The following is a 57,671-nucleotide window of genomic DNA, read 5'->3' as shown; positions in this document are numbered from 1 at the left end:
CCGCTGACCAGTGATCCAGGCGTCCACGGTTGCCAGCTTCTTCTTCAACGGATTGACCTTCCGGATCCCGCAACATTCGGAATGACCGTCCTGGTAAAAGCTGAACAGACCCTTGGAACTCACCAGTGCCTGCACTTCCTGGGCATCCGGGAACAGGATCTCAATGTCGATACCGTAATGCTCACGGACCCGGTCGACGAACTCATAGGTTTCCGGGTGGAGCCGGCCGGTATCCAGGGTGAACACCTTGAGGTTATCGGTCAGTTTGTGCGCCATTTCGATCAGAACGACGTCTTCTGCGCCGCTGAACGAGATCACGATATTATCGTGGTGTTGCAGGGCGGCTTTGAGGATCGCCCGCGGACTGGCACCTTCAAGTTCCTGGCGTAGCGTCTCGATGTCCTTCATGCAGTACCCGTGCTGTTTGACAATGTAGAGGGCAGGCTAACATTAAATCCCTCATAGCCTGAAGTAATGACAATCTATATCTTTATGCCTTAAAGGTGAGCCTCCAATGATAATCACGATGCATTCGGCCCCGGATTTCCTTATCATACGCGCTGATCAACGCCGAGCGCAGCTCGCCAACCGACCGATGTCATCAGGAGACGATTGTGGAACTGGCATGTCTTGACCTTGAGGGAGTACTGATTCCGGAAATCTGGATCGCATTCGCGGAAAAAACCGGAATTGAGGAACTCAAGGCCACTACCCGTGATATCCCCGATTACGACGTATTGATGAAGCAGCGTCTTCGCCTGCTGGACGAGCACGGGTATGGACTTCCCCAGATCCAGGAAGTCATCGGTGAGCTGGACCCGCTGCCGGGCGCAAGGGAGTTCCTGGATTGGCTGCGTGAGCGGTTCCAGGTGGTCATCCTGTCGGATACCTTCTACGAGTTCGCCATGCCGCTCATGAAAAAGCTGGGTTATCCGACGCTCCTGTGCCACAAACTGGAAGTGGGCGAGAATGGCCAGATCACCAATTACCTGCTGCGTCAACGCGATCCCAAACGCCAGTCGGTAAGGGCATTCCAGCTCCTGAACTACCGGGTCATCGCAACCGGCGATTCCTACAACGACACCACCATGCTGGGGCAGGCGGAACGTGGCATTCTGTTCCATGCCCCTCAGAACGTCATTGAAGAGTTTCCGCAGTTCCCGTCGGTGCAGACGTTCGACGAACTGCGCCAGGAATTCCTGAAGGCCAGCGCCGTCCACGAAAGCTGATCGGTTCGGGCCGCGAACTCGGGGTCAGATGAACGCCTTCATCTGACCCCATCTTCGACCCGGCTCTACCCCATCTCCAGCTCTTCCAGAAACCGCATCAACGGCCCGACCTTTGCCAGGGTTTCCTGGTACTCCGCCTCCGGGTCCGAATCCGCAACAATTCCGCCACCGCCCCAGCACCGGATGGTCCCCGTTGATTCATCGCAGAGCAGGGTCCGGATGGCGATACTGCTGTCCAGGCGGCCGTCCAGCCCATAGTAGAACACCGAGCCGCAGTACGGGCCGCGCCAGTGAGGTTCCAGTTCCCGGATAATCTCCATGGCCCGGACCTTCGGGGCGCCTGTGATCGATCCTCCGGGAAAGGCGTCGAATAACGCTTTCAGGGGTGAGACGCCATCCGCCAGTTCTGCCTGGATATGACTGACCAGGTGATGGACGTTCCGGTAGGACTCCAGGGCGAACAACTCGTCCACCCGGACCGATCCGGTGCGGGCGTTCAGGCCCAGGTCGTTCCGCAAAAGATCAACGATCATCAGATTTTCCGCCCGGTCTTTCTCGGAGGCCTGAAGCTCCTGTGCCAGAGCGGCGTCGCCTTCTGGGGTATCGCCCCGTGGACGAGTGCCTTTTATCGGACTGGTTTTAACGATGCTCCGGTCGATTTCAAGGAAACGTTCCGGCGAGAGAGACACGACAGAGAAATTGTCGGCGCGAATGAAGGCGCTGTAGGGCGTCGGGTTGGCCCGGGAAAGTGCCTGAAAGGCGGCCCAGGGATTGCCCGAATAGGTTCCGGTAAATTCCTGGGAGAGGTTGGCCTGGTAGCAGTCGCCGGCTTCAATGTAGTTCTTGATGCGCCGGACGCTGGCCCTGAATTGGTTCGGGGTTTGAGCCGGTGAAAACCCTTTTCTCATGCGCCAGAACATCTGTTCCCGTTCGGGTTCGTTCTCCAGCCAGTTGCCGAGCGTTTCGCGTATCTTCCGGGGGCATTCCGGATGAATCCACAAAAGATAGTCCCCGGACACCCGGTCAAAATTCGCGCTCCATAGATACAGCCCGGCTGAGAACAGGGGTAATGGCGGGGTTTGGGCACCCTTCTGCAAACGTTTCTCTTTGATGTGGCCGTATTCATAGCTGATAAAGCCGATCCAGCCGCCAGGCAAGACCCCCCTGCTTGGAGAGCGGGAAACTCTGAGTCCTGACGACTCTTTTTCGATGCGATCGGCCAGAGCTCCCGTTGATAGTGACTTAAGCGTGTCGGAGTCGTAGTCCACGCGGGCGACCGAGTTCGAGGTAAAGGAGGAGAGCAAGCCGCAATGGCTGTTATCCGCGGTACTGCCCAGGTAAACGAAATCATCCTCCTGTGCGGCATGTGACAGCAGACGGCAAAACGCCGATTTGTTCAGGACTGTTAATCCGGGAACCACCAGGCTTCCTCAGTAGAAAGGGTTTCAGGAGCGCATCATAGAAAGGAAGCGCGACCGAGGGAACACCCGGACTGTAAATTTCTTCGACATTTTTCATTAGCTTGCTGGAATAGATGAGAAACAGTGCACTGAATGCAGGGAAGGAAAATGAAACGATGCTTCGGTTACAAGCGTTCACAGCTTTCTATAACAACTTGATGATTTGAAACAGGAAGGAAACCATGCAAAAGCTTTCTAAAGTATTGGGCGCGTTCGTCTTTTGCTTTTCATGTGTGTTGGCCTCCAGCGCGGTCGCCAAAGACGAAGAGCCACAAAAGCGGGTCATTACAACACAACAGCTTGCGAGTGAGATTCAGGCGAACACCCGTTTCCTGGCTGCAAAATCTCTCAAGAAGGCGAAATCGCTGCTTGAGACCTATGGTGACTTCGCACCGTTTGGCGCGGCCCTGTTTCCCAGCGGAAAAGTCCGATTTGTCTGGGCGATAAAGCCGGGCGAGCTGGATAAGGACGTCAACCCGGTTGTCGTTCTGAACGCCGTTCGGAGTGCCCTCAAGTCACAGGCAGATAACGGTCGAATTCTGGGATCGGCGGTTGTTTACAAATTTCAGCCGGACAATGACAGGGATGGCAAGCAGATCAATGTGGAGCTGGAATACATGACCGGTTTCGCCGAAGTGTTGGGGACGCAATACCAGGAGACAGCAGACGGGTTTGAATATGGAGAAGGGGCGGTTCAGCCTTACGATCCTGTCATTTTCAAGAGCGACGAGAAGCCGAAAGAGTGATCCAGTCACGCTGGCATCTGTGTGCCAGGTCACAGTGTTTTTCGGAGTGTAATTGTTTGTTGCGGATTGTTTAGATCTTGTGCGCTATCTCTCAGAAACTTACTCAGGCGTTTGGAACACTGACCCTGCAGCAACTGGAAAGAGCTGCAGAAAAACAATAGAAACTCTTAGGAGAAATAATATGAAAGGCCTGAAAAAACTTACCCTGGCAACCGCAATTGCCGCAGCACCGTTCGCAGCCAACGCAGAGCTCAAGGCGATGAACGACATCGCCATGGGCGACGTCACTGGTCAGTCTGGTGTCACCATCGAACTGTCCACCAAAGTCGACATCGGTGAAGTTGCATACCAGGACGACGGCTTCCTCGCCATCAGCGGCCTGAGCATCGGCGGTGCCTATGATCCGGCTACCGGCGCCCAGGGCAACCTGGATGACGTTAAACTGATGATCGACGTTGCTGGTACTGGCGGTGTTGCGGATACTGGCGCTGGCGCTGTTGGTAACGCTTACCTGGAAGGTGCTGCGATCGCCAAGCCGAACGTAAGCTGGACCAACACTCAAACTACATCAACTGATCCTGCCACCACTCCGGCAGCTGCTGCCAACGAAGCTGGCATGCCGCAGATTGAGGATGGTGACCTGGTCATCGGTATCCGCTCCGTCTCTGGTGCGCCGGTGGACTTCGGTGTCGGCATCGACTCTGTGAAGCTGGCCAAGAGCACTGAGTCTGCAAACCTGGGTAATCTGGGTGCCGGTACTGGTACTACTCTGATCTCCAACTTCAAGATGAGTGGTATGCTGGGTCCGATTGACGTTGTCATTCAGGAAAACCAGAATGCGATGAACGTCAACGCCTACTTCAACGCGCAAGGTACCCTGAACGCGGACTTCGTTGGTACTTACATCGACTTCAAACTACATAACTCCCGTGGCACTGATACCAACGGCCTGACAATCGTCGACGCCAATAACAACACTCTGGTTGATACCAGCTTTGCGCACGCGCAAGTGGATATCGGCAAGGCGACCAACGCCGCTGGTAACGACGCTCTGGCGTTCAACGTCAACGACTTCTCCGGTGATCTGGATTTGACCAACATCCGGATGGGCTCTGCTAATGCGGCCTCCATCGGTGACGTTTACCTGACCGATATGAAGATCAATGCTCAGATGACCGTATACGGCCACTAAGCATTTGTCTCGCCGTGAGGCGTTGACATAAGGAAAGCGCCCCGGGATTTCACTGGGGCGCTTTTTTTTCAGGCGAAGAGCGAGGATGACACCATGGGCAAGGCAACTCAGAAGCATTACCTGGCAATGGCGGGCGTTGTCTTATCGCTCTGTGCCGGTCAATCCTTCGCTGAACTCAAACCAGTGTCCGACAATGATCTTTCAGGCGTGACCGGTGGTACCGGACTCTCAATAGACCTTTCTTCCCAGATCTCGATGGGAGGAATGACCTTTGAAGACAGTGGCCAGGCAAAGGTAAGTAATCTCAACTTTGGCGGTGCCGGTTTGACGACCTCGGGCCAGAGCCTTGGGCTGGGGCAGCGGCTGGACGATCTGACCATTGCCTTCGATATTTCTCAGGCCGGGGCGTTGAATATTGGCTTTCGTCCACTGAGCGCAGCCGGCACCATCGACTGGGGTATGTCCACGGGTGCGATCGATCTGGTTTCTGCTTCCGGGCAGACGACCCGTTTTGCGGACGGCCTGGAAGCCTGGGGCACATTGTTGTCCGCCGATTTCCGGATCCAGACGGACACGGCTGTCAGTCAAAACCCCAAGCAATATAGTCTGGCGGTTTTTACGCTGGACGATCTTGACCTGATCTCGAATTCCGGCGGGCTGTCCGTTGGAAACCTTCAGATTACCGGTACTGAAAGTGGCGGTATTCTGCTCGGCTCGCAGGCGTTGACGGATTTCTTTGGCAGTGCAGAAGGGATGACGTCATCGGAAGTCAGTACGGCCGTGAGCGGCGCCGAGAATGGTTTCGCGGTGATGAGCACAAGTGTCGGGACTGAGCAAGTTAATAACGGGGCATCAACCAGTGACCTGCGAACTATCCGAGTCAATGCCATGGCAGCCGATGTCAATGTCGGGAGCATGGGGGTTGGTGGCGTCGACCTGGGTGCCGCGACACTCGATAATCTGAGAGTCAGCGACACAACCATTCGCTTTAATCCCTACTGATCCGGAACCGCAATCGACAGATCAAAGCCGCCACCCGGGCGGGGAGTCAGGCTGATCGGCCCTTCGTTGATCGCCTGGGGAATCCGGATCTGGTCGATACCGGGCGGATTGCCGATCGAGAAGTTCACGTTCTGCCCGTCAAAACCAATGCCCAGCTGATCGTTGAGGAAGGTCTGGGTGAATGGCTCTTCGGGAATCTGCGCCTGTTGACCAAAGATCAGCGGTGGAATGTTCGGCGTGAAGTCCGCAGGCGGCTGGGCCTGTGCGATTTCTCCGGTTGGCAGGAGCAGCGCCCGGCGCAGGAATTCTTCCTGGGCATTGTCCAGCGCATCGGTTTTGCCTTCTTCCATATAGCGCTGAAGCGCTTCCCGATAGGCTTCCTCTTCGGCCTCTGTTACCACGGGTTCACCCGGCGAGATGGTCAGTGAGCGGATGATCTTCTTCCTGTCCGCTTCGCTTTTCCGTTTCTCCCGGGGAACGACAATAACGGCGGAATCCTTGACGTAAGTGTCGACCATTTCATCCGATGTCATTGTTTCAACGCCCGCCTGGGCCGTGAGGCTGGCGGACAGACCGGCGATGGCGACGGCCAGGGCGGTTTTGCCTTTCATAGCAGGGCCTCGTTATGGGTTCCACAGGCCAGTATTTGGTGTCCGGGGATGTTTTTCAACCAGATCCGGTCGGGATTGTGATCAATCTCTTTCAATTTCCGGTATGTTTGTCGAAAGCAGCAGGCGCCTTGGTATAGTCGGCGCCAGAGGTTGCTGTGGCAGGTCAGGACATAAAACATGCTCAAAACATTTCGGCATCGGTGGCGAGCCTGGGTGAACCGCCGGCTGCCGCGATCAGACAGTCGATTGTTCACTCAGAAAACGATCTTCATTCTTCCCACCGGCGCGGGTGTGGTCTTCGGTATCCTGCTGTTGATCATGCTGGTGACGGGCATCAACTATCAGAACAGCCTGATCTACCTGATGACTTTTCTGCTGGGGGCGGTCTTTGTTGGCGCCATGCACCAAACCCACAACAACCTGTCGGGATTGAAACTGACCCTTCTTCGTACGGGGGAGGATTTTGCCGGTCAGTCGGTGCCGTTTCATTTCAGAGCAACGGCCAGCAAGCGTGGGGCGGTTGCGATCCGTTTGTCGTGCGATGGCGAAGTGCTGCCCCCTATTCATGTGCTGCCGGATCAGTCCGTGGATGTGGCGCTCTTCGTGCCATCGAGTTCACGCGGGTATCTGAGACCGGAACGCGTCCTTATCGAAACCCGCTTTCCCTTCGGCCTGCTCAAGGCCTGGTCCTGGCTTCGTCCGGCAACGGCCGCGATTGTATTTCCGGCGCCCCTCAAGGCTCCCGAGGCCCAGCTAATGATGGGAGAGGGAGACGATGAAAACGCTGCACAGTCTGCTCCGGGGCAGGACCATGCCGATCTCCGCCCCTGGCGTGAGGGAGATCTCAGTCAGAGGGTGCTATGGAAACGCTTTGCCCGCAGCGGGCAGATGGTGGTGGCGGACTGGCAGGGCGACCAGGGACAGCCGCATTGGCTGGATTTCAATCATTACCCCGGTGTGGATGCCGAACTGCGGCTCAGCTATCTGTCTTCACTGGTTCAGGACCGGTCGAAACAGCAGGCGCCGTTTGGTCTCAGGCTGCCGGGCCAGGTAATCGAGCCGGATACCGGGGCCACGCACACCCAACGTTGTCTCCGGGCACTGGCTGTGTGGGGGCAGAAGCCCCCTAGGGATGCCATTCGCTGGCCGCATGGCACCCGCGACCGGGAAGTGTCGGATTCCCAAACGGCCCCTGATGTTCATGTGGGAGGTGCCGCGTGAGCGCTAGTGGAATGGCGGCAGGGAAGGCCCGGGGCGATGTGCCGACCGGCGCGTTACTGTGGTTGATCGCCGGATTCGCCGTTCTTCTGCTGCCGCAGTGGGACCGGTTGCCGCTGTGGCTCATCAGTGCCTGTGGCATACTGGCCGCATGGCGGTGGTTCGCGCAGACTGGCCGGGTACGCCTCCCCGGACGGTGGACGCGGACGCTGACAATGCTACTGCTGATCGGGGTCTACATTGCCACGGTCAAGGCCCGTTTCACCGTCGACACGGCGGCCTCGTTCTTTGTCCTCGCCGTTGCGCTCAAATGGTTGGAAACCCGCGCACCGCGGGACTTTTACGTGCTGTTTTTCATCCTTGCCTACCTGGCTGCGGTCAACTTCCTTTTTCGGCAGGACATACTCTGGGCCATCACCAATATTGCCGGGGTGGCACTGTTGCTCATCGGACTTCAGTCCCTGAATGCGCCGGATCTTCCCGGCGGCTTCCCCTCGGGGTGGCGACGGCTGGGCGGGCTGCTTCTTAAAACCCTGCCGGTGGTGGTGTTGCTGTTTATCTTCTTTCCCCGCATGTCACCCTTGTGGAGTGTACCGCTGGTTTCAGGAGAAGCACGTACCGGTATCACCGACACCATGAAACCGGGGGATATTTCCGGATTGGCGCAGAGCAGCGAACGGGCTTTCCGGGTAACGTTCGGTGGCACGATACCCCCTTACCGTGACCGCTATTGGCGTGGGCTTGTGCTTGATCGACTGGACGGGGAGACCTGGCGACAGAGCCGGGAGGAACCCTTCCAGGCTCCGGGGCGAGTGGCCGTCGATGGTGGCGTGGGACCGCTGGCGGCCAACGAGTACGATGTTCTGATGGAGCCGACGGACCAGCGGTGGGCGTTTGCGTTGAAAGGCTCATCGCCTGCCTCCGATAACGTTTATGAAGAAGAGGAGGACCTGTTCCGGTTCCGCAGGCCCGCGGACAGTCCGGTTCGGTATAGGCTCAGCCTGTCGGAAGGTCAAACCGGAACCGGGCTCGCGTTAGCCAGTGATCAACGCCGTCGTTATCTTCAGCTCCCCGCCATGGGAAATCCCAGGGCCCGGGAGCTCGGTCGCACTCTTGCGCGGGACTATTCAGACCCTCAGGTGATTGGTCATTTGCTGGAGCGTTTCCGAACCCAGCCCTATTTCTACACATTGCGACCGCCAAAAATGCCGGACGATGGCATTGATGCGCTCCTGTTCGATGAGAAGCGCGGATTCTGTGCCCATTATGCCGGTGCGACGACCTTTGTCCTCCGGGCTGCCGGTATTCCGTCAAGAATCGTAGTGGGCTACCAGGGCGGGGAACCGGGAGCCGGTGGCGATTATCTGATTGTGAGGCAATACGATGCCCATGCCTGGGTCGAGGCATGGCTGCCGCAACGGGGCTGGGTACGGATTGATCCTACAGCGGCAATCTCGCCCGCGCGGGTCGAGTCGGGTCTCCGCGATGCCGTTGCCGATGAGGGCTCCTTCCTTGAGGGGGAGGTATTGTCCGCCCAGAAATACCGGGATCTGGCCATTGTGCAATGGGCGACGTTACAGCTGGATCGCATCAACTACGAGTGGCAGCGTTGGGTTGTCGGGTATCAGGGGCAGAGCCAGATGGATCTCATGTCGCGCCTTTCCGGCGGGCTGGGCCTGCGGGAACTGGGGTACCTGACGGCCGGCATCGTTGGCGCAGCCTTGCTTGTGGCCGGGCTGTTCTCGGCGCTGCAACTGAGGCGCGGCGAGCGACGTGATGCCTACCAGCGAGTCATCCGTGCGTGGCACCAGACCTGCGAACGGGCGGGCGTGCCGGTCCGCCAGGGTGAAACTCCGGATACCCTGGCTGAGCGTCTGGCCCGGGTGCAGCCATCGATTGCAAGCACCGCCAGACATTTTGCCCGCATGGTGAACAACCATTACTATAACCCGGCGTCCGATGAGGACCTTCAGGCACTGCGGCGGTTACGCCGTTTAAACGCGGTAATGAAACGGCAGCTACGGCGGCCGGAACAAGGAAGCCAACGTACATCGTGACTGATATTTCCAGAGACATGCCCTGGCTCCAGCAGGCCTGGGACCGGGTTCAGGCCGGCTTCGCGGAGAACCGTTTGCCGCACGCGCTGATCGTCAACGGCGAGCGTGGCGTCGGAAAGCGCGCGTGGGCGGAGGCGGTGGCGGAGTTGCTGCTCTGTGATTCGCCAACCGGGGGCGATTCCGGTCGGCCTGTGGCCTGTGGGCGCTGCAAGCAGTGTGAACTGCTGGCGGCCGATAGTCACCCGGATGTCCGTGTCTATGCACCGGAAAAATCCCGGATGGTCAAGGTGGACCAGGTTCGCGCACTGTCCGCGTTTGCCGTTGCCTCGCCCCAGGTTGCGCACCATAAGGTGGCGATTATTGATCGGGCTGACCAGCTCAATATCAATGCCGCCAACGCGTTATTGAAAACGCTGGAGGAACCGCTTCCGGACGTCACGCTTCTGCTTCTTCAGGAAAGCGGCCGGCCGTTGCTGCCGACCATCCGCTCCCGTTGTCAGGCGCTCAATATTCCCGTGCCGCCAAAGCCGCAGGCCGAGGACTGGCTGGCCCGTACCCTGGCACAAAGGGACCCGGATCAGGTGTATCCCGGGGAGGTCCTTTCCAAGGCATTGATGCTGGCCGGTAATGCACCGAGGCTGGCGGCGGAGTATGTCTCCGGCGATTTTCTCGATCTCCGCGATGCCGCGTTCGAGGCCTTTCGGCAATACATGAAAGGGCGCGGGACGGTTGCCGAGGCTGCCAAGGCCTTCAAGGCGCTGGGTCTGGACGACGCCCTGTTCCTGCTTGAGGGGTGGGCGGCGGACCTGGCCCGGGTCGCGGCGGGCGGACAACCCTCTGACTCGGAAGCAGCGGACATGCTGTCATTTCTGGCCCGACATAATCCGGCGTGGAAGGCCCACGAGCTCCTGGACAACATTCGTGAGAGTCGTGCAGCCGGGGTCTATAACGCCAATCCGGAGCTGGAAGCGACCAGAATCCTGCTGGCCTGGCGTTCAATGATGCCCGGAAAGCGGGCCAGTTAGGCGTCTGCCCCGGTAAGGCTACGCGTTCCGGCGCGTTAGCTGCTATGATTTCGGAATGTCAGGGAATTTTTTACTCCCTTTTTGACAAGTGATCTGATAACACAGTGAAAGGTGTCAGTTATGGGCCCAGGATTTGGCGCGCGCAGTGGTATTCTTACCCTGACGATCAAAGACAAGGCGGTTCTCTACGCGGCGTATATGCCCTACATCCGTCAGGGTGGATTGTTTATTCCTACCCAGAAACAGTATCAGCTGGGTGACGAAGTGTTCCTGTTGCTGAACCTCATGGACGAACCCGAGAAGATTCCGGTTGCGGGCAAGGTCATCTGGATTACCCCCAAAGGCGCCCAGGGCAACCGGGCGGCCGGCATTGGCGTCCAGTTCAATGGCGACGACGAAACCGCACGCACAAAGATCGAATCCTATCTGGCCGGCTCGCTGAGTTCCGACCGTCCGACTCACACCATGTGAGGCTTCCGTTGTCATGAATGATGCGTCCGTCTGTGACCGGACCCGATCCGGGGTGAGTCAATGCTCGGAAAGAACCTGGTCTCTCAATAACATCGATCTCGCCGGCCTCTCCTGGTCGTGCCCCGGCTGCGCTTCCAAGACTCCTCCCACGCTGCTTCTCCACGGCTGGCTCGATAACAGCCTGACGTTCGAAAAGCTGGGCCCGACGCTGGCGGAATTGTCGGATGTGCATGCCATCGACATGGCCGGTCACGGGAAATCCGGGCATCGACCGGCGGGGCAGTCCTATCTGCTAATGGACTATGTCGCGGATCTGGCCGAAGTCATCGATCGCTATTTCAGTGAACAGGGGACGGCACCGGTTGATCTGGTGGGCCATTCGCTGGGAGGCATTGTTTGCGGTCTTTATGCTGCAGCTTTCCCGGAAAACGTCCGTCGCCTGGTGATGATCGACAGCATAGGAGCGATCAGCCGACCGGTGTCCGAGACGGTGCCGCAGTTGCGCCGATCCATCAAGAAGCGTCTCAACGGCTCCGGTAAATCTGTCGTTTATCCGGACCTTGCCACCGCTGCCCGCGCCCGGGAGGGTGGGGTCAGTCCGTTAAGCCACGAAGCAGCGTTAACACTGGTGCCCCGCAACATGGAACCGGTGGATGGAGGCTATGTGTGGCGGACTGATCCTCGGCTGCGCCATCCCTCGCCGCTGATGATGTGCGAGGAGCAGGTTCTGGCCACCCTTGAAGCTATTGAAACGCCAACCCTGTTCGTGCGCGCGGACAAAGGGCTGTTGTCTTATCGAAAGGGGCTCGAGGATCGTGCCTCACGAATCAGCCATCTGGACACGGTCGATGTGCCGGGGGGCCACCATTGCCACCTCGATGGTGAAACCCACGCCGTCGAAGAAGCCGTGGGAGCCTTTCTGTCTGATGAATAAATGGCACTCGTTGCTCGGAAAACTGGTCCTCCTCGTCGGAGCCGTGCTCCTGTTTCCTCTGAACAGCCTGGCATCAGAGCTGGCGGCATTTCCGGAGGCTTTTCGTCAGTTGACACCGGAGGTTCAGGTGGAACTGCGCTCCAGCGGCCATCTGGTGTTGCTCAGTCCGGTCCGCGAAGTCAATGACGAGGTTCGTGCCGAGACGATGGTTCGTCTGCCTGTCACCGGAGAGGGTAGGATGTACCAGTTGCCCCGGGATGTGAATCGCGAGCAGGCACGGGATCATTACCTTGCGCTGCTTCAGCAACAGGGCGCGAAAATCCTGTTCGAGTGTTCGGGGGTGTCCTGTGGTCGCAGCGTGGTCTGGGCCAATCGTATCTTTGATCAGGCGACCTTGAACGGGCGGGATTCGGAACAGAGCTATCTCGCCGCGGGAACGCTGGAACCGGACGGCACCCGATGGCTGACGCTGGTTTATACGGTAACCCGGGGCAACCTCCGAAAGTACGTCTGGGTGGAACATCTGAAAGTCGGGAATGGCGCGGTGGTGCCGGGCTTCGACGCCGGGTCAGACCGTGTGTCCGGGCCTCTCATTGTGCCCTGGCAGGGCGGCGTGACCTATCAGTTCGACTGGCAGTCCACGGACCGCCAACAGATCCGCGAGCAGGCTGGAAACAAGGGCGCGATCGTGGTGTTAGTGGGCTATTCGACGCTGCAGGACGATGAAACCCTGGACCAGTCTATTGAGCGTGCCCGGGCGGCCACTGAGACATTATCCGACGTGTTGGCACGGATCGGTGTCGGGCGGGATCAGCAAAGGCTGCTTGTGGTCGGCCCGACGATCCCGATTGATGATCCGGAACGTCAGGGGAATCGGGTCGAAATCTCCGTCATTACGAGGTGAACTATGGCCAGGGACAAGGAAGAGCAAGAGCCCCGGAACGAAAAGGTTTCTTCTTCCGATCAAGACAGTAATCTTTCCAAAGTCATGCAGACATCGGACGTCTCTGCCGTCGCTTCCTCGCAGGATGAGGGAAAGCGGCCGGCGAGGCGGCGAACCGTGGCATTGACCCTCGGTAGCGGCGGTGCCCGTGGCTATGCCCATATCGGTGCCATCGAAATGCTGGTTGAACGAGGCTATGAAATCGTCGCGATCTCCGGCTGCTCAATGGGGGCCCTGATTGGTGGCATGTTCGCGGCCGGAAAAATGCAGGCCTATAAAGACTGGGTGACCGGCCTGGGACAATTCGATGTCCTCAAATTGCTGGATGTGACCTTCAATTCGGTGGGCGCGATCCGGGGCGAGAAGATCTTTGCCGTGGTTCGCGACATGCTGGGCGATACCCGAATCGAGGATCTGCCGCTGGCTTACACCTCGGTCGCCACTGATCTTCTGGCCCACAAGGAAGTCTGGTTCCAGGAAGGACCGCTCGATCAGGCCATTCGGGCATCAGTTGCGATTCCCAGCGTGGTTACGCCCCTGGTTTTGAACGGTCGAGTGCTGGTCGATGGCGCGCTGCTCAACCCGCTCCCCATTATCCCAACCATTTCGGCTCACGCGGACATGATTGTGGCGGTCAACCTCAGTGGCGAAGATGACCAGCGGCGGCGGATTCCGGATGCTGCTTTCGTTGAGGAGGACGAAAACGCCGATATGGAAGAATGGGTCCATACCATCCGGGAGAAGGCCTCTCGCTGGTTTGACTGGGACACCGTCAAGTCGCTCGCCTCCCGGAGGGCCCAGCATGAAGACAGCCCGGAAACAAAGCTCAGCAGGGAAGTCCGGAAGAAAGAGGATAAAAAGCACTCGGCACACCCCGGCGGAGACAAGGGGCATGCAGAGGAGCACGAAACCATCGACTGGGACAAATTGGGGATCGGCAAGTTCGACGTCATGAACCTGACGATCGAAACGATGCAAAGTGCGCTGGTGCAGTACAAGATCGCAGGCTATCCGCCGGATCTGCTGGTAAATGTGCCTAAAAATGCCTGTCGCAGCTACGACTACCACAAGGCGCCGGAGCTCATCCAGCTCGGGCGGGAACGCATGGCGGCGGCTCTTGACCGGTACGAACTCAATCGCAACAGTTCCGGGCCCCTGGCTGTCTGAAAACCTCTGTGTCAGTGGGCTGCAGCCGGGGGTGGAAACAGCGTATAATCCCGCGCTGATATGCGCCAGAACAGGAACCTTGTCCAGTGACCACCCCGATTGACGACCTCCAGACAGTCCGCGATTACCTCCGGTTTGCTTCCTCCCGTTTTGCGGCGTCTTCGCTGTTCTTCGGCCATGGCACCGACAACGTCTGGGATGAAGCCGTCCAGCTCGTCATGCGCAGCCTCCATCTGCCTCTGGAAAATAACACCCTGTTTCTGGACGCGCGGCTGACCCGTGAAGAGCGCACGTTGATTGTTGATCGTATTAATCGCCGGGTGAATGAGCGAGTGCCGTTGGCGTACCTTCTCGGAGAAGCCTGGTTTATGGGCATGCCGTTCAATGTGGATGAGCGGGTGCTGGTTCCGAGATCCCCGATTGGTGAATTACTCGAAAATGGCCTCCAGCCCTGGCTGGGCGACACTCCGGTTACGCGGGTTCTGGATCTTTGTACCGGGAGCGGTTGTATCGGGATCGGTGCTGCGATGGTATTTGATGAGGCGGAGGTGGATCTCTCGGATATCTCCGAAGATGCACTTGCGGTGGCAGAGTCCAATATCGAGCTCCACGGGGTAGGCGATCGCGTAAGAACGGTAAAGTCAGACGTGTTCGCCAGTGTCACAGGCAAGTACGATGTCATACTGAGCAATCCTCCCTACGTGGATGCGCAGGATCTGGCGTCGATGCCCGAAGAATATCGCCATGAGCCGGAGCTCGGCCTCGCCGCCGGGCAGGATGGCCTGGATATCGCTCACCGTATCCTCGCCGGGGCGGCGGATCATCTGACTGAAAATGGCCTCCTGATCGTGGAAGTCGGTAACAGCTGGGTGGCGCTGGACGAAGCCTATCCGGAGCTGCCATTCACCTGGCTGGAATTTGAAAACGGCGGAGACGGTGTTTTCCTGCTGCGCGCGGAAGACCTCAGGCAAGCCCTCGGACAATCTTGAAGCGAATTCTCATAAGAACTGGATAAGATACTGAATCATGTCGGGAAATACGTTTGGAAAACTGTTTACGGTGACCACCTTCGGTGAAAGCCATGGCGCGGCGCTGGGCTGCATCATCGACGGGTGCCCGCCAGGACTGGAACTGTCGGAAGCCGACATGCAGCGGGATCTGGACCGTCGAAAGCCGGGAACCTCGCGGCATACCACGCAACGTCGTGAGGCGGACGAGGTCCGGATTCTCTCCGGTGTTTTCGAAGGGAAAACCACGGGTACGCCGATCGGGCTTTTGATCGAGAACACCGACCAGCGCTCCAAGGACTATTCGAAAATCGCATCCCAGTTTCGTCCGGCGCACGCCGATTACACCTACATGCACAAATACGGGGTACGGGACTATCGCGGTGGTGGCCGCTCCTCCGCCCGTGAAACGGCGATGCGTGTCGCGGCCGGCGCGGTTGCGCGCAAATTCCTGGAACAGCGGCTAGGTATCCGGATCAGGGGCTATCTCTCGCAACTGGGACCAATCCGCGCGGAGAAGCTGGATTGGGATCAGGTTCACCAGAACCCGTTTTTCTGCCCGGATGCAGACAAGGTGCCGGAAATGGAAGCCTACATGGATGCACTTCGGAAAGAGGGTGACTCCATCGGTGCGCGGATCAACGTGGTGGCCGAGAACGTCCCTCCCGGACTGGGCGAACCGATCTTTGATCGCCTGGATGCGGACCTGGCCCACGCGCTGATGAGCATCAACGCGGTCAAGGGTGTGGAGATTGGCGCCGGGTTTGATTCGGTGGAGCAAAAGGGCACGGAGCACCGCGATGAGATGACCCCGGAAGGTTTCCTGTCCAATAACGCCGGCGGCGTACTCGGTGGCATCTCCTCGGGCCAGCCGATTGTCGCGAGCATGGCCCTGAAGCCCACATCCAGTCTCCGACTGCCCGGCCGCAGCATTGATGTGGATGGCAACCCCGTGGAGGTGATCACCACCGGCCGTCACGATCCGTGCGTGGGCATCCGCGCGACACCGATTGCCGAAGCCATGATGGCGATTGTTCTGATGGATCACTACCTGCGCCATCGGGGTCAGAATGGTGATGTGGACGTTTCGACCCCAGTGCTGGGGCAGCTCTAACCACCTGGCCTGAGAGCGTTGGCGTAGCCATTTCGGCGGGAATGGCTGTTCAAAAAACGCCTGTAAATACATCCCTGTAAGGCTTGGTCGCGCCGTCCCTGGCGCTCCACATTTTTGAACAGCCATTCCCGCCAAAATTGCCATAGCTCTCGATATCGCAGGCATTGAAAGGAGGTCAGGTATTTACTGGCGGCTTTCTAATCTCTACTTCTGGTTTTTTGCGCTGCTTGGCGGGCTGCTGCCGTACTGGTCTTTGTATCTTCAGGATCGGGGCTTTTCCTACCTCCAGATTGCCACCTTGATGGCGACAATCCAGCTCACGAAAATCGTGGCCCCTAGTGTCTGGGGATGGCTCGGGGATCGCAGTGGTCAGCGCGTTCGGCTGGTGCGCTTCGGGGCGATCACCGGTTCGCTGTTTTTTGCGGGTGTCTTCCTGGAACCCGGTTTTTACGGACTGTTGCTGGTGATGCTGGCGTTTACCTTTTTCTGGAACGCCATCCTGCCGCTTTATGAAGTCATTACACTGAGAACGCTGGGCAGTCAGAGGGACCGTTACGGCAAGGTTCGGCTCTGGGGGTCGGTCGGTTTTATCGCATCGGTGGCCGGCGTTGGCGGGATTCTCGAGTGGGTTCCGGTCGGAACCTTGCCCTGGCTTCTGTTGCCCGTGTTCGCCGGCATTGCGGTGTCCGCGTTTCTTATACCCTCGGAGCGGGGTGAGGTGCGCCAGTCGGCTCCCAGCGGCAGTCTGCGGAAGATTGTCACGCACCCTTCGGTGGTGACGTTTTTCCTGATGAACTTCCTGCTGCAGGTTTCCCACGGGCCTTACTACACGTTTTTCAGTATCCACCTGGAACAGCACGGCTACGGAAAGTTGTCGACCGGGCTCCTGTGGTCGCTCGGAGTGGTTGCCGAAATTGGCTTGTTCCTGGTGATGCACCGGTTCACGCGGCGATTCACGGTTCGACAGATTGCCATTGGCGCGCTGTTCCTGACCATGATCCGGTGGCTTCTGATTGCGGAAATGACCGACTTTGTGGCGGTCCTCGTGTTTGCCCAGCTCCTGCACGCCGCATCGTATGGCGCGCTGCACGCCATTTCGGTCCAGTACATACAGAGCTTTTTCGGACAACATCACCACGGTCAGGGTCAGGCGCTGTACAGCGGCCTCACATTTGGCGCGGGGGGCGCCGTCGGCGCCTGGCTGTCAGGGTTCCTGGTGGACGGTGTGAGTACCAGCGCCGCCTTCCTTGGCGGCGCGGTGGCCATGGCGCTGGCCATTGTCATTACCTGGCGTGGCCTGAGGCCACCACCTCGCGTTCAGGTGGAAAATCCGGCTTACTCCTCGGGATCCTCCTCGTCTTCCTCAAGCTGAAGCGACAGGCCGCTGCCACTGGGAGCTGCTCCGGCGCCGGCGGATGATGAGGTTGCACCCTGGCCACCCTGTCCGTGGAGTTTGATCTTGAGGCGAAGGTTGTTCGCCGAGTCGGCGTTTTTCAGGGCTTCTTCCTCGGAGATCTTTCCGTCCTTCCAGAGGTTGAACAGCGCCAGGTCAAAGGTCTGCATGCCCAGGTTGGCCGATTTCTCCATGATCTCCTTGATGCCGTCAATGTCACCACGCAGGATGAGCTCGCTGATCGTGGGGGTCCCCAGCAGGATTTCGATGGCCGCGCAGCGTTTCTTGTCGATCGTGGGCACCAGCCGCTGGGAGACAAACGCCCGGAGGTTCATCGACAGGTCCATCAGCAACTGCGGCCGACGCTCTTCCGGGAAGAAGTTGATGATCCGGTCAAGCGCCTGGTTGGCGTTGTTCGCGTGCAGTGTGGAAATACACAGGTGGCCGGTTTCGGCAAAGGCGAGGGCGTGCTCCATGGTTTCGCGATCCCGGATCTCGCCAATCAGGATTACGTCCGGTGCCTGGCGAAGCGTGTTTTTCAGCGCCTTCTGGAAGCTGCGGGTATCGACGCCCACCTCGCGCTGATTGACGATGCTCTTCTTGTGACGGTGGATGTATTCCACCGGATCTTCAATGGTGATGATATGGCCAGCGGAATTGCTGTTCCGGTGATCGATCAACGCTGCCAGGGATGTTGATTTGCCCGACCCGGTTGCGCCGACGAACAGCACCAGGCCGCGCTTGGACATCACGACATCCTTGAGAATCGAAGGCAGACCCAGGGCATCGGCATTGGGGATTTCGGTCACGATGTTCCGTGCAACGATGGAGATCTCGTTGCGCTGACGGAAAATATTGATCCGGAACCGCCCGATATTGCGAATGCTGTAGGCCAGGTTCATCTCGAGTTCCTGCTCGAACTCGGCCGTCTGTTCCTCGTCCATGATGCTGTAGGCAATATCCTTGATCACGCCGGGAGCCAGGGGTGTCCGATCGATCGGCTTGAGTGCGCCATGAAACTTGGCACAGGGCGGGGCGCCGGTGCTCAGGTACAGATCCGATCCGTCGTGTTTGGCGAGAATCTTGAGGTAATCATCAAAGCCCATGAATGCTCCTGGTCAGCTGTTATCGTTTGTTGCGGTTTTTGCTATGGAGCGTCCGGCCTGTCCCGCCTCTCTGTCACCGTCTCTTCCAGCCGAACGACCTCCAGCAAGGCCCTCGCCGCCTGGCTGAGCTGCCGGCCTTCAAGACCGACGGCGCCAAGCACTCGATTGACGGAATAACCGACATCCAGCACGCGCACGCTGTCGTCCAGCATGCTGACCGGCAAAACACTCCACCCGAGCCCGACACTCGTCATCATCTTGAGGGTTTCAAGATAATTGGTCGGAATCTGCTGCTTCAGCGGCAGATTGGACTCGAGAAACAGTCGACTGACCGTCCGGAATGTGGCCGTGGCCGTATCCGGCAGCAGTGCCGGAAAGGGAGCCAGGTCCGCCAGAGACAGGTTCCGCCGGTTCGTCAGTTCGTGATCGGCACCGGCAACGAAAGCCATTGGGTCAGTCCATTGTTCGTATACCACGAACTGGCTTTGCATACTGTCACTGAGTGTGACAAAGGCCAGCTCCGCATTCCGCTTCAGCATCTGATGGAACGCCGCATCCGACTCCATGAACTGCAGATTCAGAGTGACGTCCGGATAGGCCTTCGTGAATCGTCGCAACCAGTTCGGCAGGTGATGCAGGCCAATGTGGTGGCTGGCAATAATCTCCAGCTCGCCCTCTACCACCGATGAATCCGGTGACAGCGCCACCGTCGCATTGTGGATCTCATCCAGGATCTTCCGGGCATGGGGCAGCAGCCGGCTCCCGGAGTCAGTCAGGCGTATCTCACGGTGGCTCCGGTCAATCAGCTTGGTTCCGAGCTGGGTTTCCAGAGCGGCCAGACGTTTGCTGATCGCGGGTTGCGTCAGGTGCAAAACCTCCGCGGCCTCGGAGAAAGAGCCCTGATCGACGATTGTGAGAAAAGCTCGCAGTGAGTTTGAGTCCATAGCGTTTGCTCTGCATTTTGGGGAGCATACAAACCTAGAATATGCCAAACCGGAATGCAAAGAATAAAAAACATGAATTGAGGTTATTCGGAAAGAGGGCGTAAGATAGCGATCAATAGCCAAACACCAGAAACCCCCAGAGAGTGAGAGAGAACCATGGCGGGCAAAACCTTATACGACAAATTGTGGGACGACCATCTGGTCAAGCAGCGGGACGACGGTTCCGCACTGATCTACATTGATCGCCAACTGCTGCACGAAGTGACTTCGCCCCAGGCCTTCGAAGGCCTCCGCCTGGCTGGACGGAAGCCCTGGCGGATCGACGCCAACATTGCGACGCCGGATCATAACGTCCCGACCACAGACCGGGACAAAGGCATCGACGGCATCGTTGATCCGGTCTCCCGCACTCAGGTTGAAACGCTCGACAAGAACTGCGATGAGTTTGGCATCCTCGAATTCAAGATCAAGGACCAGCGCCAGGGTATTGTCCACGTGATCGGTCCCGAGCAGGGCGCCACTCTGCCGGGAATGAGCATCGTGTGTGGTGATAGCCATACCTCCACGCACGGAGCGTTCGGGTGTCTGGCTCACGGCATCGGCACCTCCGAAGTGGAGCATGTACTGGCGACCCAGTGCCTGGTCCAGAAAAAGATGAAAAACATGCTGGTGAAGGTGAACGGCAAGCTCGGCCCCGGTGTGACCGGCAAAGACGTCGTGCTGGCGATCATCGGCAAGATCGGCACCGCTGGTGGAACCGGATATGCAATCGAATTTGGTGGCGAAGCCATTCGTGGCTTGAGCATGGAAGGCCGGATGACCATCTGCAACATGTCCATCGAAGCCGGCGCCCGTGTGGGTATGGTGGCTGTCGACGATACCACCCTCGACTATGTCCGCGGACGTCCGTTCTCGCCGAAAGGGGATCAATGGGACAAGGCAGTCGCATACTGGAACACCCTGCACAGCGATGACGACGCAGAGTTCGACAAAGTCGTCGAGTTGGACGGGGCCGCAATCATGCCGCAGGTCAGTTGGGGCACCTCCCCGGAAATGGTCACCGGTGTGGATGGTGCCGTTCCCGATCCGGCCCGGGAAGAGGACCCGATCAAGCGTGAGGGCATTGTTCGTGCGCTGAAGTACATGGGCCTGCAGCCGAATCAGAAAATTACGGATATCAAGCTCGATCGTGTCTTTATTGGTTCCTGCACCAACAGCCGCATCGAAGACCTGCGGGAAGCCGCGGCAGTGGTCAAGGGGCGCAAGGTATCCCCGAGTCTCAAGCAGGCCATGGTGGTGCCCGGTTCCGGTCTGGTGAAGGTCCAGGCCGAGCAGGAGGGTCTGGACAAGATCTTCATCGAGGCGGGGCTGGAATGGCGGGATCCCGGTTGTTCCATGTGTCTGGCGATGAACGCCGACAAGCTGGGCCAGGGCGAACATTGCGCCTCCACCTCCAACCGTAACTTCGAGGGCCGTCAGGGCTTTGGTGGGCGTACCCACCTGGTCAGCCCGGCCATGGCGGCTGCTGCTGCAGTGACCGGCCATTTCGTTGATGTCCGTGAATTGATGCACTGAGCCACAGGAGAGAGACCATGCGCGCATTTACGCAACACCAGGGTATTGTTGCCCCCATGGACCGTTCCAATGTGGACACGGACATGATCATTCCCAAGCAATTTCTGAAGTCCATCAAGCGGACCGGCTTCGGCCCGAACCTGTTTGATGAGCTGCGTTACCTGGACGAAGGCAAGCCGGATCAGGATTGCTCCCAGCGCCCGCTGAATCCGGACTTCATTCTGAATCAGGATCGTTACAAAAACGCCAGTGTGCTGCTGGCTCGCAGCAACTTCGGTTGTGGTTCCAGTCGGGAGCACGCGCCCTGGGCACTGGACGATTTCGGGTTCCGGGTCATTATCGCACCGAGCTTTGCCGATATTTTCTACAATAACTGCTTTAAGAATGGCCTGTTACCCATTGTTTTACCGGAAGAAGTGGTTGACCAGCTTTTCCGGGAGACGGAAGAGAAAGACGGCTACCAATTGACGGTGGATCTGGAGGCGAAAACAGTCACCACGCCGTCCGGCGAGTCTTTCGGCTTCGACGTCGACGATTTCCGCCGCCACTGTTTGCTGAACGGGCTCGATGACATCGGTGTCACCCTTGAGGATGCCGAGCTGATCCGCGATTACGAAGAGAAGCGCAAACAGACAGCACCCTGGCTGTTCAACGCGGGCAACTGATCAAACACCCAAAGATTTAAGGAAACGTTCCATGTCCAGAAAAATCCTCATGCTCCCGGGCGACGGAATCGGCCCGGAGATTGTTGCCGAGGCCGAGAAGGTCCTGAACAAGGTGAACGATCAGTTCAGCCTTGGTCTGAGTTTTGAAACCGCGCTGGTCGGTGGCGCCGCCATTGAAGAAGACGACACGCCGTTACCGGAGTCGACGCTGGCGAAAGCGAAAGAGGCCGACGCCATCCTGTTGGGCGCCGTGGGTGGTCCCCAGTGGGACAGTCTGCCCATGGCCAAGCGGCCTGAGAAAGGCCTGCTGGGCCTGCGTTCCAATCTGCAGCTCTTTGCCAATCTCCGGCCGGCGATTCTCTATCCCCAACTGGCGTCGGCATCGTCCCTGAAGCCGGAGGTGGTATCCGGGCTGGATATCATGATCGTGCGGGAGTTGACCGGTGGCATCTATTTCGGTCAGCCGCGCGGCGTACGAGAACTCGAAAGCGGTGAGCGGCAGGGCTACAACACCTATGCCTACACCGAATCGGAAATTCGTCGCATCGGTCGGGTGGCCTTTGAAGCGGCACAGCAACGGGGCAAGAAGCTATGCTCTGTCGACAAGGCCAATGTGCTGGAAGTCACTGTAATGTGGCGGGAAATCATGGAGGACCTGAAACGTGAATACCCGGATGTCGAGCTGTCTCACATGTACGTGGACAACGCCGCCATGCAACTGGTTCGCGCGCCCAAGCAGTTTGACGTAATTGTGACTGGCAACATGTTTGGTGATATTCTTTCCGACGAAGCGGCTATGCTCACCGGCTCGATCGGCATGTTGCCGTCGGCGTCGCTGAACGCCCAGAAGCAGGGTATGTACGAGCCCTGTCACGGTTCGGCGCCGGACATCGCCGGTAAGGGCATTGCCAACCCGCTGGCCACCATTCTCAGTGCTGCGATGATGTTGCGGTACAGTCTTGGCGAAGAAAAAGCCGCCGAAGCCATCGAAGCGGCGGTCAGCAAGGTGCTGGATCAGGGCCTGCGCACGGCGGACATCATGTCCGAGGGCGCGGAAAAGGTTTCCACCCGGGCGATGGGGGAGGCCGTCCTCGCCGCATTGTAAGCGGCGTGGCCCGGTCCGTTATATTTGAGACCCGACGGCAACAGGATGCAGTTGCCGCGGGATCATCCATCCTGTCCCTGCCAGCGATAACGGTAAAGGGCGGGCATAAAAAACGAGGTTCAAAGGTCGCACATGAAGCGAGTTGGACTTGTAGGCTGGCGTGGCATGGTGGGCTCTGTCCTCATGCAGCGCATGCGTGAAGAAAACGATTTCGCCGACATCGATCCGGTATTTTTTTCCACTTCCCAGACCGGGAAGCCGGCTCCGGATGTCGGTAAAGAGGGTGTGCCTCCGCTCCAGGATGCGTTTGATATCGACACCCTGAAAACCATGGATGTCATCGTAACCTGCCAGGGTGGCGACTACACCACCGAGGTATACCAGAAGCTGCGTGATGCAGGCTGGCAAGGTTACTGGATCGATGCCGCCTCGACGCTGAGGATGGTCGATCATTCGGTGATTGTTCTGGATCCGGTGAACCGCAACGTGATCGATGCGGCGCTCGATAAGGGCGTGAAGGATTACATCGGCGGCAACTGTACCGTAAGCCTGATGATGCTGGCTCTCGGTGGTCTGCTTGAGCAGGACCTGATCGAGTGGGTATCACCGATGACCTATCAGGCGGCGTCCGGGTCGGGTGCCAAGCACATGCGTGAGCTGCTGAACCAGATGGGGGCACTCAACGGTGCGGTGAAATCCGAACTGGAAGATCCTTCCTCGGCGATCCTGGACATAGACCGCAAGGTGACCGACACCATGCGCTCCGGTGAATTCCCCACCGACAACTTTGGTGTTCCGCTCGCCGGGAGCCTGATTCCGTTCATCGACAAACAGCTCGATAACGGGATGAGCAAGGAAGAGTGGAAGGCCGGCGTCGAGACCAACAAGATCCTGGGGCGGAGCGACAATCCGATCCCGATCGACGGTCTCTGTGTTCGCATTGGCGCCATGCGTTCCCACAGCCAGGCGTTGACCATCAAACTGAAAAAGGACCTGTCGGTCTCCGAGATCGAGAGCACGCTTGCCGGTGCCAATGACTGGGTCAAGGTCATCCCGAACGAGAAAGATGCCACCATGGAAGAACTGACCCCGGCGAAGGTGACCGGAACGCTCAGTATTCCGATCGGTCGGATCCGCAAGCTGTCGATGGGGCCGGAATATATTTCCGCGTTCACCGTCGGTGACCAGCTGCTGTGGGGAGCCGCAGAGCCGCTCAGGCGGATGCTCCGGATCCTTCAGGAGCGTTAAGAAATGTTACACAGTGGTCATTAATGCCAACTGTGTCCGGTTTCAGGAAACCGGTTGAGGGGCGGAGGCTGATTTCGGCCTCCGCCCCTGTTATTTTCAAGGACGGTAGGCAGTTCCGTGCGATAGATAAAAAAATGGTGCAAGGATTGCGGCTGATTGATTGATAAAAGAAGTTTTATCAACAATACTTGCGAAATTGACTATTAAAATAACGACATAATAACGAACAATATCCAGACGGAAGTCATCCAACCTCATCCGATTCTGTTTGAATGAAAGCAGCAACGAATAACGGAGACTGGAAAGGAAAAAGCATGAAGGTACGCAAGCTTGCGGTTGCACTGGCTCTGGCGGGAGGGCTCGGTTCCGGCGTCGCACAGGCCCTTGGCCTTGGAGAGATTGAACTTCAGTCCTATCTGAACGAGCCGTTGGATGCGGAGATTGTTCTGCCGCAGAGCGAGGGTGTCAGTCCCGGCGATGTCTTCGTCAACCTGGCCCCGGAGTCCGCCTACGAGAGAGTGGGCCTCGATCGCAGCCAGTTTCTGAGTAAGCTCCGTTTCGAGGTGGTGACGGGTACGGACGGCAACCTGGTTGTGAACGTCTCGTCCAGGGAGCCGCTTCGCGAGCCCTACCTGAACTTCCTGCTCGAGCTGACCTGGCCGAACGGCCGCCTGATGAGGGAATACGCGGTTCTCGTCGATCCCCCCGTCTACGCTGAGCAGTCCGGCGTCAAGGAACAGGTCGCTGCTCCTACCACGCCTGCCGCAAGCACCAGCCGGACCGAGCCTGCAAGGAGTCGTGAGTCTGTACGCCGCCAGGCGCAGGCGGAAACTGCAATGGCCGATTCAGGCCGTTATGCCGCGGACACCTTCGGTCCCACCGGACCTTCCGACACGCTGTGGACCATTGCTGCTCAGGTCCGCCCGAATAACAGCGTCTCGATGCAGCAGGTCATGCTCGCCCTCCAGGACCAGAACCCCGATGCCTTTATGGGCGGCAATATCAACCGCCTGAAGCGGGGAGAGGTACTCCGTATTCCGTCACTTGAACAGATTCAGCGGCGCAGCCGCGCGGAAGCAACGCGTCTGGTCAGTCAGCAGAATGAAGAGTTCAAGTCTCCGAAGCGTACCGTGGATGCGACCGCGACCAATAAGCCCAGTCAGGGCACTGCCGCGGCGTCGTCTGGCGGCGATGAGCTCAAGCTCCTTGTTGCCGATAACAAGGGCGCCAAAGACACAGCCGATGGTGGCTCTGCCGGTGGTGACAGTAAACTGCCGGGCGGTGTCGACGCCGGAAACGCAGTGGCTATGGAAGAACTGGAGAGCGCGCGACGTGAAAATGCCGATCTCAACAGTCGCGTCGAAGATCTGCAGGATCAGGTTCAGACCCTCCAGCGTTTGCTTGAGCTGAAGAACAGCCAGTTGGCGGACCTCCAGCAGATGACTGGAGAGCAGGACCAGGCCCAATCTGCCACGTCGGGTTCCCCGCAGGCGGATACCGGCACCGACGTAGCCGAGACGGCTCCTGATCAGGGCGCGATGTCCGAGAGCTCAGATCAGCCAGAGGCAGCCGCGTCCGGCGAACCCGAGTCCGCTCAGGGCGAACCAGCGATGACTGATACAGGTGCCGCGCCAGAAGCTGCATCTGAAACCGGCCAGGGGGAGCAACCCCAAACCGCCATGACCGAAACGCAGGCGGAGGCCGATACGGCAGAACCGACAACGCAGGAGCCGGCTCAGCCGTCGGCCAGTGAATCGCCGGAGACCGCTCAGTCCCAGGTCGGGACTGCAAGCAACTCGGAGTCTGCCCAGCCGGAAAGCCAGCCTGCGGCGGCTCAACCGGCAGCACAGGAAAAGGGCTTCCCCGCCAACATCATCGACAGAATCCTGAACAATCCGATGTATCAGATCGGCCTTGGCGGTGGTTTGATTGTTCTGTTGCTGCTGCTACTGCTGTTGGCCCGCAGGAACGCCAACCGGGAAAAAGCATTTTACGAGCAGCTCAATAGTGAGAATGAGGATGGTGCAGATTCGTTTGATCTGAGCCTCGACGAAGAGGAAACGGAAAAGCCCGGTGAGGGGGATGCAATCTCCGAGGCCGACGCCTACATTGCCTATGGTCGCCACGACCAGGCAGCGCAAACCCTGGAGACGGCGATTTCCCGGGAGCCGAGCCGCACCGACCTGCGTCTGAAGCTTCTGGGCGTGTATGCGGATAGCCAGGACCGGGACTCCTTCGAAAAGCAGTATGGTGAAATCGAGGCGCTCGACGATGAGCACGCCCTCGCCGAAGCCAGCGTTTTGCGGGAGCGCCTGGAAGAGGCCGAGGCGATGCCCAGCATTGACGATCTCGAATCCCAGTTGCGTTCGGACTCTTTCGGGTCTGGTGAGGAGACCGCCGAAACATCCGATTCTGAGGCTTCCGCCGAAGAGGACATGGATATTTCCGATGAGCTCCTTGCTGATCAGTATGATTCGAGCAAAGAGGACGAAGTCGAGAACGCGTTCGGCGACTTTGATTCGGATATGTCCGATTTCGACCTGAGCGAAGTCGAGCAAGCTGAATCCTCGTCAGAGGAAGCGGCGACCGATCAGCGCGATGACATGATCGAATTCGAGATGCCGGAGCAGGAAGAGGCGTCAGAAGAATCCGACGCCGGTGAAGAGACCAGTGATCTGGAAGAAACGGACTACTCCTCTCTGGAAATCGATCTTGAGGAGCAGGGAGAGCAGCCGGCATCCTCTGAAGAGAAAGAAGAGGATCTGAGTCTCGATTTCGACCTTGGTGAGCTCGAGGACACTGCCGAAGAAACCGCCACTGATCTCGGAGAAGCTGATATTGCCTCTGAGTCCGAGGAAACTGGATCTGCGGAAGATCTGGGCGACGAAACCAGCGCCGAGCAGGAGTTTGATGGCCTGGATGAGTCCTTCCTTGACGAGCTTGATGCCGAACTCGACAAAGTGGCCGATGATGAGGAAGAGCTCGGTGGCGAGGAAATGGAAGAGTCCTCCCTCGACGACCTGGAGCTGGACGTTTCTGATGAAGACCTCGCATTGATGGAGGAATTCTCTGATTCCGCCGATAGCACCAACCACGGCGAGGAAGAGACTCCGGAACTCGATGAGGAGCTGGGTCTCGAGGATACACTGAGCGAGGGCGATCTTCTGGGTGAGGGCGAAGAGCCCAGTGCCGAGCAGGAAGTGGCCGACACTGAGGAATTGGGCGATCTTGGGTCTCTCGAAAATCTGGCTGAGCAGGAATCTCCCTCTGCCGATGATCTGTCCGAGGAAGAAGTTCCGGTAGCCAGTGAAGAAGTCAGCGAAGAGTCGGAAGCGCCCGAAGCGAAGCCCCAGTCGTATGATTTGGACGAGAGTGATCTCGGCGACGACGACGATTTCGATTTCCTGGCCGGAACCGACGAAGCAGCAACCAAACTGGATCTCGCCCGTGCCTACATCGAGATGGGTGACAGTGATGGTGCCAGGGATATCCTCGAAGAGGTGGCCCTGGAAGGAAATGATGAGCAGAAAACGGAAGCGCAGGATCTCCTTAAAAATCTGTCCTGATCCGTTATAATCGCTGCATTGGTGACGAGCGCCGGCTCCGGGTTTACCGGGTAAAGCCGGCGCTTTGTTTTTGTAGCACGGTTTTTTTCGGAAATTCCTTTTGTTCCAGCAACTGCAACAACTGACGACAGAGACGCCAATCGGCAATGGCCGTGTGGCGTTGGCCTTCGAATACGACGGCCGGGCCTTTCACGGTTGGCAGATGCAGAAGTCCGGTGTGCGCTCCGTTGAAGGTGAACTTGCCAGGGCTGTATCCCGGGTGGCCGACCAACCGGTAGAGCTTGTCTGTGCCGGGCGTACCGATGCGGGCGTTCACGCGAGCTATCAGATTGCCCATTTTGATACCGGCTCGGTCAGGAATCTGCGGTCCTGGGTCATGGGAATCAATACCGCCTTGCCCGACGATATTGCGGTGCATTGGGCGGGGCAGGGGGTTGATGATTTCCATGCCCGGTTTTCCGCTGTTTATCGCCGCTACCGATACATCATCTACAACCATCCGGTCCGTCCGGGCATCCTGCGCGGCCAGGTCAGCTGGACGTTCCGCCCGCTGGACACCGAGGTCATGCACCGGGCGGCCCAGGTACTGGTCGGTGAACACGATTTTACGTCGTTCCGCGCCGCGGGGTGCCAATCCCGAACGCCTGTCCGCTTTCTGGAGCAAATTTCGGTAACCCGAAGAGGTTCATTCATCGTAATTGATGTACAGGCCAATGCGTTCCTTCATCACATGGTGCGCAACATCGCCGGGGCACTGATGGCGGTTGGCCAGGGGCTTCAATCTCCGGAATGGATCGACGAGGTTCTGGCTTCCCGGGATCGACGGCTCGCTGGTGTTACCGCGCCGCCGGACGGGCTTTACCTGGTCGATGTGGGGTATCCTTCACAGTATGGAATACCCAGCGCGGAGTGTGGCCCGGGTTTCGTGTCGCCCTGGTTCCAGAATGATGACAATCGACCGATCGAGCCCACTCACATCCACCCGAAACAGGCGAAAGGCGGCTCATGAGCACTCGTGTCAAAATCTGCGGATTGACCCGTCCTGAAGACGTCAGTGCCGCTGTCGGTTGCGGCGCAGATGCCGTGGGATTCGTGTTTTTCGAGCCCAGCCCCAGGTCGGTGACTGTGGATCATGCGGTGGCTCTGGCCAGGGAAGTTCCGGCGTTCGTATCGGCCGTGGGGCTGTTCGTGAACCCACAACCGGATTTCGTAAACGAGGTGCTCAGTCGGGTGCCTCTGGACCTGCTTCAGTTCCATGGCGACGAATCCCCGGAATTCTGCCGCAGCTTCGGACGTCGATGGATAAAGGCGGTCCGGGTACGTGAGGAAGGCCAGATCGAACAGGCATTTTCCGATTATAAGGGCGCAAGCGGTCTGCTGGTTGACGCCTGGGCCCCGGACAAGTTCGGAGGAACGGGACAATCGTTTAACTGGGGCCTGATCCCGGCCCGTCGCCCCATGCCCCTTATATTGGCCGGCGGATTGTCATCTGCTAACGTAGCCGACGCCGTAACACGGGTGAAGCCATGGGCTGTGGATGTCAGTGGCGGCGTCGAGCGTAGCAAGGGCATCAAGGATATCCAGAAAATTTCCGATTTCATCAAAGAGGTTCACCGTGTCTGTAAAACTGACTGAAGAAATGCTGAGCGCACTTCCTGATGCACGGGGTCACTTCGGTGCCTTTGGCGGACGGTTTGTATCCGAAACCCTGATGGATTCGCTGATGACGCTGGAGAAGGAATACCTTCAGCTCAAACAGGATCCTGAATTCCAGGCAAAGTTTGACAAGGATCTGGCTGACTATGTCGGTCGCCCAAGCCCCCTGTATTTTGCCGAGCGGCTGACCCGTGAAACCGGAGGTGCCCAGATCTGGCTGAAACGCGAAGATCTGAACCACACCGGCGCACACAAGGTGAACAACACCATCGGGCAGGCCCTCCTGGCGGCGTTTCTCGGCAAGAAGCGGATCATCGCGGAAACCGGGGCTGGCCAGCATGGCGTGGCAACGGCAACGGTTTGTGCAAGGCTCGGCCTGGAATGCCATGTCTTCATGGGTGCCGAGGACGTTCAGAGACAGTCGCTCAACGTGTTCCGGATGAAACTGCTGGGTGCCGAGGTGCATGCGGTTCAAAGCGGTACGCGCACGCTCAAGGATGCCATGAATGATGCCATGCGGGACTGGGTGACCAACGTCGATGATACCTTTTACATCATTGGTACCGTCGCCGGGCCGCATCCCTATCCGATGCTGGTGAGGGATTTCCAGTCAGTGATCGGTCGTGAGATACGAAGCCAGGCTATGGATAAGGTGGGCAAGCTTCCGGATGCGCTTGTGGCGTGTGTGGGCGGTGGCTCCAACGCGATTGGTATGTTCCATCCGTTCCTCGCAGACGAAAATGTTGAATTGTACGGCGTTGAAGCGGGTGGTCTTGGGATTGCCAGCGGGCAGCATGCGGCGCCGTTGTGTGCCGGTCGCCCGGGTGTTTTGCACGGAAACCGGACCTATCTGATGGAAGACGAGAATGGCCAGATTGCCGGCACCCATTCGGTGAGCGCCGGACTGGATTATCCGGGCGTCGGTCCCGAGCACGCCTGGCTCAAGGACATCGGGCGGGCAAACTACGTGTCGGTAACGGACGAAGAGGCCCTTGACGGATTCCGGAAACTGACCCGGGTTGAAGGTATCATGCCGGCCCTGGAAACCGCCCATGCCGTCGCCTATGGCGTCAAGCTGGCTGCGGAAATGGACAAGGATCAGATGTTGGTGATCAACATTTCCGGTCGGGGCGACAAAGATATCCATACTATTGCCAACCTTGATGGCATCGAGATTTGATTAGGGAGCGGGCATGAGCCGAATTGAAGCGGTACTGAAAACCCTCAAAGGACAGGGGCGCAAGGCGCTGATTCCTTACATTACCGCAGGTGATCCGCATCCGGATGTCACGGTAGAACTGATGCACACGCTGGTAGAAGCGGGAGCCGACATCATCGAGTTAGGCGTGCCGTTCTCCGATCCGATGGCGGATGGCCCGGTAATTCAACTGGCCTGTGAAAGGGCTCTGAAACACGGTACCTCGCTCCGACAGGTGCTGGGTATGGTCAAAACCTTCCGGGAAACCGATGCCAGGACCCCGGTCGTGTTGATGGGCTATCTGAACCCTATGGAAGCGATGGGGTATGAAGCGTTTGCCGATGCCGCCGTGGATTCGGGGGTTGATGGCATCCTGACCGTGGATCTTCCGCCTGAGGAGGCCGACGACGTTGCGCCGCTGTTTACCCAGCGTAAGCTTGACGCCATCTTCCTGCTGGCGCCGACCACCACGGATGATCGGATTCGGGCGATCAGCGAGCACTCTTCCGGCTATGTGTACTATGTTTCATTCAAGGGTGTGACCGGCGCCGCCAGAATCAATGTCGACGAAGTCGCATCAAAAGTGGCTCACATCCACGAAATGACGGCGCTCCCGGTGGGTGTCGGATTCGGAATCCGCGACGCGGAGACGGCGGCTGCGGTCGGTCGGGTATCCGATGGTGTAATTGTTGGTAGTGTTTTGGTCGATACAATAGCCAGAAATCAGGCAGATACGGCTGAACTCAAGCGAGCTTTGACCGATTTGCTCCACCCAATGCGCGAAGCACTGGATAGCCTGGCTTCCTGAGCAGTTAATTCCGGGCAGGCAGGCCTCAACGGACAGGATTGAATCATGAGTAACTGGCTGGACAAGATCATGCCGAGCAAGATTCGCTCGGAATCCAAGCAGAGAACCGGTGTTCCCGAGGGTCTCTGGAAAAAGTGCCCCAAATGCGGCGCGTTTCTCTATAAGCCGGAACTTGAGAAAAACCTGGATGTTTGCCCGAAATGCAACCATCACATGCGTCTGAGTGCCCGTCGCCGTCTGGACATTTTCCTCGACGAAGACGGCCGGGAAGAGATCGCAGCCGACCTGGAGCCGTGGGATCGGCTGAAATTCAAGGACACCAAACGCTACAAGGATCGTCTCTCTCACGCCCAGAAATCCACGGGCGAGAAAGACGCCCTTATTGCCATGAAGGGAACGACGCTCAATGTTCCCCTGGTGGCATGCTCGTTTGAGTTCAATTTCCTGGGCGGTTCCATGGGCCAGGTTGTCGGGGAGAAATTCGTGCAGGCGGCCAATGTGGCGCTGAGGGAGCGTATTCCCCTTGTCTGTTTTTCAGCCAGTGGCGGTGCGCGTATGCAGGAGGCCATCCTGTCCCTGATGCAGATGTCCAAGACGGCGGCGGTTCTTGAGCGCATGAAGCAGGAAGGCATTCCCTATATCTCCGTGATGACCGATCCCGTTTTTGGCGGGGTGTCAGCGAGCCTGGCGATGCTCGGCGATCTCAACATCGCGGAGCCCAATGCGTTGATCGGGTTTGCCGGGCCCCGCGTGATTGAACAGACGGTCCGTGAGAAGCTTCCGGAAGGCTTCCAGCGCAGCGAATTCCTGCTTGAACATGGTGCCGTGGATATGATTGTTCACCGGCATCAGATGCGGGAGCGGATCGCCCACGTACTCGCCAAGTTTACCGGCCAGGACAAGCCTGGAACGGAAGCACCCATCGAATTTGAAATCACGGAAAAGCCGGAAGACGATGCCCCCGAGCAGTAGTTCGGTCCGGACTCCCCCGGTTGCGCCGGGGGAGGCAGCCACCCTTGAACAATGGCTTGACTACCTCGAGTCCATTCACCCCACCGAAATCGAACTGGGCCTTGACCGCGTTCTGCTGGTATTGCGCAGGCTGTTTCCCCGTAAACCCAATGCCCGGATCATTACGGTAGCCGGAACCAACGGCAAGGGAAGTACGGTTGCCGCCCTTGAGGCACTCCTGATGCGGGCCGGCCGGCGAACCGGAGCCTATACCTCTCCGCATCTTCATCGGTACAACGAACGGGTCCGCATTGCCGGCATCGATATCGACGACGATGGGCTTATCCGGGCATTCAATGCCGTCGAACAGGCCCGTAAGAATGTCTCTCTTACCTATTTCGAATTCGGGACCCTGGCTGCGTTCGTGGCATTCGCCGAGGCCGGCGTTGAAGACTGGATCCTGGAGGTGGGGCTTGGCGGACGGTTGGACGCGGTCAATGTTCTCGATGCCGATTTTGCAATTATTACGTCCATCGACATCGACCACGTTGCTTTCCTGGGCGACGACCGGGAAGTGATCGGGTTCGAGAAAGCCGGCATTCTTCGTCCCGGGATCCCGGCGGTATTCGCAGACGATGCTCCGCCGAGATCGGTGCTGCAGCAGGTTCACGCCCAGCGAGTCGCTCTCTCCAGGCTGGGTGAGGACTACACCATCCGGCAAATCCCGGAGAGCAACACCGGCGAGTTGGTGCTGAATTACCGGGGCGAGACTCTCCGGATGCCGGACGGGCCGTTACCGGTGAAAAGCATAGCGGCCGCGGTTGTGGCTGTTCGGACCCTTGAGCCGGAGCTGCCGGTATCTGTGGTGGAACAGGCACTGGCTGAGTTATCCCTTCCTGGTCGTTTTGAAACCATCAGCAGCAGCCCCCGTGTGATTGTGGACGTTGGCCATAACCCCCATGCGGCCGGCTGGTTGGCGAGTCAGCTGGGTCGGCTCAGGGCGCCGGATGGAAAGGTCTTTGCCGTGTTTGCGGCTCTGGGCGATAAGGACGTTGAAGGTGTTGCCCGGGCCCTGGCGCCGGAAGTTGATGAGTGGTTCATCGCGCCGCTGGATGTGCCTCGTGGCCTGGGTGTCGATGCACTCGCTCAACGACTGGAAGCGGCCGGTCTGCCAGCCGTGCATCGTTGCCAGTCTGTGGAAGAAGCCCTGGATCAGGCCCGGCAGGCCGCTTCCGAACCGGACCTGATTATAGCGACCGGATCTTTCTATACGGTGGGGCAGGCCCGGACCGCCCTGAAAAAGAATGCATCTTAAACTTTGTCCATAGCGCCGGTTCCGCTTTGAGTTCTGGGAATGGGCCGTTTACCATCGGCAGTAACGCTTTGAAGGCTGGACAGGTGACAACGGGAGTGACAGCGTGGACGGATTGAAACAGAGGATCATCGGTGCACTGGTGCTGGTGTCTTTGGCCGTTATTTTCGTGCCGATGATTTTTGATGAGCCTCATTCCGAGCGTACCACCACGTCGATCCAGATTCCGGAAGAGCCCCCCTTCCCGGAAGTGGATACCCCTGCTGAAGATATCCCGCCCGCGCCGTCCTACGATGAAGGCACCACCACCGAATCAGCCACCGGGACCACCTCCGGATCGTCGGGTAACGAGACGTCCGCACCGGACTACCGCCTGGTAGAGAAGGACGATGCCTCCGCGCCTGCCAACGACGCCAGTGCGCCGGCGGCTGAGAGTGCCGAAGCTCCGACTGCTTCCGCCGAATCTCCTGCCGAGTCGCCCGCCGACGCTACCGCTCAGGCGCCTGACAGTGTCGAATACAGCGGGTCGCTCAAGGGAGCATGGGTGGTTCAGCTGGGCAGTTTCGGGAATCCGGATAATGCCCGCCGTCTGCGCGATAATGTGCGGGAAAAAGGGTATAATTCCCACCTTCAGGAAGTGGAACGGGGCGACGTAACGCTCGTGCGGGTCTTCAGTGGTCCCTTTGCCAGCAGATCCGAGGCTGAGGCGGCCAAGAAGAAACTTGATCAGGCGTTTGGTCTGAAGAGTCTGGTCACCGAGGGTGACAAATAACGCCTTGTTGGTGTTTCTTGGAAACAGGCGGTTTGGCGCTGCCCGGATTCCTGATAGAATTCGCGCTTTCGTTACGCCACCGGAAGTTTCATGGAAGCGCTGATCTGGATTGACTGGGTCATCATCGTCCTCATTGCGGTCTCCACGCTGATCAGTCTCAAGCGGGGGTTCGTCAAGGAGGCATTGTCGCTGGTGACCTGGGTTGCCGCCTTTATCCTCGCCCGGACGTTTCACCCCCAGATGCAATCGCTACTGGAAAATACGGTGGAGACACCGCTGGTCCGCCTTGTGGCGGCGTTCGCCATCCTGTTTTTCGGCACGCTCATCGTCGGAGCCATCGTCAACAACATGATCGGACATCTCGTTCGGGCGACAGGGCTTTCTGCGACGGATCGAGTGCTCGGAATGGGGTTTGGCCTGTTACGTGGGGTAGTGGTGGTTATTGTTGCCATTGCCTTTACCCGATACACCCCGCTGTCCCAGGATACCTGGTGGCGGGAATCCATCATGATCAATCATCTCGCAGTCGTTGAAGACTGGTCCCGGCGTACATTCGGCGATGAATTTGCGCGTTTCCTGGGGCCCGCTGAGAAGCCTGCGGGACAATCCGGAAAGCCGGACCCCGGTTCGGCTGACGGGAGCATGGAAGCCGCTTCTGCTTCTGGCTAACATTTCAAGTATCAACACTCGGAGAACATCCTATCCATGTGTGGCATTGTCGGCATCGTCAGTACATCCAACGTCAATCAGTCGCTCTATGATGCACTGACTGTACTTCAGCACCGTGGCCAGGACGCAGCGGGCATTGTTACCTTTCAGGATGATCGCTTCTATCTGCGCAAGGACAACGGACTGGTTCGCGACGTGTTTCACACCCGGCACATGCGCCGCCTGGTGGGGAATGTCGGAATTGGCCACATCCGCTATCCGACAGCCGGTACTTCGAGCTCGGCAGAAGCCCAGCCGTTTTACGTCAACAGCCCCTACGGAATCACGCTCGCCCACAACGGCAACCTGACCAATGCCGATGAGCTGGCCCGCGACCTGTTCCGGACGGATCTGCGCCACATCAACACCAATTCGGATTCCGAGGTGCTGCTGAACGTGTTTGCGCACGAGCTTCAGAAGCTTGGCAAACTGGTGCCCACCAAGGATGAAATCTTTTACGCGGTCAAGGCCGTCCACAAGCGCTGCCGGGGTGCCTATGCGGCCATTGCGATGATTACCGGCTATGGAATCGTCGGCTTCCGCGATCCCAACGGCATCCGTCCGGCCTGTTTCGGGGTGCGGAAAAACGAAGATGGCAGCGAAGAGTATATGATTGCCTCCGAGAGCGTGGCTTTGAGTGCCGCTGGCTTCAAGCTTGTGCGTGACATTGCTCCGGGGGAAGCTGTCTACATTGAGACGGATGGCACGCTTTACACGCAGCAGTGTGCGGACGAAGCTCACCTGTACCCCTGTATCTTCGAACACGTCTATTTTGCCCGCCCTGATTCGATTATCGACAAAGTGTCTGTGTACAAGGCGCGTCTCCGTATGGGCGAGACCCTGGCGGACAAGGTGCTGCGGGAACGTCCGGAGCACGATATCGACGTGGTCATCCCGATTCCGGACACCAGCCGGACCTCGGCGATGCAGATGGCGCACCGGCTCGGCGTGAAATTCCGGGAAGGCTTCATCAAGAACCGGTACATCGGCCGGACCTTTATCATGCCCGGCCAGAAAATGCGCAAGAAATCGGTGCGCCAGAAGTTGAACCCGATCGACCTCGAGTTCCGGGGCAAGAATGTGATGCTGGTCGACGACTCCATTGTTCGCGGCACCACCTGTAAGGAAATCGTGCAGATGGCCCGGGATGCGGGGGCACGGAATGTCTATTTCGCCTCGGCAGCGCCGCCTGTTCGCTTCCCGAACGTGTATGGCATCGACATGCCTTCTGTCCATGAACTTATTGCCCACGATCGCACCGTCGAGGAGATCCGGGAGCTGATCGGAGCGGATTGGCTCGTGTACCAGGATCTCGAGGATCTCATCGCCTGCGTTAATGATGTCAATGAATCCATCGAGGGGTGGGAGTGTTCGGTTTTCACCGGAAACTACGTCACCGGCGATGTGGATCAGGCGTATCTGAACAAGCTGGAAGATCTCCGCAAGGATGAAAAGCGAACCCAGCCCGGGATGTCTTCGTCGGATAATGGAATCATAGATCTGCATAATGATGAAGATTGACTGTTTGCCCAAGCTGTCCGTCAGGAGAAACCCATGACCTATCGCAGAGAAGAAACCGTCCAGATTCCCGAATCGGATCTGGAAGGTATGTCCGTGGAAACGCTGGCCGTCAGGGCAGGGCAGATCCGGACCGACCAGCTTGAACACAGTGATGCGATCTTCCCGACATCCAGTTTCGTCTACGGCAGTGCCGCACAGGCTGCAGCCAGGTTCGGCGGGGAAGAGCCGGGGAACATCTATTCCCGGTTCACCAACCCGACGGTACAGGCCTTTGAGGGCCGGATAGCGGCGATGGAAGGCGGTGAACGCGCCGTTGCGACTGCCTCTGGCATGGCTGCGATCCTGAGTACCTGTATCGCACTGCTCAAGAGCGGCGACCACGTCGTCTGTTCCCGGGGCGTTTTCGGCACCACCAACGTTCTGTTCCAGAAATACATGGCGCGGTTCGGAGTCGAGACCACGTTTGTGGGCCTGACGGATCTGGATGAATGGTCAGCCGCCATTCGCCCCGAAACCCGTATGTTGTTCCTCGAGACGCCGTCAAATCCGCTCTGCGAAGTGGCGGACCTGGGGGCTCTGTCCCGCCTGGCCAAAGCCAACGATGCCTTTCTGGTGGTGGACAACTGCTTTTGTACGCCCGTGCTCCAGCGTCCGCTCGAGCTGGGTGCCGACATTGTCGTCCATTCGGCAACCAAGTACCTGGACGGACAGGGCCGTTGCGTCGGTGGGGCTGTCGTCGGTCCGAACAAGCTGCTGGAGGAAGTGTATGCCTTCCTACGCTCGGCCGGGCCGACCATGAGTCCGTTCAACGCCTGGGTGTTCCAGAAGGGCCTGGAAACGTTACCGATTCGTATGCGTGCCCATTGCGACAATGCGTTAGAGTTGGCGCTGTGGCTGGAGCAGAAGGATGCGGTGCAAACCGTGTATTATGCAGGTCTGGAGAGTCACCCCCAGCACGAGCTGGCCAGGGCCCAGCAAAGCGGGTTTGGCGGTGTTCTGTCGTTCTGCCTGAAAGGCGGGCGCGACGAAGCGTGGCGTTTTATCGACGGCACTCGCATGATATCGATTACTGCCAATCTGGGCGACGTGAAGACGACGGTGACCCATCCGGCTACAACGACTCATGGTCGTTTGTCGCCCGAGGACAAGGAGCGCGCAGGCATCACCGAAAACCTTATCCGGTTATCGGTGGGCATTGAAGCGGTCGAAGACCTGAAGACGGATCTCGACCGGGGCTTTGCCGCCCTTCGCGCTTAAAGCAACGGACACGTTAGAGCATTCATGGCCGAAACTGCGAACGCGAAGAAGACACCCCGGGATCTGACCGAGAAACAGCAACGCTTTCACCGCCTTGTCGGGCAGGGCGCTCGAGAGGGTGCGGTGATCGCGCTGATCGCGCTCACCATCTATCTTGCGATGGCCCTGGTCACCTTCACGCCGGGCGATCCGGGCTGGGCGAGTATTGGCCACGATACCACGGTTCGAAACTACGCCGGCCGCACAGGGGCGTGGCTTGCGAGCCTGTTGATGGATTTTTTCGGGGCAGTCGCCTACCTGTTCCCGATGATGGTCGCCGGATATGCCGTGATGTTGATCCGGCGCCGCAACGATTCCCTGGACCTCCACTGGCCGCTGTTCCTGGTAAGGTTTGGCGGATTTCTCCTGATTCTGCTGTCCGCCACCAGCCTGTTATCGCTGTATTCGGTCTTCGGCCTGACAGTGTCATCCGGGGGGGTTCTGGGTGCGGCCGTCTCCGACGCCATGGTGCGGTTCTTCAATCTTCCGGCGACCACGCTCCTGCTGATTGCCATTTTCCTGTTCGCGCTGACTGTGACCACCGGGCTGTCCTGGTTCTGGTTAATGGATCAGGTTGGTGGACTGACGCTACGCGTAGGCGAGTTCCTCAAAGGCCTCTGGTCTCCGGCGAAAGTCGACAAGAGCGGCAGCGCCGCTCAACCGGAAGGCCGGCCTGAAAAGAAAGTGAGGAAGGAGCCGCCTCCGATTGTTAATGATCGGGTTGAGGCTAAAGCGGCTAAAAAAACCCGTTCCAAAACCGATCGCTGGTGGCACAGGATTCCCGGCTTTAAACGGCGGAAAGTCGCCCCGGAAAAGCCGGATACCACCCGACTCGAACCCGCTGTCGAAGGTATGTCGGCGCCGCCGGCGTCTGAACCGGAGCGACTGGAGCACTTTACGGCCAGTGACGGCATCGACGACACCATGGTCGATCGCAAGCCTGCTCCAAAGCCGAAAAAAGCATCCGATGAGGCGCCTGCGCGGTCGTTCAAGATTTCACCGTTCAAGAAAGATGAACCGACGAACCGCGAACCCGGCAAAGGCGAAAAGCAGGGTTCCCTGCTGGCGGATATTGAAAGCCCGATTCCGCCGATTTCACTGCTGGATCCGCCGGAGGAGCATAAGGAGCGGGGCTATTCCGAGGAATCCCTCGAGCATATGTCCCGGCTGCTTGAGGAAAAGCTGGGCGACTTTGGCGTCTCTGTAGAGGTGGTTGAAGTCAATCCCGGCCCCGTGATCACCCGCTTTGAGATCAAACCGGCGCCCGGGGTGAAGGTCAGTAAGATCTCCAACCTTGCCAAGGACCTGGCCCGGTCCCTCGCGGTGCTCAGCGTTCGCGTGGTCGAAGTGATTCCCGGTAAATCCGTGGTGGGTATCGAGATACCGAACGAAGAGCGGGAAATGGTACGCCTGTCCGAGGTGCTCGGGGCGCGGGTCTTCACGGAGAGTTCCTCGCCGTTGACCCTGGCGCTGGGTAACGACATCGGTGGTAATCCCATGGTGGCCAACCTGGCGAAGATGCCGCACCTGCTGGTAGCCGGTACCACAGGCTCCGGTAAGTCCGTCGGTGTGAATGCGATGCTGCTGAGCATGCTGCTGAAGGCATCGCCAGAAGAAGTCCGCTTCATCATGGTCGATCCCAAGATGCTCGAGCTGAGTATCTACGACGGCATACCCCATCTCCTGGCGCCGGTGGTTACCGACATGAAGGAGGCCGCAAACGCGCTCCGGTGGTGTGTGGCCGAGATGGAGCGACGTTACAAACTGATGGCGAAGCTCGGTGTTCGTAACCTTGCCGGTTTCAACCGGAAGGTGAAGGATGCCCGGGCCGCGGGAGAACCGATCCTGGATCCCTTGTGGCAGCCGGATGAGTACCTGGATAACGAAGAGCAGTACCATCCGGAGCTGGAAACCTTGCCCTTTATCGTCGTGGTGATCGACGAGTTTGCCGACATGATGATGATCGTGGGCAAAAAGGTGGAAGAGCTGATCGCCCGGATTGCCCAGAAAGCCCGTGCCGCCGGCATTCATCTGATACTGGCGACCCAACGTCCGTCCGTGGATGTCATTACCGGTTTGATCAAGGCCAACATCCCGACCCGGATCTCTTTCCAGGTGTCCTCAAAGATTGATTCCCGGACAGTGCTCGATCAGGGCGGTGCGGAGCAGCTCCTGGGGCACGGCGACATGCTGTACCTGCCGCCGGGTTCCGGCCTGCCCGTTCGGGTTCACGGTGCCTTTGTCGATGACGACGAGGTGCATCGCGTGGTCAGCGCGTGGAAGGACCGGGGCGAGCCCGAATACGTCGATGACGTGCTGACCGGCGCAGAGGGCGAAAAGTTGCCCGGAGTTCCCAGCCTCAGCGAAGGCGGGGGAGATAGCGAAGGGGATTCCCTGTACGACGAGGCGGTCGCGTTTGTGACCGAGGGCCGGCGAGTATCGATCTCATCGGTCCAGCGTAAATTCAAGATTGGCTACAACCGAGCCGCGAACCTGGTGGAAGCCATGGAAGCGTCCGGTGTGGTGAGTGCGGCGGGCCATAACGGAGCCCGGGAAGTGCTGGCGCCACCACCGCCAAGAGACTAGGAGCGGAACTGAATGACGTGTTCCCCGATGAAATGTGTATTGGCCCTGATAGCAGCCCTGGCATTCAGCGTTCCGGCGTTTGCTGACGGTGACAGCGCCGCAATCGAAGTGACTGGAGCGAAGGCGGCCAGCGAGCTGACTGACATTCTGGGAGGCTACGAGACTTATCAGGCAGATTTCATTCAGGTGGTTGTGAATGAAAAGGGCAACCAGGTGCAGGAGACGAATGGCAAGCTCAAGGCGAAAAGACCCGGTCTGTTTTATTGGGAAACCAGTAAACCGCTTTCCCAATACATCGTCAGTGATGGCAAGACCGTTCAGGTTTACGATCCCGACCTTGAACAGGTGACCATTCAGAAGCTCGACGGGCGGGTCCAGTCTACGCCGGCCCTGTTGCTGAGCGGACAGGTGGATAACCTGGACGAAACCTACCGGGTCAGCGAACGCAAGCTTGGCGAGCATACCCGTGAGTTCACCCTGGAACCCCGTAGCCCGGATTCATTGTTTACATCGCTGCGCCTGAGCTTCTTCCAGGGAGAGCTCCAGGAAATGCGGATGCGTGATTCGCTCTCGCAACTTAGCATACTGAGCTTCGACCATATCCGTTTGAATGACACCATCGATGCCGGAGCTTTCACGTTGGACTATCCGGATGGCGTGGATGTCATCCGGGAAGGGAGCTGATGCAGGAGAATCTCTTCAGCCAGGAGGCGGGCTTCCAGCCGCTGGCGGCGAGAATGCGCCCCGAAACACTGGATGATTACGTCGGTCAGACTCACCTGGTGGGGCCGGGTAAGCCTCTCCGGCGAGCCGTCGAACAGGGTCAGCTCCATTCGATGATTCTCTGGGGCCCCCCGGGGGTGGGCAAGACCACCTTTGCCCGCCTGCTGGCGAACGTTGGCGATCTCGCGTTTGAAACCGTGTCGGCCGTGCTCAGCGGCGTCAAGGACATTCGTGCGGTGGTGGAGCGCGCGCGCAATCGCAAACAGTCGGAAGGCCGCGACACCCTGCTGTTCGTTGATGAGGTGCATCGCTTCAATAAAAGCCAGCAGGACGCTTTTCTTCCCCACATCGAAGATGGCACGTTTATCTTTGTCGGGGCCACCACGGAAAACCCGTCTTTTGAGCTCAACAGCGCCTTACTGTCCCGAACCCGTGTGTATGTGCTGAAAAACCTGGAGGCAGCCGAGGTTCTCACCCTATTGCGGCGCGCTCTTGATTCCGGTCATGGATTTGCAGGGCGACTCGCGGTGCCGGACCGGGTTCTTGAGTTGATGGCCGCCGCCTCCGGCGGCGATGCCCGCCGAGCATTGAACATCCTGGAAGTGGCGGCCGATCTTGCCGAGCCTGATGCCGAGGGCCGGGACACGGTATCGGAGGCGGTGCTTGAGCAGGTGATGCAAACCAGTCTGCGCCGCTTTGACAAGGGTGGAGACGTGTTTTATGACCAGATTTCGGCGCTCCACAAGTCGGTTCGTGGATCCGATCCCGATGGTTCCCTGTACTGGCTTTGTCGGATGCTGGACGGCGGCTGTGACCCGCTTTATGTTGCCCGGCGCCTGGTGCGGATTGCCAGTGAAGATATTGGTAACGCTGATCCCAGAGCCCTCCGCATTGCCATGGATGCCTGGGACTGTCAGGAGCGGCTGGGTTCGCCCGAGGGCGAATTGGCCTTGGCCCAGGCGGTGACCTACCTGGCGATGGCGCCTAAAAGCAATGCGGTCTACAAGGCATTCAACCAGTGTATGGCGGATATCCGCCAGGATCCGGATCTCGAGGTTCCCGTTCACCTGAGAAACGCACCCACCAAACTGCTGGCCTCCATGGGGCATGGCGCATCCTACCGCTATGCCCATGACGAGCCGGACGCCTTTGCGGCGGGCGAATCCTATCTGCCGGAGGCGATTCACGAACGCCGTTACTACCAGCCGGTTCAGCGCGGTCTGGAAATCAAGCTTGCGGAAAAGCGCCAGCGCCTCGATGCCCTGAATGACCAGAGCCCGAACAAACGGTATTCCTGAGGTCCGACGGTGGCCAGCGCCGTTTGTGCGGGTATAATGGCGGGTCATTGAACCCACTTCGAAAACCGGAAAAACCAGGACTACCATGCTCGATCCCAAACGCGTCCGTACCCAGACCGAAGAGATTGCCCGCCGGCTGGCCATCAAGAATTTCGAATTCGATGTTGCTGCCTTCGAGCAACTGGAAGAGCGTCGCCGTGAGCTTCAGGTGCGCACTGAGACGTTGCAGAGCGAGCAGAATAAGCGGTCCAAATCCATCGGTAAGGCCAAAGCCGCCGGCGAGGATATCCAGCCGCTTCTGGAGGAAGTGGAGAACCTGAAGAAGCAGCGCTCCGAGGCCGAGGAATCCCTCCGCGGGTTGCAGGAGGAGCTCAATGCCTTTCTGTCCGGCATTCCGAACCTGCCGGACGAAGACGTACCCGCCGGGGAAAGCGAGGACGACAACGTCGAGATCCGGACCTGGGGTGAGCCCCGCGCTTTCGATTTCGAGCCCAGGGATCATGTCTCGCTGGGCGAGGCCCTGAACGGCCTGGATTTTGAAACGGCTACCAGGCTGGCCCATTCCCGGTTTGCGGTGATGCGCGGTGGTATTGCCAGGCTGCACCGGGCACTGGCCCAGTTCATGCTGGACCTGCATACGGGAGAGCATGGTTATCTCGAAGCATACGTGCCGTACCTCGTGAATGCGGAGACGCTCTACGGCACCGGGCAGTTGCCCAAGTTCGAGGAAGATCTGTTCAAGACCGAAGGTGAACATCCACTGTACCTGATACCCACTGCTGAAGTGCCGGCCACCAATCTGGTGTCAGACACCATACTTGGCCCCGAAGAGCTGCCCCTGCGAATGGTCTGCCACACTCCCTGTTTCCGGAGTGAGGCCGGTTCCTACGGGCGCGACACCCGTGGCATGATCCGGCAGCACCAGTTCGACAAGGTGGAGCTGGTGCAGGTGGTGCGACCGGAAGATTCGGACGCGGCCCTTGAGGCGCTCACCGGCCATGCCGAGAAGGTGTTGCAGCGCCTGGAGCTCCCGTACCGGGTGGTCACGCTGTGTGGCGGCGACATGGGCTTTTCGGCTGCGAAAACCTACGATCTCGAGGTCTGGCTGCCCGGACAGGACAAATATCGGGAAATCTCCTCCTGCTCCAATACCCGGGATTTCCAGGCGCGTCGCATGCAGGCCCGCTGGCGGAACCCGGACACGGGCAAACCGGAACCGGTTCATACGCTTAACGGCTCCGGACTTGCCGTGGGCCGGGCCCTGATTGCGGTTATGGAAAACTACCAGCAGCCGGATGGCAGTATCGCGGTTCCCGAAGCGCTGAAGCCCTATATGGGCGGGCTCGAAGTGATCCAATGACGGAGCGTCCCGCTTCAGGTCCCGTTTCGGGCGTTGCAGCCCGGCCGGGACCGGTGCGTAACAGGACCAACCCGGTCACTCGTAATCCGAACAACTCGGAGGGCGAAGTGGCGCTTGTCGGTGCCGGTCCCGGCGATCCGGAGTTACTGACTCTCAAAGCCTGGCGTCTGATCACGTCCGCCGAGGTAGTACTCTATGATCGACTGGTCTCACCGCCGATTCTGGATTTGATTCCCGACACCGCTGAAAAGGTCCATGTGGGCAAACAGCGTTCAAATCACACCTTGCCCCAGGAGCAGATTAACCAGAGGCTGGTGGATCTGGCCCGGCAGGGCAAAAAGGTGGTGCGGTTGAAGGGAGGGGATCCCTTCATTTTCGGCCGGGGTGGCGAAGAAATCGAAACCCTCGCGGCGGCGGGGGTCCGGTTCCAGGTGGTACCGGGCATCACGGCTGCTTCCGGTTGTGCCGCGTATGCCGGTATTCCACTGACCCATCGCGACTATGCCCAGTCCGTCCGGTTTATCACCGGTCATCTGAAGAATGACACCTGCGACTTGCCATGGACCGACTTCGTCCAGAACAACCAGACCCTGGTGTTCTATATGGGGCTGGTCGGCCTTCCGGTGATTGCGCGGCAGTTGGTACAGCACGGGATGTCTCCCGACATGCCCGTCGCCCTGATTTCAAAAGGCACCACGCCGGACCAGCAGGTGGTTACCGCCACCCTGGACACCATTGTTGCCCAGGTAGATGCGGAGCAGATACGGCCACCGACGCTGGTGGTTATCGGCGAAGTGGTGAACCTGCGTGGCAAACTGGACTGGGTGGGTGGCCTGCCCGGTGGCGCACCGCAACCGAATAGCTGAACGCCATGAAAAAAGGGAACCCGCGGGTTCCCTTTTTTGCTCTATCGCTCGAACTCAGGCCGTCCGCTTTGGCAGCACGTCCTTGAGTTTGTCCCGCATTTCCCGGATGGCCTTCTCTGTGGTCGGCCAGTCAATGCAGGCATCGGTGATCGAAACACCGTATTTCAGGTCTTCGAGCTTTTCCGGAATCGACTGGTTGCCCCAGTTGATGTTGCTCTCTACCATCAGGCCCTGGATCGACTGATTGCCTTCAAGAATCTGATGGGTGATGTCCTGCATTACCAACGGCTGGATTCCCGGATCCTTGTTGGAGTTGGCGTGACTGCAGTCGACCATGATGGACTTTCTCAATCCTGCCTTTTCCAGTGCCTGTTCGCACAGGGCAACGCTGACCGAATCGTAATTCGGCTTGCCGCCGCCGCCACGCAATACCGCGTGGCCGTAGTTGTTGCCTTTGGTACGGATAATCGCGACCTGGCCCTTCTGGTCGATGCCCAGGAAGCTGTGGGGATGCGACACGGATTTCATGGCGTTCACGGCAACATCGAGACTGCCGTCGGTCCCGTTTTTGAACCCGATAGCCATGGACAGGCCACTGCTCATTTCGCGGTGAGTCTGTGATTCGGTTGTGCGCGCACCGATGGCGGACCAGGCGATTGTGTCTTGGAGGTACTGCGGGGAGATCGGATCCAGCGCCTCGGTGGCTGCCGGAAGGCCCATTTCATTGATGTCCAGCAGCAGTCGGCGGCCGATGTGAAGGCCCTGCTCGATGTCGAAGGTATCGTTCAGGTGAGGATCGTTGATCAGGCCCTTCCAGCCCACGGTGGTACGGGGCTTTTCAAAATACACCCGCATCACGATCAGCAGGGTATCGCTGACCTCATCGGCCAGTGCCTTCAGGCGTTTGGCATAATCCCGTGCTGCGTCGACATCGTGGATGGAGCAAGGGCCCACGACGACAAACAGACGATGGTCTTTACCGTCCATGATGTCGTAGATTGCCTGCCGACTGTTGGCAACCGTCTCGGCTGCCTGGTCTGAAAGTGGCATTTCCGATTTCAGCGCTTCCGGTGTAATGAGCGTCTCCGTGCTGGCCACGTTCAGATCTTCTAATTTCTTACCCGACATGTTGTTCTGTTTCCCCGGTTCTGGTCGATATATCCCTTCGAGAATTGAGTCCGGAAACCGGTTATTTCGAGGAATACTGATTAACGGCATAAACGGTCGGGGTCGGTTGCGATAAACCCCGACGAGTTGGTTATACTGCGTTATTTACAGGGCCTTTTCAACGCTTCCGGGCGACGGGGATCGGATGTCAGAACCACGCAAGAAATCGGGTACCGCATCGCCGGGGGGCGCACTCTCCGGCGGCATTGATGCGATCCTGGCAGGCATCCGTGTTCCGGACCTGCCTTACCCTCCAGGCAAACTCGCCGAGGGGGATGTCAGTGACTGGCGCCCGTTGATGGCGTCCTGCTGGGCTGAGCAGCGCGACGAGCGGGTCACACATGTGATTCGTTCGGTGAATCTGGACTGGTCGGTCCGACAGGTGAACGCAGCGTACATTGCAGATCGCATAATGGACCTTTTCCTCAAGACCAGTGGGCTCCATCCGGAACTTAGCCGCAGGATTGCACGGCTGCGATTTTATCTCGCCTGGAGAATGAATCTGGAGGGCCCCCGTGCTTTCGACCCGGACCTGGTCCAGTGGCTCGATGGTCTCCAGGAGTGGCGTGGTTGGAGCAACACCGGTGGCCGATCCGGAAAGGCGCTGCTGGACCAGCTCCAGTCCCTCATAGTGGCTGTTTCGGCAACCTTTGAGGACGAAGGAATCGCTGCCTTGAAGCGCTTTTGCGAAGACTGGACGACCGATGCCCGCAAGCGGGAGGCTCAGGTTGAAAAACTGTCCCGGCGGTTGCTGGAGACCGAGCAGGGCGCGTCCCGCCAGCGGTATGCAGATCAGATCGCCCGGGCGTTATTGGGCCGGGCGCTGCAGAATCGTCGTTTGCCGGAGCCGGTTGCCCGCTTTTTGAGAGACAATTGGTATCGACTGCTGAAGCAGGCGGCCTGGTCCTCGGGTGTCGACAGCGAGGAGCTCCGCCACGGCAGCAAATTGCTGGAATGGCTGGTCTGGGCCGGCGACCCGGCGCTCTCGGACAAGGACCGGAACCGCCTCTATCAGGTCGGGGAACAGCTGGGCGACCGGGTGGCAGACGTTTGGCAACGGGTGATGTCGGAGCCCTTGCCTGCTGGCGCCCTGGACGGTATCGAATCGGTACTCGTGGCTCGATTGCGTGGTGAGTCGGTGGATCTGGTCGACCCCTTGTCCACGCCTGCGCCGCTAACCTGGCAGTCTGGTTGGCTGAGTACCACAAAACCGGAACCGGAAGAGCTCGAGAGGCTTGCCGATCGCTGGTTCGTCAATGGTGAAGGCCAGAAGCAGGAACGGCGGTATTTTTTTGCGTTCCTTGAGGATTCCGGGGAGGTTCTCTGGACCAATGGCGCAGGGGTCAAGCTTGGGCTCCAGGGTTGGGTGGAATTCAAGAAGGAAATGGATGCTGGTTTGCTCCGGCCGCTGCCTGAGCTGACCGCATTTGGAAAGGTTCTTAAAGACACGGTGTCGGTTCTGGCCGACGTCTGCGAGAAACAGCGCAAGCAGCGTGAACGTGCTGCACAGGAAGCACGGGCCAGGGCGGAAGCGCTGAGGTTGCAACGGGAGGCCGAAGCCGAGCAGCGGAGGGCTCGCGAGGCGGAACGTGAAGCGGAACTTGCGCGTCAGCGGGAAGAGATCGAGCAGAAGCGAATCGCCGACGAGGAAGCCGAGCGCCAGCGGGACCTTCGTGAACGAACGCTTCTGGCGGAAAAGCAGGTAGCGGGCATCAAGCTCGGCGGATGGATCACTGTTCGGGCTGAACCCGAACGGGATCCCCAGAGGCTCAAGCTGGCCGTGCGTATCAACGCATCCCGAAAGCTGGTGTTTGTTGATCGACTGGGGCTCAACCGACAGGAATTCCTGGAATCCGATCTGGTGCAGGGGATTCTGGAAGACCGGATTCGTATTCTCGGCAGCAGCGCCGAGTTCGACGACACCCTGACCCGTGTGGTCGGAAGAATACGAGTGGGTAGAAACTGAGGGAATAACAATAATGACTGATCTTGACTACCAATTCGGCCGGAACCAGGACGTTTCCGACGATCGCGATAACCGGTCGGATTATCGACTGACGGCCCGGGCCAGAGCCGTGCTGGAACTTGAGGCCGTGATGCCGGAAGAGGGCGATGGGGAGGGTGACGGCCGTCAGCTGACCTGCAACATCCGGGATATCTCCGCCAGTGGGCTCTGCCTGTCTGTCTCGGAGCCGGTATCCATTGGTGCGCTGTTGCCCGTCACCGTTACCCTGTCGAGTGTTGGAGAACCATTCAGGCTGACGGTGGAGGTCATCTGGTGCCGGCCGAACGATGGCGCATTCCTGGTTGGCATGCACATCGTGGAGTCTGACGAAACCGCTTACGTCGAGTGGGTGGATGCCGTCGCGAGGGCGATGGCGGAGGAATAAAAAAGCCGGCGTCAAGGGCGCCGGCTTTTGGAAAATGGGACGGGCTTACTCGTCCAGCTCACCCATACCGGTAATATTGAAGCCGGCATCGACGTACATGATCTCGCCGGTAATACCGCTGGCCAGGTCCGACGACAGGAACGCCGCTGCGTTACCTACCTCTTCCGTGGTCACATTCCGGCGCAGAGGAGCCCGCTTGGCATTTTCAGCCAGCATGCGACGGAAGCTGGCAATCCCCGACGCTGCGAGCGTCTTGATCGGGCCGGCTGAGATTCCGTTTACACGGATGCCTTCCTTGCCCAGGCTCGCGGCCATATACCGAACGTTCGCCTCAAGCGATGCCTTGGCAAGGCCCATCACGTTGTAGTTCTGGAGAACCCGCTCGGCACCCAGGTAGCTCAGGGTCAGCAGGGAGGAATTCTCGTGCATCATCTTCCGGGCGCCCTTGGCCAGGGCGACAAAGCTGTAGGAGCTGATGTCATGGGCAATGCGGAACCCGTCACGGGTGGTGACATCGACATAGTTGCCGTTCAGCTCATTGGCCGGTGCGAAACCGACGGCGTGGATGATGATATCGATGTTGTCCCAGTGCTTGTTCAGCTCGGTAAACACGTTTTCGATTTCTTCGTCGCTGGCCACGTCGCAGGGGAAGGTCAGCTTGCTGCCCCATTGCTCGGCAAATTTCTCTACCCGGGACTGAAGCTTTTCATTCTGATAGGTGAAGGCCATTTCCGCGCCTTCACGAGCGAAAGATTCGGCGATGCCGTAGGCAATCGAGTGTTTACTGGCAACGCCCACAATCAGCGCTTTCTTGCCACTCAGCATTCCCATGGGTGATTCTCCCTGTGTTCCTGATTTTCGAGCATTATCCTCAACTGGTCTGCCAAGGGTAACGCTCAATTGGTCGTAGTTGCTTCGCGTGGGGCCTGATAGAAGAACGCGGCGTTCAACAACTCCTGGGTATAGCGCTGCCTGGGCGCCCTGAAGATGTCGACGGCATCTCCGTATTCGACCACCTTGCCGTGTTGCAGCACCAGCAGTTTGTGGCTCAGTGCCCGCACGACTGCCAGATCGTGGCTGATAAAAATATAGCTTAGTCCATAACGGGTCTGGATATCCCGGAGCAATTCGATCACCTGCTTTTGAACGGTTCGGTCCAGGGCCGACGTCGGTTCGTCGAGGATTATGAGATCCGGCTGGAGCACCAGGGCGCGGGCGATCGCGATCCGCTGCCGTTGCCCCCCTGAAAATTCGTGGGGGTATCGGTGTCGGGCTTCCGGGTCCAGCCCGACATCGGCCAGGGCCCGGATCACTTTCTCGTCATGCTGCCCGGCGTTCGCCGAATCATGGATTTCCAGTCCCTCACGCACGATGTCGGCAATGGACATTCTGGGGCTAAGGCTGCCGAACGGATCCTGAAAGACAATCTGTATGCGGCGCCGGAAGGGCCGGAATTCCTTCTGGTTCAGGCCGGACAGTTCCTGGCCATCCAGCTGGAATTGTCCGGTGCTGGCGGTCAGTTTCAACAGGGCATGGCCGATGGTGGTTTTACCACTGCCGCTTTCGCCGACGATACCCAGGGTCTGACCTTTGTGGAGCTGGAACGCAGCGTCCTGGACGGCGTGAAATTCTTTCCGGATTTTTCCGAACAGGGATTTCTTGATCGGAAAGCGCACGTTCAGTCCATGCACGTTCAGGAGGTGATCCCGCCGGGGTTCGGATGCCAGCGGTGCCTCTGGCGGTTCGGCATCCAGAAGCTTTCGTGTATAGGGATGTTCCGGGTGCTCGAATAATCGCTCTGTGTCGGCCCGTTCAACGACGGAGCCGCGCTCCATGACCACAACATGGTCGGCATAGCGCCGAACGATACTGAGGTCGTGAGTAATGAGGAGAATCGCCATTCCCAGCTTTTCCTGAAGCCGGGTCAGCAGTTCCAGCACCTGTTTCTGAACGGTGACATCGAGCGCCGTGGTCGGTTCGTCCGCGATAAGCAGGTCTGGCTCGTTGGCCAGCGCCATGGCAATCATCACCCGCTGCTTCTGGCCACCGGATAACTGGTGGGGATAGCTGGTCAGGCGGGATTCGGGATTTGGAATACCGACCAGGTCGAGCAGTTCAATGGTGCGTTTGCGGGCCTGGCTTCCCCTAAGGCCCTTGTGCAGTGCGAGGGCTTCGCCAATCTGCTTTTCGACGCTATGGAGCGGATTCAGCGAGGTCATCGGTTCCTGGAAAATCATGCTGATTTCCCGTCCACGAATCTGCCGGAGCCTTTTGGGGGGCGCTTTCAACAGGTCCTCGCCGCGGAACCGGATCTGGCCCGTGGGGTAGCTGGCGTGGCGTTCGTCGAGCAGTCTGAGGACGGACAGGGCGGAGATGGATTTGCCGGAACCACTTTCACCCACCAGAGCGACGGTTTCGCCGGGCGCAACACGGAATGACAGTGACCGGACCACAGGGTCGGCACCGTCGAAGGCAATGGAGAGCTCGTCGATATCCAACAGGTTGCTCATATCAGCTCTTCCTTGGATCGAAAGCGTCTCTCACGGCTTCACCGGTAAACACCAGGAGGGTAAGCATGAGAGAGAGGGACACAAACGCGGAGATGCCCAGCCAGGGCGCCTGAAGATTGGCCTTGCCCTGGGCGATCAGTTCCCCAAGAGAGGGCGATCCGGGCGGCAGCCCGAAGCCCAGGAAATCGAGTGACGTCAGTCCGGTAATGGCGCCGGTCAGTATGAAGGGCAGGAAGGTGAGGGTGGCGACCATGGCGTTGGGCAGAATATGGCGGAACATGATTTTTCGGTTGTCCAGCCCGAGCGCCCGGGCGGCTTTGACGTATTCGAAGTTGCGGGCCCGGAGAAACTCCGCCCGAACCACATCGACCAGCCCCATCCAGCTGAACAGCAACATGATACCCAGCAACCACCAGAAGTTCGGTTCCACGATGCTGGAGAGGATAATCAGCAGGTAGAGTACCGGCAGTCCCGACCACACCTCGATGAATCGCTGGCCAAGCAGATCCACTTTGCCACCGTAGTAGCCCTGCAATGCGCCGGCGGCAACGCCAACGATGCAGCTGGCAAAGGTCAACGTCAGTCCGAAAATCACGGACAGCCGGAAGCCATAAATGACCCGGGCGGCGACGTCCCGGCCCTGATCATCGGTACCCAGCCAGTTGACGGCGCTCGGCGGCGCAGGCGAGGGAACGTCCAGGTCGTAATTGATGGTGTCGTAGCTGAAACGGATCGGCGGCCAGACCATCCAGCCATGGGCCTTGATCTCATTCTCTATGAAAGGATCCCGGTAATCCGCCTCGGTGGGCAGAAAGCCGCCGAAGGTTTCCTCCGATACGGTCTGAAACACCGGAAAATACAGCTGGTCTTTGTAAGACAGGACCAGGGGCTTGTCATTGGCAATCAGCTCGGCACAGAGTGACAGGCCAAACAGCACGAGAAAAATCCAGAGTGACCAGTAACCGCGCCGGTTATTCCTGAAATTCCGGAGCCGGCGTTGCTGAATCGGGCTGAGGGTCGCCATGGTCAGGCACCCTCCCGGCTTTCAAAATCGATACGCGGATCCACCAGCACGTAGGTGATGTCGCTCACCAGTTTAAGAATCAGGCCCATGAGCGTGAATATATACAGGGTTCCGAAGATCACGGGATAGTCCCGGTTCAGCGCCGCCTCGAACCCGAGCAGACCCAGACCATCCAGGGAAAAGATCACTTCGATCAGCAACGACCCGGTGAAAAACAGCGTGACCAGTACGCCCGGCATGCTGGCGATCACGATCAGCATGGCGTTGCGGAACACATGGCCGTACAACACGCGCTTGTCGTCGAGCCCCTTGGCTCTGGCGGTCACGACATATTGCTTGCTGATCTCGTCCAGGAAGGAATTCTTGGTCAACAGCGTCAGAGTGGCAAAGCCACCAATGACGTTCGCGGTCACGGGCAGGGCAATGTGCCAGAAGTAATCCAGGACCTTCTGGTACCAGTTCAGTTGGTCGAAGTTGTCCGACGTCAGCCCCCGCAGCGGAAACCAGTCGAAGTAAGTGCCACCGGCGAATAGAACAATGAGCAGGAATGCGAACAGGAATCCCGGTATGGCGTAACCGACCACAATGACGGAACTGGTCCACACATCGAAACGTGAGCCATCGTAGACCGCCTTGCGGACACCCAGCGGAATGGAGACCAGATAAATGATGAGGGTTGACCAGAGCCCCAGGGATATGGAAACCGGCATCTTGTCGAGAATCAGGTCGATGACGCTTTTCTCGCGGAAGAAGGAGTCACCAAAGTCGAACGTGGCGTAGTTCTCGAGCATCTGCAGGAAACGCTCCGGAGCCGGCTTGTCGAAGCCGTACATCACCCGGATTTCCTGCAGTAGCTCATCCGGGATGCCCCGGGACCCGCGGGTGTCCCCGCTGGCAGTGGCCACTTCGCCCCCGGAGCCGCCACCTGCGGCGCGGGCCAGGGCGTTGCCACCGTGGCCTTCCATCTCGGCGATCAGCTGTTCCACGGGCCCGCCAGGGGCGGCTTGCACAATGACAAAGTTCAACAGCATGATCCCGATCAGCGTCGGGATGATCAGTGCCAGCCGTCTGAGGATGTAGATGCCCATGTCGGAGAGGATTCCTTCTATGACTGCCTGGATCCAGCGGGCCGGTTAATCAGGGCTTTATCCACCAATTGTTGAGGTCGAAGCCGTTCTTGGGGGTCATCTTCGGGCGCTCGAGTTTGTTCCAGTACGCGACCCGGTCGCTGGTCAGGTGCCATTGGGGAATCACGTAGTAACCATGCAACAGAACCCGATCCAGGGCCCGGACCCGGTAGACCAGTTCCTCCCTGCTGGGTGCCTGGATAATCATGTCGACGAGCTTGTCGACCACCGGATCGTTTACGCCCATGTAGTTGCGTGAGCCGGTCACGTTCACATTGGAGGAATACCAGTATTCCCGCTGTTCGTTGCCCGGGGAATCGGATTCCGGGATGCTCTGGACAATCATGTCGAAGTCGAAGTTGCGGACCCGCTGGACATACTGGTTGCTGTCCACGACCCGCAGGCTCATATCAATGCCGAGCCGCGCCAGGTTCTTCTTGAACGGCAGCACGACCCTTTCGAAACTCTTCTGGAACAGGAGCATTTCGAACGCCAGTGGTTCTCCCGTTTCCTGGTTGATCATCTTGCCATCCTCGATGGCATAACCGGCGGAGCGCAGTAGTTCCAGGGCCTTCCGAAGGTTCTGTCTCAGCCCCTGTTGTCCGGCCGTCGACGGGGGCGTGTACTCCTGCGTGAAAACCTCCTCCGGCAACTGCTTGCGGAAGGGTTCCAGGATTTCCAGTTCCCGGCCCGTGGGCAGACCGCTCGATGCCAGGTCGCTGTTCTCGAAATAGCTGTCCGTCCGGGTGTACTGGCCGTAAAACAGGTTTTCGTTGGCCCACTCGAAGTCAAAGGCGTAGGCGAGGGCGCGACGAACGGTGGGATCACTGAACACCGCGCGACGGGTATTGAATGCGAAACCCTGCATTCCGGCGGGACGGTGGTGTTCGATGGATTCCTTGACGATCGAGCCATCGTCGAACTTCGGGCCGGTATAGGCGGTCGCCCAGTTCTTTGCGGAGGACTCCAGTCGGAAATCAAAGTTACCGGCCTTGAAGGCCTCGAGCGCTACGTTGTCGTCCGAGTAGTAGTCGTAACGGATGTGGTCGAAGTTGAAGCGCCCCTTCCGGACGCCCAGGTCTTTGGCCCAGTAGTCCTTGACGCGTTCATAGGTGATCGAACGGCCCGCTTCGAAGTCGGAGATGCGATAGGGACCGCTCCCGACGGGCGGCGTCAGGCCGTTTTTCCCGAACTCCCGGTCTTTCCAATAGTGCGCCGGCAGAATCGGCATCTGGCCGAGAATCAGGGGCAGTTCGCGGTTGGTGGTTTCCTTGAAGTCGAAGCGGATCCGCCTCGGACCCTCGACCACAACATCGGCGACATCCGCATAGTAGTTCCGGTAGAACGGATGGCCTTTGGTCACCAGGGTCTCGAAGGTGAATTTCACGTCCTCGGCGGTAATGGGCTGACCATCCTGGAATCGGGCCTCCTTACGCAGGTTGAACACCACATAACTGCGGTCCTCGGGCGTTTCCACGGATTCTGCGATCAGACCGTATTCGGAAAAGGGTTCGTCGGCGGAGGACTCCAGAAGCGTGTCGTACAGATAGGTGGTGATACCGGCAGCCGCAATCCCCTTGATGTCGAACGGGTTGAACGAATCATAGCCGTTGGCATACACGGACAGTTTCAGCGTGCCGCCTTTTGGGGCGTCGGGATTGACGTAGTCGAAGTGGGAAAAGCCCTTGGGGTACTTGGGCTCGCCGTGCATGGCGAGGCCGTGCTGCGGGGTAACGGCTTCAGTGCCCGTGGCTGCCTGCGTTGACGTGGTCACCAGTGCAAGTGTGCCCAGCAGGGCCGTGAAAAATAAGGCTTTCCGTGTTCTTGTCATAGGTTGTTTACGGACTGTTACGAATGTCCACGTAGAGTACCAGACTTTGCCCGGGTTGCAGATAACGGGAGGTATTAAGGTCGTTCCAGCTTGCGATGTCGCGCACGTTTACGGAAAAGCGACTGGCAATGGCAGACAGGGAGTCGCCTTTACGAACACGATATCCGACCTTTCGTACCATTGATTTTCCGCGCGCCGAATTGGACGCCACGAGGGTCGATGGCTGGGCGGTTTTTGACCAGATCACCAGTTTTTTCCCTGGTATCAACGGATCCCCCGGCGCCATTCCGTTCCATGCTGCGACTTCGCGTACCGATACCCGGTGCTCCCGGGCGATATCCCAGAAGGTATCCCCCGGCCGGACGGTGTAACGAACCTTGTTCCCTGAACGCTTGCGATCCTGTTTGCGCTCCAGCCGCTGGGCAGCGCTGAGCGCATAGGCATCCGATCCCTTTGTGGCCGAGGGGATCAGCAGCCGCTGGCCGATTCGGATCAGATCGGAATTCAGTTTATTGACCTGCTGGATCACGCTCGGCGTGGTGTTGAACTTACGCGCAATGGTGATCAGGCTGTCGCCCGACTGCACATTGTAGTTTTTCCAGGAGACTCTTTTGCTGATCGGGAAGTTCGCCAGTGCCTGGCGGAAGGTCTCGGCATTTTCGCGGGGAACGAGCAGACGGTGCGGTCCGTCCGGGTTGGTTGCCCAGCGGTTATAGGACGGGTTGAGGAGATAGACCTCCTCGATGTCCACGTTGGCCAGCTTGGCCGCCTGCGCCAGGTCCAGCTGCGATCCGGTTTTGACCACCTCGAAATAGGGTTCGTCCTTGACCGGTGGAAGGGTGATTCCATAGGCCGCCGGATCGTCGAAAATCTTGGCGAGGGCGATCAGCTTGGGTACGTAATGGCGGGTCTCCCTGGGCAGCGACAACGACCAGAAGTCGGTGGGCCGGTTGGCCTTTTTATTCCGGCGGATCGCGCTGGATACGGTGCCGCCGCCACTGTTGTAGGCAGCCAGCGCCAGGGTGTAATTGCCGTCAAACCGTTCGGAGAGTCGCTCAAGGTAGGTCAGCGCGGCATCTGTCGCAGAAATGATGTCACGGCGATCATCATGCCACCAGCTCTGGGTCAGGCCGAAGTATTTGCCGGTGGATGGAATGAACTGCCAGAGACCAGCTGCTCTCCCATGGGAATAGGCAAAGGGATCGAACGCACTTTCTACAACCGGCAGGAGTGCAAATTCGGCGGGCAACCCGCGTTTGTCGGTTTCTGACAGGATGTAGTAGAGGTAACGACTGCCGCGGTCGACCACCCGATTGATGTAGCCCGGGTGACTGGAATACCAACGTAGCTGGTCTTCCACCCGCTTGTTGTCGACATCGTGATTGAGCGCAAACCCTTTACGGAGATGACTCCAGAGGTCGTGGGTCTGTTCAGTTTTTGTCGGCTTCTGGACTTCAGGCTGGTCGAGCTTTTCCCGCGCTTCCCGGGCAGCGGCCTGGAGTTCGGGGGAGATCGCGTCGTCGAGCGGGCTGTCGGCGCTGCTGTCTTCGCCATCTTCGTTCTGCACGGCCTCCTTGAGGTCCTCGTCTCCCGTGGCGACGGTGACCTGCTCGGAGTCAAGCGGATCCTGGGACGTTGTAAGGAGATTGCTGCAACCGGCAGTCAATGTACTGGCAATCAGGAAGATGGAGACTCGGTTGACCAACATAATGAACGTCCGGCGCAGTGCATCATGGCCGGATTGAAAATCCGGCCGTTTTAAAGGGTTAGCGTCACAAGGTTGCAACGATTCTATGAGACCCCTGTTCGGAGGGTCAAGAAACGGCTCGTTACGGTGACGAAAGGGAATGTTACGGGATCAGAAATGATCCTTGCCATGGCGGATCGCCGCGAATATCGCGTTGTCCGAGTCAGCGGCCAGTCCGTGCCTGGCACAGTAGGTTCGCGCGACGTCGACAACGGCCGGGTCATCCCAGCGGAGAAACGGATTCAGGCGCTTCTCCTTGCCGAGCTCAGAAGGAACAGTAGGTCGGCCCTCGTCGCGAGCCTGGAGGCATTCCTTCTCGAAATCTGCGAGGGCGGCGTCGTCAGGCAGCCAGCTCCGGGCGAATTTCAGGTTTGCCAGCGTATATTCATGGGCACAGTAAACCGCTGTTTTTTCGGGCAATGAGCGCAGTGTCTGGAGGGACTGACGCATCTGCCCCGGCGACCCCTCAAACAGGCGACCGCAACCACAGACGAACAGGGTATCGCCGCAGAAGAGCACCGGCCGCCCCGCAACGTTGGTATCGCTGAAGTAGGCGATGTGGTCGAGAGTGTGCCCCGGAACCCCGAGCACCTGGAAGGTCAGTCCCTCCCAGACGACTTCATCTCCGGGGTGTACCTGACTGGTGCTGTTCTTGAACGGTGACTCGGCCGGTCCGACGACGCGGCAGTCCGGATGGGCCTTTACAAGATCGGCGATACCGCCCACATGATCAGGGTGGTGGTGCGTCACCAGGATGGTATCCAGGACGAGGTTATTTTGCGCCAGGTGTGAGTCGACCGGTGCTGACTGGCCCGGATCAACCACAAGGGCCCGACCGGTGTCAGTGTCTGCAAGACACCATATATAGTTGTCACTGAAAGCCGGAATCGCGGTGATCGTCAGCATAAAACCCCACATGTGTTAGCAATATCTGACTGCTATCATAGAGCATTAAACGAAGGCTCCCAACCGTACCAACCGTTAGGGACCGTCCGTCTCTGAAAGAGGGCACGCTTTGATCCACTCGGGCACTGTTGACTAC

Annotated in this window: 49 protein-coding genes and 1 pseudogene (2 of these 50 cut by a window edge); 37 read left to right on the top strand and 13 right to left on the bottom strand. The window is 58.6% G+C overall.

The annotated features are described in order from the left end of the window. Positions 1-408: the 5' portion of a phosphoadenylyl-sulfate reductase gene (locus tag MLD04_RS10955; protein WP_248158123.1), read on the bottom strand. It extends 315 nt beyond the left edge of the window; the window shows 408 of its 723 coding nt (coding positions 1-408); the start codon lies at positions 406-408; its stop codon lies beyond the left edge, outside the window. Between the two features lie 206 nt (positions 409-614). Here MLD04_RS10955 and thrH point away from each other — a divergent pair, with 206 nt between their 5' ends. After that, on the top strand, positions 615-1,229 hold the full coding sequence (gene thrH / locus MLD04_RS10950) for a bifunctional phosphoserine phosphatase/homoserine phosphotransferase ThrH (protein ID WP_248158122.1): 615 nt from the start codon (positions 615-617) through the stop codon (positions 1,227-1,229). A gap of 65 nt (positions 1,230-1,294) precedes the next feature. On the opposite strand, the gene pabB is transcribed toward thrH, so the two are convergent. Further along, positions 1,295-2,650 carry an aminodeoxychorismate synthase component I gene (pabB, locus tag MLD04_RS10945; protein ID WP_379883683.1) on the bottom strand — a complete coding sequence of 452 codons (1,356 nt, stop codon included), beginning with the start codon at positions 2,648-2,650 and terminating at the stop codon, positions 1,295-1,297. A gap of 221 nt (positions 2,651-2,871) precedes the next feature. Between pabB and MLD04_RS10940 the strand changes: the two genes are divergently transcribed. The 3 genes from MLD04_RS10940 to MLD04_RS10930 all read left to right on the top strand — a co-directional run bounded on the left by MLD04_RS10940 (position 2,872) and on the right by MLD04_RS10930 (position 5,629). After that, entirely contained in the window at positions 2,872-3,435 is a 564-nt protein-coding gene (locus MLD04_RS10940; RefSeq protein WP_248158120.1) for a hypothetical protein, read from the top strand. A 181-nt stretch (positions 3,436-3,616) separates the two neighbouring features. Then, positions 3,617-4,627: a DUF6160 family protein gene (locus MLD04_RS10935; protein ID WP_248158119.1), complete on the top strand. Its 1,011-nt coding sequence runs from the start codon at positions 3,617-3,619 to the stop codon at positions 4,625-4,627. Between the two features lie 93 nt (positions 4,628-4,720). Further along, a complete protein-coding gene (locus MLD04_RS10930) occupies positions 4,721-5,629 on the top strand; it encodes a DUF6160 family protein (protein ID WP_248158118.1) in 909 nt (302 codons plus the stop codon). Here the strand turns inward: MLD04_RS10930 and MLD04_RS10925 are convergent. Then, positions 5,623-6,240, bottom strand: coding sequence for a hypothetical protein (locus MLD04_RS10925; RefSeq protein WP_248158117.1), 618 nt, complete (start codon positions 6,238-6,240; stop codon positions 5,623-5,625). The two genes, MLD04_RS10930 and MLD04_RS10925, sit on opposite strands and share 7 nt — an antisense overlap. 177 nt (positions 6,241-6,417) lie before the next feature. Between MLD04_RS10925 and MLD04_RS10920 the strand changes: the two genes are divergently transcribed. The 10 genes from MLD04_RS10920 to MLD04_RS10875 all read left to right on the top strand — a co-directional run bounded on the left by MLD04_RS10920 (position 6,418) and on the right by MLD04_RS10875 (position 17,548). Then, a complete protein-coding gene (locus MLD04_RS10920) occupies positions 6,418-7,461 on the top strand; it encodes a DUF58 domain-containing protein (protein WP_248158116.1) in 1,044 nt (347 codons plus the stop codon). A gap of 11 nt (positions 7,462-7,472) precedes the next feature. Then, entirely contained in the window at positions 7,473-9,515 is a 2,043-nt protein-coding gene (locus MLD04_RS10915; RefSeq protein WP_248158283.1) for a transglutaminase TgpA family protein, read from the top strand. Beyond that, complete coding sequence (locus MLD04_RS10910) at positions 9,512-10,540, top strand: DNA polymerase III subunit delta' (protein ID WP_248158115.1); 1,029 nt, start codon at positions 9,512-9,514, stop codon at positions 10,538-10,540. Before MLD04_RS10915 ends, MLD04_RS10910 begins: the two co-directional genes overlap by 4 nt. Before the next feature lie 120 nt (positions 10,541-10,660). Further along, positions 10,661-11,011, top strand: a complete 351-nt coding sequence (locus MLD04_RS10905; RefSeq protein WP_008171779.1) for a PilZ domain-containing protein — start codon at positions 10,661-10,663, stop codon at positions 11,009-11,011. 13 nt (positions 11,012-11,024) lie between these two features. Next, positions 11,025-11,945 carry an alpha/beta fold hydrolase gene (locus MLD04_RS10900; RefSeq protein ID WP_248158113.1) on the top strand — a complete coding sequence of 307 codons (921 nt, stop codon included), beginning with the start codon at positions 11,025-11,027 and terminating at the stop codon, positions 11,943-11,945. Continuing rightward, on the top strand, positions 11,938-12,849 hold the full coding sequence (locus MLD04_RS10895; protein ID WP_248158111.1) for a DUF4892 domain-containing protein: 912 nt from the start codon (positions 11,938-11,940) through the stop codon (positions 12,847-12,849). Before MLD04_RS10900 ends, MLD04_RS10895 begins: the two co-directional genes overlap by 8 nt. Positions 12,850-12,852: 3 nt before the next feature. Further along, positions 12,853-14,055 carry a patatin-like phospholipase family protein gene (locus MLD04_RS10890; RefSeq protein ID WP_248158108.1) on the top strand — a complete coding sequence of 401 codons (1,203 nt, stop codon included), beginning with the start codon at positions 12,853-12,855 and terminating at the stop codon, positions 14,053-14,055. An 86-nt stretch (positions 14,056-14,141) separates the two neighbouring features. Further along, a complete protein-coding gene (gene prmB / locus MLD04_RS10885) occupies positions 14,142-15,044 on the top strand; it encodes a 50S ribosomal protein L3 N(5)-glutamine methyltransferase (RefSeq protein ID WP_248158106.1) in 903 nt (300 codons plus the stop codon). Between the two features lie 37 nt (positions 15,045-15,081). Beyond that, complete coding sequence (gene aroC, locus MLD04_RS10880) at positions 15,082-16,176, top strand: chorismate synthase (protein WP_248158105.1); 1,095 nt, start codon at positions 15,082-15,084, stop codon at positions 16,174-16,176. A gap of 124 nt (positions 16,177-16,300) precedes the next feature. Continuing rightward, a complete protein-coding gene (locus MLD04_RS10875; RefSeq protein WP_345799619.1) occupies positions 16,301-17,548 on the top strand; it encodes an MFS transporter in 1,248 nt (415 codons plus the stop codon). On the opposite strand, the gene MLD04_RS10870 is transcribed toward MLD04_RS10875, so the two are convergent. Further along, the gene (locus MLD04_RS10870; protein ID WP_248158104.1) at positions 17,512-18,675 is read right to left on the bottom strand and encodes a PilT/PilU family type 4a pilus ATPase; all 1,164 of its coding nucleotides are present in this window, start codon (positions 18,673-18,675) and stop codon (positions 17,512-17,514) included. The genes MLD04_RS10875 and MLD04_RS10870 overlap by 37 nt on opposite strands. A gap of 41 nt (positions 18,676-18,716) precedes the next feature. Continuing rightward, positions 18,717-19,619: a LysR family transcriptional regulator gene (locus MLD04_RS10865; RefSeq protein WP_248158102.1), complete on the bottom strand. Its 903-nt coding sequence runs from the start codon at positions 19,617-19,619 to the stop codon at positions 18,717-18,719. Positions 19,620-19,775: 156 nt separating this feature from the next. On the opposite strand from MLD04_RS10865, the gene leuC reads away from it, so the two are divergent. The 20 genes and pseudogenes from leuC to cobA form a co-directional block, all read left to right on the top strand. Next, positions 19,776-21,194: a 3-isopropylmalate dehydratase large subunit gene (leuC, locus tag MLD04_RS10860; RefSeq protein WP_248158100.1), complete on the top strand. Its 1,419-nt coding sequence runs from the start codon at positions 19,776-19,778 to the stop codon at positions 21,192-21,194. A gap of 17 nt (positions 21,195-21,211) precedes the next feature. After that, on the top strand, positions 21,212-21,859 hold the full coding sequence (leuD, locus tag MLD04_RS10855) for a 3-isopropylmalate dehydratase small subunit (protein WP_248158098.1): 648 nt from the start codon (positions 21,212-21,214) through the stop codon (positions 21,857-21,859). 31 nt (positions 21,860-21,890) lie between these two features. Then, complete coding sequence (leuB, locus tag MLD04_RS10850; RefSeq protein ID WP_248158096.1) at positions 21,891-22,964, top strand: 3-isopropylmalate dehydrogenase; 1,074 nt, start codon at positions 21,891-21,893, stop codon at positions 22,962-22,964. A gap of 132 nt (positions 22,965-23,096) precedes the next feature. Further along, positions 23,097-24,212, top strand: coding sequence for an aspartate-semialdehyde dehydrogenase (gene asd / locus MLD04_RS10845; protein ID WP_248158095.1), 1,116 nt, complete (start codon positions 23,097-23,099; stop codon positions 24,210-24,212). Positions 24,213-24,526: 314 nt separating this feature from the next. Beyond that, positions 24,527-27,778, top strand: coding sequence for a FimV/HubP family polar landmark protein (locus MLD04_RS10840; RefSeq protein WP_248158094.1), 3,252 nt, complete (start codon positions 24,527-24,529; stop codon positions 27,776-27,778). A gap of 100 nt (positions 27,779-27,878) precedes the next feature. Next, positions 27,879-28,787: a tRNA pseudouridine(38-40) synthase TruA gene (gene truA, locus MLD04_RS10835; RefSeq protein ID WP_248158093.1), complete on the top strand. Its 909-nt coding sequence runs from the start codon at positions 27,879-27,881 to the stop codon at positions 28,785-28,787. Continuing rightward, positions 28,784-29,413, top strand: coding sequence for a phosphoribosylanthranilate isomerase (locus MLD04_RS10830; RefSeq protein WP_248158087.1), 630 nt, complete (start codon positions 28,784-28,786; stop codon positions 29,411-29,413). Before truA ends, MLD04_RS10830 begins: the two co-directional genes overlap by 4 nt. A 4-nt stretch (positions 29,414-29,417) precedes the next feature. Continuing rightward, the gene (gene trpB, locus MLD04_RS10825) at positions 29,418-30,614 is read left to right on the top strand and encodes a tryptophan synthase subunit beta (RefSeq protein WP_248158279.1); all 1,197 of its coding nucleotides are present in this window, start codon (positions 29,418-29,420) and stop codon (positions 30,612-30,614) included. A gap of 13 nt (positions 30,615-30,627) precedes the next feature. After that, positions 30,628-31,440 (top strand): tryptophan synthase subunit alpha, encoded by an 813-nt coding sequence (gene trpA / locus MLD04_RS10820; protein WP_248158085.1) that lies wholly within the window; start codon positions 30,628-30,630, stop codon positions 31,438-31,440. 45 nt (positions 31,441-31,485) lie between these two features. Continuing rightward, on the top strand, positions 31,486-32,412 hold the full coding sequence (gene accD / locus MLD04_RS10815) for an acetyl-CoA carboxylase, carboxyltransferase subunit beta (protein WP_248158079.1): 927 nt from the start codon (positions 31,486-31,488) through the stop codon (positions 32,410-32,412). Continuing rightward, a complete protein-coding gene (gene folC, locus MLD04_RS10810; RefSeq protein WP_248158075.1) occupies positions 32,396-33,706 on the top strand; it encodes a bifunctional tetrahydrofolate synthase/dihydrofolate synthase in 1,311 nt (436 codons plus the stop codon). Before accD ends, folC begins: the two co-directional genes overlap by 17 nt. A 103-nt stretch (positions 33,707-33,809) precedes the next feature. Further along, entirely contained in the window at positions 33,810-34,475 is a 666-nt protein-coding gene (locus tag MLD04_RS10805; RefSeq protein WP_248158067.1) for an SPOR domain-containing protein, read from the top strand. A gap of 90 nt (positions 34,476-34,565) precedes the next feature. Beyond that, positions 34,566-35,144, top strand: coding sequence for a CvpA family protein (locus MLD04_RS10800; protein WP_248158065.1), 579 nt, complete (start codon positions 34,566-34,568; stop codon positions 35,142-35,144). A 36-nt stretch (positions 35,145-35,180) separates the two neighbouring features. Then, positions 35,181-36,704, top strand: coding sequence for an amidophosphoribosyltransferase (purF, locus tag MLD04_RS10795; RefSeq protein ID WP_248158063.1), 1,524 nt, complete (start codon positions 35,181-35,183; stop codon positions 36,702-36,704). Positions 36,705-36,737: 33 nt separating this feature from the next. Then, positions 36,738-37,961, top strand: coding sequence for an O-succinylhomoserine sulfhydrylase (locus tag MLD04_RS10790; protein ID WP_248158061.1), 1,224 nt, complete (start codon positions 36,738-36,740; stop codon positions 37,959-37,961). 24 nt (positions 37,962-37,985) lie between these two features. Beyond that, positions 37,986-40,586, top strand: coding sequence for a DNA translocase FtsK (locus MLD04_RS10785; protein ID WP_248158059.1), 2,601 nt, complete (start codon positions 37,986-37,988; stop codon positions 40,584-40,586). 12 nt (positions 40,587-40,598) lie between these two features. Then, on the top strand, positions 40,599-41,270 hold the full coding sequence (lolA, locus tag MLD04_RS10780; RefSeq protein ID WP_248158057.1) for an outer membrane lipoprotein periplasmic chaperone LolA: 672 nt from the start codon (positions 40,599-40,601) through the stop codon (positions 41,268-41,270). After that, positions 41,270-42,607: a replication-associated recombination protein A gene (locus MLD04_RS10775; protein WP_248158055.1), complete on the top strand. Its 1,338-nt coding sequence runs from the start codon at positions 41,270-41,272 to the stop codon at positions 42,605-42,607. The genes lolA and MLD04_RS10775 overlap by 1 nt, the downstream gene beginning before the upstream one ends. Positions 42,608-42,692: 85 nt before the next feature. After that, on the top strand, positions 42,693-43,967 hold the full coding sequence (serS, locus tag MLD04_RS10770) for a serine--tRNA ligase (protein ID WP_248158053.1): 1,275 nt from the start codon (positions 42,693-42,695) through the stop codon (positions 43,965-43,967). Beyond that, positions 43,910-44,833: pseudogene (gene cobA / locus MLD04_RS10765) on the top strand (uroporphyrinogen-III C-methyltransferase); the annotation flags it as partial. The gene serS and the pseudogene cobA, both read left to right, overlap by 58 nt. A 54-nt stretch (positions 44,834-44,887) precedes the next feature. Here the strand turns inward: cobA and MLD04_RS10760 are convergent. After that, positions 44,888-45,961 (bottom strand): 3-deoxy-7-phosphoheptulonate synthase, encoded by a 1,074-nt coding sequence (locus tag MLD04_RS10760; protein ID WP_248158050.1) that lies wholly within the window; start codon positions 45,959-45,961, stop codon positions 44,888-44,890. A gap of 184 nt (positions 45,962-46,145) precedes the next feature. Here MLD04_RS10760 and MLD04_RS10755 point away from each other — a divergent pair, with 184 nt between their 5' ends. Together MLD04_RS10755 and MLD04_RS10750 are read left to right on the top strand one after the other, a co-directional pair. After that, positions 46,146-47,966: a DUF1631 family protein gene (locus MLD04_RS10755; protein ID WP_248158048.1), complete on the top strand. Its 1,821-nt coding sequence runs from the start codon at positions 46,146-46,148 to the stop codon at positions 47,964-47,966. 13 nt (positions 47,967-47,979) lie between these two features. After that, a complete protein-coding gene (locus MLD04_RS10750; RefSeq protein ID WP_248158046.1) occupies positions 47,980-48,390 on the top strand; it encodes a PilZ domain-containing protein in 411 nt (136 codons plus the stop codon). Positions 48,391-48,435: 45 nt separating this feature from the next. On the opposite strand, the gene MLD04_RS10745 is transcribed toward MLD04_RS10750, so the two are convergent. From MLD04_RS10745 to gloB, 7 genes are all read right to left on the bottom strand, one after another. Beyond that, the gene (locus MLD04_RS10745) at positions 48,436-49,221 is read right to left on the bottom strand and encodes an enoyl-ACP reductase FabI (protein WP_248158045.1); all 786 of its coding nucleotides are present in this window, start codon (positions 49,219-49,221) and stop codon (positions 48,436-48,438) included. A 65-nt stretch (positions 49,222-49,286) separates the two neighbouring features. Next, complete coding sequence (locus MLD04_RS10740; protein WP_248158044.1) at positions 49,287-50,900, bottom strand: ABC transporter ATP-binding protein; 1,614 nt, start codon at positions 50,898-50,900, stop codon at positions 49,287-49,289. Between the two features lies 1 nt (position 50,901). Beyond that, positions 50,902-51,924 (bottom strand): ABC transporter permease, encoded by a 1,023-nt coding sequence (locus tag MLD04_RS10735; protein ID WP_248158043.1) that lies wholly within the window; start codon positions 51,922-51,924, stop codon positions 50,902-50,904. Between the two features lie 2 nt (positions 51,925-51,926). Beyond that, positions 51,927-53,012 (bottom strand): microcin C ABC transporter permease YejB, encoded by a 1,086-nt coding sequence (locus MLD04_RS10730; RefSeq protein WP_248158039.1) that lies wholly within the window; start codon positions 53,010-53,012, stop codon positions 51,927-51,929. A gap of 49 nt (positions 53,013-53,061) precedes the next feature. Next, positions 53,062-54,882 (bottom strand): extracellular solute-binding protein, encoded by a 1,821-nt coding sequence (locus tag MLD04_RS10725; RefSeq protein WP_248158037.1) that lies wholly within the window; start codon positions 54,880-54,882, stop codon positions 53,062-53,064. A 7-nt stretch (positions 54,883-54,889) separates the two neighbouring features. After that, on the bottom strand, positions 54,890-56,590 hold the full coding sequence (locus MLD04_RS10720; protein ID WP_248158035.1) for a lytic transglycosylase: 1,701 nt from the start codon (positions 56,588-56,590) through the stop codon (positions 54,890-54,892). A 150-nt stretch (positions 56,591-56,740) separates the two neighbouring features. Next, complete coding sequence (gene gloB / locus MLD04_RS10715; protein ID WP_248158033.1) at positions 56,741-57,535, bottom strand: hydroxyacylglutathione hydrolase; 795 nt, start codon at positions 57,533-57,535, stop codon at positions 56,741-56,743. A gap of 109 nt (positions 57,536-57,644) precedes the next feature. Between gloB and MLD04_RS10710 the strand changes: the two genes are divergently transcribed. Next, positions 57,645-57,671: the 5' end (the start) of a class I SAM-dependent methyltransferase gene (locus tag MLD04_RS10710; RefSeq protein ID WP_248158031.1), read on the top strand. Its footprint extends 777 nt past the window's final position; 27 of the gene's 804 nt are visible here — the first part of the coding sequence; it begins with the start codon at positions 57,645-57,647; its stop codon lies off the right edge, out of view.

This window comes from Marinobacter koreensis (genome assembly GCF_023156285.1).
Taxonomy (GTDB): domain Bacteria; phylum Pseudomonadota; class Gammaproteobacteria; order Pseudomonadales; family Oleiphilaceae; genus Marinobacter; species Marinobacter koreensis.
The sequence above is the reverse complement of the archived record's forward strand: the minus strand, read 5'-3'. Positions and strand labels throughout refer to the sequence as shown.

Excerpts from the sequence above, each read along its gene's own strand:
- MLD04_RS10940 (WP_248158120.1), top strand. The coding sequence starts at position 2,872 with ATGCAAAAGCTTTCTAAAGTATTGGGCGCGTTCGTCTTTTGCTTTTCA.
- MLD04_RS10935 (WP_248158119.1), top strand. The coding sequence starts at position 3,617 with ATGAAAGGCCTGAAAAAACTTACCCTGGCAACCGCAATTGCCGCAGCA.
- MLD04_RS10930 (WP_248158118.1), top strand. The coding sequence starts at position 4,721 with ATGGGCAAGGCAACTCAGAAGCATTACCTGGCAATGGCGGGCGTTGTC.
- MLD04_RS10925 (WP_248158117.1), bottom strand. The coding sequence starts at position 6,240 with ATGAAAGGCAAAACCGCCCTGGCCGTCGCCATCGCCGGTCTGTCCGCC.
- MLD04_RS10920 (WP_248158116.1), top strand. The coding sequence starts at position 6,418 with ATGCTCAAAACATTTCGGCATCGGTGGCGAGCCTGGGTGAACCGCCGG.
- MLD04_RS10915 (WP_248158283.1), top strand. The coding sequence starts at position 7,473 with ATGGCGGCAGGGAAGGCCCGGGGCGATGTGCCGACCGGCGCGTTACTG.
- MLD04_RS10905 (WP_008171779.1), top strand. The coding sequence starts at position 10,661 with ATGGGCCCAGGATTTGGCGCGCGCAGTGGTATTCTTACCCTGACGATC.
- MLD04_RS10900 (WP_248158113.1), top strand. The coding sequence starts at position 11,025 with ATGAATGATGCGTCCGTCTGTGACCGGACCCGATCCGGGGTGAGTCAA.
- MLD04_RS10895 (WP_248158111.1), top strand. The coding sequence starts at position 11,938 with ATGAATAAATGGCACTCGTTGCTCGGAAAACTGGTCCTCCTCGTCGGA.
- MLD04_RS10890 (WP_248158108.1), top strand. The coding sequence starts at position 12,853 with ATGGCCAGGGACAAGGAAGAGCAAGAGCCCCGGAACGAAAAGGTTTCT.
- aroC (WP_248158105.1), top strand. The coding sequence starts at position 15,082 with ATGTCGGGAAATACGTTTGGAAAACTGTTTACGGTGACCACCTTCGGT.
- MLD04_RS10870 (WP_248158104.1), bottom strand. The coding sequence starts at position 18,675 with ATGGGCTTTGATGATTACCTCAAGATTCTCGCCAAACACGACGGATCG.
- MLD04_RS10865 (WP_248158102.1), bottom strand. The coding sequence starts at position 19,619 with ATGGACTCAAACTCACTGCGAGCTTTTCTCACAATCGTCGATCAGGGC.
- leuC (WP_248158100.1), top strand. The coding sequence starts at position 19,776 with ATGGCGGGCAAAACCTTATACGACAAATTGTGGGACGACCATCTGGTC.
- leuD (WP_248158098.1), top strand. The coding sequence starts at position 21,212 with ATGCGCGCATTTACGCAACACCAGGGTATTGTTGCCCCCATGGACCGT.
- leuB (WP_248158096.1), top strand. The coding sequence starts at position 21,891 with ATGTCCAGAAAAATCCTCATGCTCCCGGGCGACGGAATCGGCCCGGAG.
- asd (WP_248158095.1), top strand. The coding sequence starts at position 23,097 with ATGAAGCGAGTTGGACTTGTAGGCTGGCGTGGCATGGTGGGCTCTGTC.
- MLD04_RS10840 (WP_248158094.1), top strand. The coding sequence starts at position 24,527 with ATGAAGGTACGCAAGCTTGCGGTTGCACTGGCTCTGGCGGGAGGGCTC.
- MLD04_RS10830 (WP_248158087.1), top strand. The coding sequence starts at position 28,784 with ATGAGCACTCGTGTCAAAATCTGCGGATTGACCCGTCCTGAAGACGTC.
- trpB (WP_248158279.1), top strand. The coding sequence starts at position 29,418 with ATGCTGAGCGCACTTCCTGATGCACGGGGTCACTTCGGTGCCTTTGGC.
- trpA (WP_248158085.1), top strand. The coding sequence starts at position 30,628 with ATGAGCCGAATTGAAGCGGTACTGAAAACCCTCAAAGGACAGGGGCGC.
- accD (WP_248158079.1), top strand. The coding sequence starts at position 31,486 with ATGAGTAACTGGCTGGACAAGATCATGCCGAGCAAGATTCGCTCGGAA.
- folC (WP_248158075.1), top strand. The coding sequence starts at position 32,396 with ATGCCCCCGAGCAGTAGTTCGGTCCGGACTCCCCCGGTTGCGCCGGGG.
- MLD04_RS10800 (WP_248158065.1), top strand. The coding sequence starts at position 34,566 with ATGGAAGCGCTGATCTGGATTGACTGGGTCATCATCGTCCTCATTGCG.
- purF (WP_248158063.1), top strand. The coding sequence starts at position 35,181 with ATGTGTGGCATTGTCGGCATCGTCAGTACATCCAACGTCAATCAGTCG.
- MLD04_RS10790 (WP_248158061.1), top strand. The coding sequence starts at position 36,738 with ATGACCTATCGCAGAGAAGAAACCGTCCAGATTCCCGAATCGGATCTG.
- MLD04_RS10785 (WP_248158059.1), top strand. The coding sequence starts at position 37,986 with ATGGCCGAAACTGCGAACGCGAAGAAGACACCCCGGGATCTGACCGAG.
- lolA (WP_248158057.1), top strand. The coding sequence starts at position 40,599 with ATGACGTGTTCCCCGATGAAATGTGTATTGGCCCTGATAGCAGCCCTG.
- MLD04_RS10775 (WP_248158055.1), top strand. The coding sequence starts at position 41,270 with ATGCAGGAGAATCTCTTCAGCCAGGAGGCGGGCTTCCAGCCGCTGGCG.
- serS (WP_248158053.1), top strand. The coding sequence starts at position 42,693 with ATGCTCGATCCCAAACGCGTCCGTACCCAGACCGAAGAGATTGCCCGC.
- MLD04_RS10760 (WP_248158050.1), bottom strand. The coding sequence starts at position 45,961 with ATGTCGGGTAAGAAATTAGAAGATCTGAACGTGGCCAGCACGGAGACG.
- MLD04_RS10755 (WP_248158048.1), top strand. The coding sequence starts at position 46,146 with ATGTCAGAACCACGCAAGAAATCGGGTACCGCATCGCCGGGGGGCGCA.
- MLD04_RS10750 (WP_248158046.1), top strand. The coding sequence starts at position 47,980 with ATGACTGATCTTGACTACCAATTCGGCCGGAACCAGGACGTTTCCGAC.
- MLD04_RS10745 (WP_248158045.1), bottom strand. The coding sequence starts at position 49,221 with ATGGGAATGCTGAGTGGCAAGAAAGCGCTGATTGTGGGCGTTGCCAGT.
- MLD04_RS10740 (WP_248158044.1), bottom strand. The coding sequence starts at position 50,900 with ATGAGCAACCTGTTGGATATCGACGAGCTCTCCATTGCCTTCGACGGT.
- MLD04_RS10735 (WP_248158043.1), bottom strand. The coding sequence starts at position 51,924 with ATGGCGACCCTCAGCCCGATTCAGCAACGCCGGCTCCGGAATTTCAGG.
- MLD04_RS10730 (WP_248158039.1), bottom strand. The coding sequence starts at position 53,012 with ATGGGCATCTACATCCTCAGACGGCTGGCACTGATCATCCCGACGCTG.
- MLD04_RS10725 (WP_248158037.1), bottom strand. The coding sequence starts at position 54,882 with ATGACAAGAACACGGAAAGCCTTATTTTTCACGGCCCTGCTGGGCACA.
- MLD04_RS10720 (WP_248158035.1), bottom strand. The coding sequence starts at position 56,590 with ATGTTGGTCAACCGAGTCTCCATCTTCCTGATTGCCAGTACATTGACT.
- gloB (WP_248158033.1), bottom strand. The coding sequence starts at position 57,535 with ATGCTGACGATCACCGCGATTCCGGCTTTCAGTGACAACTATATATGG.